This is a genomic window from Sphingomonas sp. FARSPH (assembly GCF_003355005.1).
Taxonomy (GTDB): domain Bacteria; phylum Pseudomonadota; class Alphaproteobacteria; order Sphingomonadales; family Sphingomonadaceae; genus Sphingomonas.
In genome coordinates, this window is record NZ_CP029985.1 from 727,624 (window position 1) to 784,877 (window position 57,254).

Annotated in this window: 50 protein-coding genes and 1 riboswitch (1 of these 51 running past the window's edge); of the genes, 22 read left to right on the plus strand and 28 right to left on the minus strand. The window is 69.8% G+C overall.

Annotated elements, in window-relative coordinates:
* Window positions 1-182 precede the first annotated feature (182 nt).
* From rph to DM480_RS03675, 3 genes are read left to right on the plus strand one after another with little or no spacing between them, the layout of a single operon-like run.
* On the plus strand, window positions 183-899 hold the full coding sequence (gene rph / locus DM480_RS03665) for a ribonuclease PH (protein WP_115377602.1): 717 nt from the start codon (window positions 183-185) through the stop codon (window positions 897-899).
* Window positions 896-1,522, plus strand: a complete 627-nt coding sequence (gene rdgB, locus DM480_RS03670; protein WP_115377603.1) for an RdgB/HAM1 family non-canonical purine NTP pyrophosphatase — start codon at window positions 896-898, stop codon at window positions 1,520-1,522. The genes rph and rdgB overlap by 4 nt, the downstream gene beginning before the upstream one ends.
* Before the next feature lie 5 nt (window positions 1,523-1,527).
* On the plus strand, window positions 1,528-2,172 hold the full coding sequence (locus DM480_RS03675; RefSeq protein ID WP_115377604.1) for a GNAT family N-acetyltransferase: 645 nt from the start codon (window positions 1,528-1,530) through the stop codon (window positions 2,170-2,172).
* Window positions 2,173-2,229: 57 nt separating this feature from the next.
* On the opposite strand, the gene DM480_RS03680 is transcribed toward DM480_RS03675, so the two are convergent.
* Window positions 2,230-2,793 carry a CAP domain-containing protein gene (locus tag DM480_RS03680; RefSeq protein ID WP_310596118.1) on the minus strand — a complete coding sequence of 188 codons (564 nt, stop codon included), beginning with the start codon at window positions 2,791-2,793 and terminating at the stop codon, window positions 2,230-2,232.
* A 21-nt stretch (window positions 2,794-2,814) separates the two neighbouring features.
* On the opposite strand from DM480_RS03680, the gene hemW reads away from it, so the two are divergent.
* The gene (gene hemW, locus DM480_RS03685; RefSeq protein WP_115377606.1) at window positions 2,815-3,972 is read left to right on the plus strand and encodes a radical SAM family heme chaperone HemW; all 1,158 of its coding nucleotides are present in this window, start codon (window positions 2,815-2,817) and stop codon (window positions 3,970-3,972) included.
* 119 nt (window positions 3,973-4,091) lie between these two features.
* Here the strand turns inward: hemW and DM480_RS03690 are convergent, their stop codons facing one another.
* Window positions 4,092-5,294: a penicillin-binding protein activator gene (locus DM480_RS03690; protein WP_115377608.1), complete on the minus strand. Its 1,203-nt coding sequence runs from the start codon at window positions 5,292-5,294 to the stop codon at window positions 4,092-4,094.
* Between the two features lie 11 nt (window positions 5,295-5,305).
* On the opposite strand from DM480_RS03690, the gene rsmI reads away from it, so the two are divergent.
* From rsmI to DM480_RS03710, 4 genes are all read left to right on the plus strand, one after another.
* Window positions 5,306-6,139, plus strand: coding sequence for a 16S rRNA (cytidine(1402)-2'-O)-methyltransferase (gene rsmI / locus DM480_RS03695; RefSeq protein WP_115377609.1), 834 nt, complete (start codon window positions 5,306-5,308; stop codon window positions 6,137-6,139).
* Between the two features lie 4 nt (window positions 6,140-6,143).
* Window positions 6,144-6,518 carry a YraN family protein gene (locus tag DM480_RS03700; protein WP_115377611.1) on the plus strand — a complete coding sequence of 125 codons (375 nt, stop codon included), beginning with the start codon at window positions 6,144-6,146 and terminating at the stop codon, window positions 6,516-6,518.
* Between the two features lie 76 nt (window positions 6,519-6,594).
* On the plus strand, window positions 6,595-7,551 hold the full coding sequence (gshB, locus tag DM480_RS03705) for a glutathione synthase (protein ID WP_115377612.1): 957 nt from the start codon (window positions 6,595-6,597) through the stop codon (window positions 7,549-7,551).
* A 24-nt stretch (window positions 7,552-7,575) separates the two neighbouring features.
* On the plus strand, window positions 7,576-8,181 hold the full coding sequence (locus DM480_RS03710) for a DedA family protein (protein ID WP_115377613.1): 606 nt from the start codon (window positions 7,576-7,578) through the stop codon (window positions 8,179-8,181).
* Between the two features lie 41 nt (window positions 8,182-8,222).
* Here DM480_RS03710 and DM480_RS03715 read toward each other — a convergent pair whose 3' ends face one another.
* The gene (locus tag DM480_RS03715) at window positions 8,223-9,086 is read right to left on the minus strand and encodes a tyrosine recombinase XerC (protein ID WP_115380753.1); all 864 of its coding nucleotides are present in this window, start codon (window positions 9,084-9,086) and stop codon (window positions 8,223-8,225) included.
* A gap of 104 nt (window positions 9,087-9,190) precedes the next feature.
* Between DM480_RS03715 and DM480_RS03720 the strand changes: the two genes are divergently transcribed.
* From DM480_RS03720 to DM480_RS03730, 3 genes are all read left to right on the plus strand, one after another.
* Complete coding sequence (locus tag DM480_RS03720) at window positions 9,191-10,630, plus strand: diguanylate cyclase domain-containing protein (protein ID WP_115377614.1); 1,440 nt, start codon at window positions 9,191-9,193, stop codon at window positions 10,628-10,630.
* Window positions 10,631-10,671: 41 nt separating this feature from the next.
* A complete protein-coding gene (locus DM480_RS03725; protein WP_115377616.1) occupies window positions 10,672-12,843 on the plus strand; it encodes a primosomal protein N' in 2,172 nt (723 codons plus the stop codon).
* A 118-nt stretch (window positions 12,844-12,961) separates the two neighbouring features.
* Entirely contained in the window at window positions 12,962-13,948 is a 987-nt protein-coding gene (locus DM480_RS03730; RefSeq protein WP_115380755.1) for a N(4)-(beta-N-acetylglucosaminyl)-L-asparaginase, read from the plus strand.
* 119 nt (window positions 13,949-14,067) lie between these two features.
* Here the strand turns inward: DM480_RS03730 and DM480_RS03735 are convergent, their stop codons facing one another.
* The 5 genes from DM480_RS03735 to DM480_RS03755 all read right to left on the minus strand — a co-directional run bounded on the left by DM480_RS03735 (window position 14,068) and on the right by DM480_RS03755 (window position 19,222).
* Entirely contained in the window at window positions 14,068-14,319 is a 252-nt protein-coding gene (locus DM480_RS03735; RefSeq protein WP_115377618.1) for an ATP synthase F1 subunit epsilon, read from the minus strand.
* A 194-nt stretch (window positions 14,320-14,513) separates the two neighbouring features.
* Entirely contained in the window at window positions 14,514-15,995 is a 1,482-nt protein-coding gene (atpD, locus tag DM480_RS03740) for a F0F1 ATP synthase subunit beta (RefSeq protein WP_115380757.1), read from the minus strand.
* Between the two features lie 128 nt (window positions 15,996-16,123).
* Window positions 16,124-17,026 carry a F0F1 ATP synthase subunit gamma gene (locus DM480_RS03745; RefSeq protein WP_115377619.1) on the minus strand — a complete coding sequence of 301 codons (903 nt, stop codon included), beginning with the start codon at window positions 17,024-17,026 and terminating at the stop codon, window positions 16,124-16,126.
* 107 nt (window positions 17,027-17,133) lie between these two features.
* A complete protein-coding gene (atpA, locus tag DM480_RS03750) occupies window positions 17,134-18,663 on the minus strand; it encodes a F0F1 ATP synthase subunit alpha (protein WP_115377621.1) in 1,530 nt (509 codons plus the stop codon).
* A gap of 4 nt (window positions 18,664-18,667) precedes the next feature.
* Window positions 18,668-19,222, minus strand: a complete 555-nt coding sequence (locus DM480_RS03755) for a F0F1 ATP synthase subunit delta (protein ID WP_198665891.1) — start codon at window positions 19,220-19,222, stop codon at window positions 18,668-18,670.
* 229 nt (window positions 19,223-19,451) lie between these two features.
* Here DM480_RS03755 and DM480_RS03760 point away from each other — a divergent pair, with 229 nt between their 5' ends.
* Together DM480_RS03760 and ada are read left to right on the plus strand one after the other, a co-directional pair.
* Window positions 19,452-20,384 carry a hypothetical protein gene (locus tag DM480_RS03760; protein WP_232834106.1) on the plus strand — a complete coding sequence of 311 codons (933 nt, stop codon included), beginning with the start codon at window positions 19,452-19,454 and terminating at the stop codon, window positions 20,382-20,384.
* An 84-nt stretch (window positions 20,385-20,468) separates the two neighbouring features.
* Entirely contained in the window at window positions 20,469-21,500 is a 1,032-nt protein-coding gene (ada, locus tag DM480_RS03765; RefSeq protein WP_115377625.1) for a bifunctional DNA-binding transcriptional regulator/O6-methylguanine-DNA methyltransferase Ada, read from the plus strand.
* A 40-nt stretch (window positions 21,501-21,540) separates the two neighbouring features.
* Here ada and DM480_RS03770 read toward each other — a convergent pair whose 3' ends face one another.
* A complete protein-coding gene (locus DM480_RS03770; protein WP_115377626.1) occupies window positions 21,541-23,046 on the minus strand; it encodes a S1C family serine protease in 1,506 nt (501 codons plus the stop codon).
* 140 nt (window positions 23,047-23,186) lie between these two features.
* On the opposite strand from DM480_RS03770, the gene DM480_RS03775 reads away from it, so the two are divergent.
* The 3 genes from DM480_RS03775 to DM480_RS03785 all read left to right on the plus strand — a co-directional run bounded on the left by DM480_RS03775 (window position 23,187) and on the right by DM480_RS03785 (window position 27,638).
* Window positions 23,187-24,743 (plus strand): CpaF family protein, encoded by a 1,557-nt coding sequence (locus DM480_RS03775; RefSeq protein ID WP_198665892.1) that lies wholly within the window; start codon window positions 23,187-23,189, stop codon window positions 24,741-24,743.
* A gap of 137 nt (window positions 24,744-24,880) precedes the next feature.
* On the plus strand, window positions 24,881-26,425 hold the full coding sequence (locus DM480_RS03780; protein ID WP_115377630.1) for a DUF6311 domain-containing protein: 1,545 nt from the start codon (window positions 24,881-24,883) through the stop codon (window positions 26,423-26,425).
* A 34-nt stretch (window positions 26,426-26,459) separates the two neighbouring features.
* Entirely contained in the window at window positions 26,460-27,638 is a 1,179-nt protein-coding gene (locus DM480_RS03785) for a hypothetical protein (protein ID WP_115377632.1), read from the plus strand.
* Here DM480_RS03785 and DM480_RS03790 read toward each other — a convergent pair.
* From DM480_RS03790 to phaR, 5 genes are all read right to left on the minus strand, one after another.
* A complete protein-coding gene (locus DM480_RS03790) occupies window positions 27,632-28,159 on the minus strand; it encodes a hypothetical protein (RefSeq protein ID WP_125471462.1) in 528 nt (175 codons plus the stop codon). The genes DM480_RS03785 and DM480_RS03790 overlap by 7 nt on opposite strands.
* 47 nt (window positions 28,160-28,206) lie before the next feature.
* Window positions 28,207-28,734: an AAA family ATPase gene (locus DM480_RS03795; protein WP_115377634.1), complete on the minus strand. Its 528-nt coding sequence runs from the start codon at window positions 28,732-28,734 to the stop codon at window positions 28,207-28,209.
* On the minus strand, window positions 28,731-29,159 hold the full coding sequence (locus DM480_RS03800) for a GNAT family N-acetyltransferase (protein WP_157968760.1): 429 nt from the start codon (window positions 29,157-29,159) through the stop codon (window positions 28,731-28,733). Before DM480_RS03800 ends, DM480_RS03795 begins: the two co-directional genes overlap by 4 nt.
* A 111-nt stretch (window positions 29,160-29,270) precedes the next feature.
* Entirely contained in the window at window positions 29,271-29,456 is a 186-nt protein-coding gene (locus DM480_RS03805) for a hypothetical protein (protein WP_115377638.1), read from the minus strand.
* Between the two features lie 18 nt (window positions 29,457-29,474).
* On the minus strand, window positions 29,475-30,041 hold the full coding sequence (phaR, locus tag DM480_RS03810) for a polyhydroxyalkanoate synthesis repressor PhaR (protein WP_115377640.1): 567 nt from the start codon (window positions 30,039-30,041) through the stop codon (window positions 29,475-29,477).
* 72 nt (window positions 30,042-30,113) lie between these two features.
* Here phaR and DM480_RS03815 point away from each other — a divergent pair, with 72 nt between their 5' ends.
* The 3 genes from DM480_RS03815 to DM480_RS18060 all read left to right on the plus strand — a co-directional run bounded on the left by DM480_RS03815 (window position 30,114) and on the right by DM480_RS18060 (window position 35,692).
* Window positions 30,114-31,133, plus strand: coding sequence for an alpha/beta fold hydrolase (locus tag DM480_RS03815; RefSeq protein ID WP_232834107.1), 1,020 nt, complete (start codon window positions 30,114-30,116; stop codon window positions 31,131-31,133).
* 11 nt (window positions 31,134-31,144) lie between these two features.
* Window positions 31,145-32,317, plus strand: a complete 1,173-nt coding sequence (locus tag DM480_RS03820) for an acetyl-CoA C-acetyltransferase (RefSeq protein WP_115377642.1) — start codon at window positions 31,145-31,147, stop codon at window positions 32,315-32,317.
* Between the two features lie 171 nt (window positions 32,318-32,488).
* A complete protein-coding gene (locus tag DM480_RS18060) occupies window positions 32,489-35,692 on the plus strand; it encodes a TonB-dependent receptor domain-containing protein (RefSeq protein ID WP_157968761.1) in 3,204 nt (1,067 codons plus the stop codon).
* A gap of 63 nt (window positions 35,693-35,755) precedes the next feature.
* Here the strand turns inward: DM480_RS18060 and DM480_RS03830 are convergent, their stop codons facing one another.
* The 10 genes from DM480_RS03830 to DM480_RS03875 form a co-directional block, all read right to left on the minus strand.
* Window positions 35,756-36,784: an alanine racemase gene (locus DM480_RS03830; RefSeq protein ID WP_232834108.1), complete on the minus strand. Its 1,029-nt coding sequence runs from the start codon at window positions 36,782-36,784 to the stop codon at window positions 35,756-35,758.
* Window positions 36,785-36,832: 48 nt separating this feature from the next.
* Window positions 36,833-37,621, minus strand: coding sequence for an ABC transporter ATP-binding protein (locus tag DM480_RS03835; protein ID WP_115377644.1), 789 nt, complete (start codon window positions 37,619-37,621; stop codon window positions 36,833-36,835).
* On the minus strand, window positions 37,612-38,568 hold the full coding sequence (locus DM480_RS03840) for a FecCD family ABC transporter permease (RefSeq protein ID WP_115377645.1): 957 nt from the start codon (window positions 38,566-38,568) through the stop codon (window positions 37,612-37,614). The genes DM480_RS03835 and DM480_RS03840 overlap by 10 nt, the downstream gene beginning before the upstream one ends.
* Complete coding sequence (locus DM480_RS03845) at window positions 38,565-39,365, minus strand: ABC transporter substrate-binding protein (RefSeq protein ID WP_232834109.1); 801 nt, start codon at window positions 39,363-39,365, stop codon at window positions 38,565-38,567. The genes DM480_RS03840 and DM480_RS03845 overlap by 4 nt, the downstream gene beginning before the upstream one ends.
* Before the next feature lie 182 nt (window positions 39,366-39,547).
* The gene (locus DM480_RS03850) at window positions 39,548-41,458 is read right to left on the minus strand and encodes a TonB-dependent receptor plug domain-containing protein (RefSeq protein WP_115377647.1); all 1,911 of its coding nucleotides are present in this window, start codon (window positions 41,456-41,458) and stop codon (window positions 39,548-39,550) included.
* 105 nt (window positions 41,459-41,563) lie between these two features.
* Window positions 41,564-41,768: riboswitch (cobalamin riboswitch) on the minus strand.
* A 22-nt stretch (window positions 41,769-41,790) separates the two neighbouring features.
* Window positions 41,791-42,609, minus strand: a complete 819-nt coding sequence (locus tag DM480_RS03855) for a DUF815 domain-containing protein (RefSeq protein ID WP_115380763.1) — start codon at window positions 42,607-42,609, stop codon at window positions 41,791-41,793.
* Between the two features lie 217 nt (window positions 42,610-42,826).
* Window positions 42,827-44,809 (minus strand): tetratricopeptide repeat protein, encoded by a 1,983-nt coding sequence (locus DM480_RS03860; RefSeq protein ID WP_115377648.1) that lies wholly within the window; start codon window positions 44,807-44,809, stop codon window positions 42,827-42,829.
* Window positions 44,802-46,163, minus strand: coding sequence for a PEP-CTERM-box response regulator transcription factor (gene prsR, locus DM480_RS03865; RefSeq protein ID WP_115380765.1), 1,362 nt, complete (start codon window positions 46,161-46,163; stop codon window positions 44,802-44,804). The genes DM480_RS03860 and prsR overlap by 8 nt, the downstream gene beginning before the upstream one ends.
* Window positions 46,164-46,180: 17 nt before the next feature.
* Window positions 46,181-48,205, minus strand: coding sequence for an XrtA/PEP-CTERM system histidine kinase PrsK (gene prsK, locus DM480_RS03870; protein WP_115377649.1), 2,025 nt, complete (start codon window positions 48,203-48,205; stop codon window positions 46,181-46,183).
* A gap of 4 nt (window positions 48,206-48,209) precedes the next feature.
* The gene (locus DM480_RS03875) at window positions 48,210-49,598 is read right to left on the minus strand and encodes a TIGR03013 family XrtA/PEP-CTERM system glycosyltransferase (protein WP_115377650.1); all 1,389 of its coding nucleotides are present in this window, start codon (window positions 49,596-49,598) and stop codon (window positions 48,210-48,212) included.
* A 199-nt stretch (window positions 49,599-49,797) separates the two neighbouring features.
* Between DM480_RS03875 and DM480_RS03880 the strand changes: the two genes are divergently transcribed.
* Window positions 49,798-50,856 (plus strand): mannose-1-phosphate guanylyltransferase/mannose-6-phosphate isomerase, encoded by a 1,059-nt coding sequence (locus DM480_RS03880; protein ID WP_115377651.1) that lies wholly within the window; start codon window positions 49,798-49,800, stop codon window positions 50,854-50,856.
* Here DM480_RS03880 and DM480_RS03885 read toward each other — a convergent pair.
* The 4 genes from DM480_RS03885 to groES form a co-directional block, all read right to left on the minus strand.
* Window positions 50,804-52,423, minus strand: a complete 1,620-nt coding sequence (locus DM480_RS03885; protein ID WP_115377652.1) for a DUF6311 domain-containing protein — start codon at window positions 52,421-52,423, stop codon at window positions 50,804-50,806. The two genes, DM480_RS03880 and DM480_RS03885, sit on opposite strands and share 53 nt — an antisense overlap.
* Window positions 52,424-52,470: 47 nt before the next feature.
* The gene (locus tag DM480_RS03890; protein ID WP_115377653.1) at window positions 52,471-52,932 is read right to left on the minus strand and encodes a DUF3429 domain-containing protein; all 462 of its coding nucleotides are present in this window, start codon (window positions 52,930-52,932) and stop codon (window positions 52,471-52,473) included.
* Window positions 52,933-53,400: 468 nt separating this feature from the next.
* On the minus strand, window positions 53,401-55,038 hold the full coding sequence (gene groL / locus DM480_RS03895) for a chaperonin GroEL (protein WP_115377655.1): 1,638 nt from the start codon (window positions 55,036-55,038) through the stop codon (window positions 53,401-53,403).
* Between the two features lie 82 nt (window positions 55,039-55,120).
* Complete coding sequence (groES, locus tag DM480_RS03900; protein WP_115377657.1) at window positions 55,121-55,408, minus strand: co-chaperone GroES; 288 nt, start codon at window positions 55,406-55,408, stop codon at window positions 55,121-55,123.
* Between the two features lie 209 nt (window positions 55,409-55,617).
* Between groES and DM480_RS03905 the strand changes: the two genes are divergently transcribed.
* Both DM480_RS03905 and sppA read left to right on the plus strand, forming a co-directional pair.
* The gene (locus DM480_RS03905) at window positions 55,618-55,890 is read left to right on the plus strand and encodes a hypothetical protein (RefSeq protein ID WP_115377659.1); all 273 of its coding nucleotides are present in this window, start codon (window positions 55,618-55,620) and stop codon (window positions 55,888-55,890) included.
* A 230-nt stretch (window positions 55,891-56,120) separates the two neighbouring features.
* Window positions 56,121-57,254, plus strand: partial view of a signal peptide peptidase SppA gene (gene sppA / locus DM480_RS03910; RefSeq protein ID WP_115377661.1) — the 5' portion only. Its footprint extends 762 nt past the window's final position; the window shows 1,134 of its 1,896 coding nt (coding positions 1-1,134); it begins with the start codon at window positions 56,121-56,123; the stop codon falls past the right edge of the window.

Sequence of the window (57,254 nt, forward strand, 5' to 3'; positions counted from 1 at the left end):
CCCTCATCGTCATCCCCGCGAAGGCGGGGATCCAGAACCTCCGCGATGTCGACTGCAAACGCGACGGCAGCGCGTCTGGATTCCCGCCTTCGCGGGAATGACGAAGAAGAGCGCGGCAAGCACGGCTGGCGTCGCTTCTCCGTCCGGTCTATCGCCGGGGCCGACCATAGAAGGAGATACGAATGCGCCCCAGCGGCCGCGCGCCCGACCAGATGCGCCCCATCACGATCGAACCGCATTTCACGCGCCACGCGGAGGGATCGGTGCTGATCGGCTTCGGCGACACGCGCGTGCTCGTCACCGCCAGCGTCGAGGAGCGTGTGCCGCCGTTCCTGCGCGGCAAGGGCGAAGGCTGGGTGACCGCGGAATACGGCATGCTGCCGCGCGCGACGCACACCCGCGGCAGCCGCGAGGCCGCGAAGGGCAAGCAGTCGGGCCGCACGCAGGAGATCCAGCGGCTGATCGGCCGCAGCTTGCGTTCGGTAATGGACATGAAGCTGCTCGGCGAGCGGCAGATCACGCTCGACTGCGACGTCATCCAGGCGGACGGCGGCACGCGCACCGCGTCGATCTCCGGCGCTTGGGTGGCGATGCGCATCGCCGTCAACGGCCTGCTCGCCGACGGCAAGCTCGCCGTCGACCCGATCCGGCAGAAGGTCGCCGCGGTCAGCTGCGGCATTCACCAGGGCACGCCGGTGCTCGACCTCGATTATATCGAGGATTCGGCCGCCGACGCCGACGCCAATTTCGTGCTGCTGGAAAACGGCCATATCGCCGAGGCGCAGGCGACCGCCGAACATGCGACCTATGACGAGGAAGCGCTGCTGCGCCTGCTGCGGCTGGCGCGGATCGGCTGCACCGAGATCTTCGCCGCGCAGGACCGGGCGGTGAACCAATGAGCGGAGAAGGACCCGTCCCGCAGGCGATCCGCAAGCTTCAGCCAGGCAAGCTGGTCATCGCCAGCCATAACGAGGGCAAGGTCGCCGAATTCCGCGAATTGCTCGCACCCTATGGCATCGAACTGCTGTCGGCGCGCGAACTCGACCTGCCCGAGCCGGAAGAGACGGGGACGACCTTCGTCGCCAATGCCGAGCTGAAGGCGCTGTCGGCGGCCGACCTGTCGGGCCTGCCCGCGCTGTCCGACGACAGCGGGCTGTGCGTCGCGGCGCTGGGCGGCGATCCCGGCCTGTTCTCCGCGCGCTGGGCGGGGCCGGAGAAGGACTTCGGCATGGCGATGCGGCTGGTGGAGGATCGCCTGTCGGAGGAGCCCGACACGCCGCGCGAGGCGCATTTCATCTGCGCGCTGGCGCTCGCCTGGCCCGACGGGCACGTCGAATGGTTCGAAGGCCGCGTCGACGGGTGCATCGTGTGGCCGCCGCGCGGCGACAAGGGGCATGGTTATGACCCGATCTTCCAGCCGCTGGGGCATGACCAGACGTTCGCGGAGATCGACCCGGCGGTGAAGAACGAGATCAGCCACCGTGCCGACGCGTTCCGCCAGCTGACGAGCGCGGTGTTCTGACGGCGATGCCGGATCCCGATCCGGCGATCGATCCCGCCCTGGTGCGCGGGTGGCTGGCGGCGCGATCGGTGTCGCGCGGGCTGCCCGCGCCGGTCGCGGATCATGGCGGCTGGCGCGTCGATACGGGCGGCGAGGATGAGCATCGGCGCTACGTCTTCGCCGCTGCGGGTGCGGGATTGGTCGATTTGGTCAATGGCATCGACGCGCCGCGCATCTTCGTCAAACTGTGCGCGGATGAGGCGACGTTGCGCGCGCTGGTGCCGCCGCGCTGGTCGGTGCTGCCCGCCAATTGCATGATGGTGCGCGACGGGCCAGCGTCGGCGGCGACCCTGCCCGCCGGCTATCGCATGACGGTCGACACCAACGGCTCGGTGACGCGCGTCGACCTGATCGCGGCGGACGGCAGCCTCGCCGCGCGCGGTTATGCGGCGGAGAGCGATGGCGTCTTCGCCTACGACCGGATCGTCACGGAGGAGGCGCATCGCCGCCGCGGGCTGGGACGTGTGGTGATGGCGACGCTGGCCGCGGCGCGGCGCGATGCGGCATCGCGCGAAGTGCTGACCGCGACGCCGATGGGGCGTGCATTGTACGAGACGATCGGGTGGCAGGTGTATGCGCCTTATACGACGGCGGTGATCCCGGATCGTTGAGCGGCGGCGGAAACCATCGCAGCGCTTCCCCATCGCCGGGAAAGTCGAGAGGGTCGCTCAATAGGCGCGTTCGCCGACCACGTTGCCCGGCGGGCTGTAGCGGCAGACCAGATAATCGTCGCGCGCGTTGCTCGCCATCGCGCAGCCGACTTCGGTCGAGCCGCGCCAGACGATCTGCGTGTAATGGCCGACGTCGCCGAACGTGCCGGTTCGGCTGGCGGCGGGGACGGGCAGGTTGACGAAATCCTTCCGCTCAGCGAGCCAATGGCCCATCATCTCCGGATAGGCGTACGCGTCGCGCGTGCCGGTCCACAGATTCTCGCCCTCGCGGCCCGGCCCCTGCACCTGATGCGCGTGTTCGAAGCGGCGGGTGCGCGCCATCTCGTCGGCATAGGCCTTCGCCGATGCCGCCAGCGCGTCGTTCCACGCGATCGGCGGCACGCCCACCGCGGCGCGCGCGACGTTGTGGCTGTCGATCACCGCGCTGCGCAGCAGCGCCGCGCCGCGCGGGGCGGGCGTTTCGGTGGTGCGGCGCTCGACGACGCGCTCCGGCCCCCCTTGCGCGCAGGCGCTGGCGAGAAACAGCAGGGCGGCGGCGGCAAGCTGGCGTTTGAGCGTCATCGCCGCCATATCGGCGCCACCATGACCCCCGACAAGACGCCGCTCGCGCTCTACGTCCACTGGCCGTTCTGCGTCTCCAAATGCCCCTATTGCGATTTCAACAGCCATGTCCGCGATGGCGTCGACCAGCAGGCGTGGCGCGACGCGCTGCTCGCCGATCTGGCGCATGAGGCGGCGATGCTGCCCGGCCGGACGCTCGGCTCGGTGTTCTTCGGCGGCGGCACGCCGTCGCTGATGCCGCCCGCGACCGTCGCCGCGATCCTCGACGCGGCGCAGCGCTATTGGACGCCGGAACCCGACATCGAGATCACGCTGGAAGCCAATCCGTCGTCGGTCGAGGCGGCGCGCTTTGCCGATCTGGCGGCGGCGGGGGTCAATCGCGTGTCGCTGGGGCTGCAGGCGCTCGACGATGCGGCGCTGCGTTTCCTCGGTCGCGCGCACGACGTCGCCGAAGGACTGGGCGCGCTCGACGTCGCGCAAGGCGCGTTCGACCGGGTGAGCATCGACCTGATCTGCGCGCGGCCCGACCAGACGCTGCCCGGATGGCAGGCGGAACTGGCCCGCGCGCTGGCGTTCGGGACCGAGCATCTCTCGCTCTACCAGCTGACGATCGAGCCGGGAACGCGCTTCGCGACCGAGGCGGCGAAGGGGCGGTTGACGTTGCCGGAGGGCGACGATGCCGCCGACCTGTTCGAGGCGACGCGTGCGATGACCGCCGCCGCCGGCCTGCCCGCGTACGAGACGTCGAACCATGCGCGGCCGGGCGCGGAGAGCCGCCACAATCTGACGTACTGGCGGTATCGCGATTATGCGGGGATCGGGCCCGGCGCGCACGGGCGGCGCGGCGGTCTGGCGACGCAGCGGCGCAGGAAGCCGGAGAACTGGCTGGCGGCGGTGGATCGCAACCGCCACGGGATCGAGGCGGAAACGCCGCTGACCCCGCACGAGCGCGCGACCGAGGCGCTGGTGATGGGCCTGAGGCTACGCGAGGGCGTCGATCTGGCGCATGTCGCGAGGCTGGCGGGGGACCGCGCGCCGATCGACGATGATGCGGTCGACCGGCTGGTCGCGCAGGGGATGGCGGCGCGCGACGGCGCGCGGTTGCGGATCACCGAGGCGGGGGCGCTGCTGCTCGACGCGATCCTGCCGATGGTGGTGGCGGACGAACCGGTCGCCTGATCAATTTCCCGTGCTCCTGCGCACGCAGGAGCCCAGGGTCGAAAACGATGCCGTGTGTGGCCTTGGGTTCCTGCGTGCGCAGGAACACCGGAGAACAGAAAAGCCCCTCGCCCCTTCTCTTAGCCGCCGAAGCCGGTCGGCGCGGGCGACACCGTCACCGTCGTGCCGTCGCGGATTTCCTGCACCTCCAGCGCGCGTTCGGCGACGCCGTCGCGGCCGAAGCGGAACGCGCCGTCGATGCCGGCAAAGCCATCCGAATCGCGCAGGCGGCTTTCGGGGAAGGCGCGCCCGACCGGCCAGTCGCGCGCGATCCGGACGGTCAGCAGCACCGCGTCATAGCCAAGGCTCGACAGGCGATAGGGCGCGGCGCCGTAGCGGGCGCGGTACTTGGTCGCATATTGGCGGTAGAGCGTGTTGCCGACGCTGGCGAACCACGCGCCCGAGAGCCCCGGCCTGACGGCGATACCGGTTTCGGAGTTCCACAATTCGGTGCCGAGGATGCGCGTGTCCGCCCCCGCGCCGCGCTTGACCAGCGGCGCCGCGATCGCCGCCGTCACGCCCGCGTCGGCGATCAGCACCGCGCCATAGGGCGCCTTTGCCGCCAGTCGCGTCACCGCCGCCTGTACCCCGCCGCTCGTCCGGCTGTACGTCTGGAGCGAGACGACCTGGCCGCCCGCGCCCTCGACGCTGCGCAGGAACGCCGTCGAGGCGCGCTCGCCGTACAGGCCGTTGGGGACGAGGCCGGCGAAATTGGTGACGCCGCGGCTGCGCGCATAGCCGACGACGCGCGCGATCGATTGCGCGGGGATATAGCCCATCAGATAGGTGCCGTTGCCGCCGAGGCTGGCGTCGTTCGAGAAGCTGAGCACCGGCACGCCGGCCGCCTTCGCGATCGGCGCGACCGCCCGCACGTCGTCGGCGAGCAGCGGGCCGAGGATCAGCTGCGCCCCTTCCGCGATCGCACGCTGCGCGGCGGCGGCGGCGCCCGTCGCGGTATCGTAATTGGTGATTCGCACCTTGTCGGTGCCGGTGTCGAGCACCGCGAGCATCGTCGCATTGGCGATCGAGCGGCCGACGCCTGCGTTGCTGCCCGACAGCGGCACGAGCAAAGCGACGCGGTTGCGCTGCGTATCGCGGGGCAGGCCGGGCTCGACCGTGGGTTCGGGACGCGCGGTCTGCGGGCGGGCGGGGCGTTGCTCCGGCGTTTCCACCGGGCCGCGCGGCACCACCGTCGAACAGGCCGCCAGCATCGCCGCGGCGGCAAGCGCCACCCAGCGCCCGAGCGCACCCGCAGGCTGTCCAATCGTTCCCGCCTCTGCCATGACCGCTCCCCGTGAATCCTTTAGAACCAGGCCTGTACATCGTCGCGACACCGATCGGCAATCTTGCTGACCTGTCGCCCCGCGCCGCCGAGATTTTGTCGCGTGCCGACGTCGTCGCGGTGGAGGACAGCCGCGTCACCGCGGGGCTGCTGCGCCACATCGGCGTCAAGCGGCCGATGCTCCCCTATCACGACCACAATGCCGAAGGCGTGCGGCCGGGCCTGATCGCGCGCATGGGGAGCGAGGCGGTGGCGCTCGTCTCCGATGCGGGGACGCCGCTGATCTCCGACCCCGGTTACAAGCTGGTGCGCGACGCGCGCGCGGCGGGGCATGCGGTGGTGACGATCCCCGGGCCGTGCGCCGCAGTCGCCGCGCTGACGCTGGCGGGCCTGCCCACCGACCGGTTCCTGTTCTTGGGGTTCCTGCCATCGAAGGCGAAGGCGCGCGGCGATGCGATCGCGGAGGTCGCGGGCGTGCGCGCGACGCTGGTGCTGTACGAATCGGGGCCGCGGCTGTCCGCGTGCCTCGCGGCGCTGGCCGAGGGGCTTGGCGACCGCGAGGCGGCGGTGACGCGCGAGATCACGAAGAAATTCGAGGAGGCGGTGACGGGCACGCTGTCGACTCTCGCCGCGCGCTATGCCGATGCGCCGCCCAGGGGCGAGATCGTCGTCGTCGTCGCGCCGCCCGGCGAGGCGCCGCCCGCCGCGATCGAGGATGCCGACGCCGCGCTGGCCGAGGCGCTGACCCGCCTGCCCCTCGCCAAGGCGGCGGGCGAGGTGGCGAAACGCTTCGGCCTCGACCGCAAGGCGCTCTACGCGCGCGCGCTGGCGATGAAGGAAGGCTGACCCGATGCCCCGCCGCCCCGCGACGCCCGCACGCCAGGCGGCGGAAGCCGCCGGCCGGCGCGGTGAGCGCCTTGCGGCGTGGTGGCTGCGGCTGAAGGGGTGGCGCATCCTCGACCGGCGCGTGCGCACCGCGGCGGGCGAGGTCGACCTCGTCGCGCGCAAGGGCGATCTGGTCGCGTTCGTCGAGGTGAAGATGCGGAGTCGCGCCGCGGAGCTCGACATGGCGATCGACGAGCGGCGGCTGGCGCGAGTCGCGGCGGCGGCGGAGCTGCTGATGCCGCGTTATGCCGCTGCGGGCGAGGATATCCGCGTCGACGTCATCCTGCTCGCACCCGGCACGCGGCCGCGGCATATCGAGAATGCCTGGATCGGCTACTGACCCGCATCGGCTACTGACAAGGAGCGCGGGCGCGCCTACCTCGGCGGCGTTCCGAACCATCGCGCCTGGAGACCCCATGACCCTGACCGTCGCCGTCCAGATGGACCCGCTCGACAGCATCAACATCGCCGGCGATTCGACCTTTGCGTTGATGCTCGCGGGGCAGGCGCGCGGGCACCGGCTGTTCCATTACACCGCCGACGCGCTCAACTATCGCGACGGGCGGGTGTGGGCGAAAGCGCATCCGGTGACGGTGCAGCGGGTTGCGGGCGACCATTTCCGCTTCGATACCGCGGTGAACCTCGACCTCGGTGAAGAGGCGGACGTCGTGCTGATGCGGCAGGACCCGCCGTTCGACCTTGGCTACATCACCGCGACGCATCTGCTGGAGCGGATCGCGGACCGGACACTGGTGGTCAACGATCCGGCGAACGTGCGCAACGCGCCCGAAAAGGTGTTCGTGCTCGATTACGCGCGCTTCATGCCGCCGACGCTGGTGACGCGCAGCCTGGAGGAAGCGCGCGCCTTTCTGGCGGAGCACGGCGAGATCGTCATCAAGCCGCTGCACGGCAACGGCGGCAAGGCGATCTTCCGCGTCGGGTCGGACGGCGCCAACCTGTCCGCGCTGATCGAGGTGTTCAACCAGACGTGGCGCGAACCGCATATGATCCAGGCCTTCCTGCCCGCGGTGGCGAAGGGCGACAAGCGCATCGTGCTGGTCGACGGCGAGGTCGCGGGCGCGATCAACCGCCTGCCCGGCGAGGGCGAAATCCGCAGCAACCTGGCGGTCGGCGGATCGGCGGAGAAAACCGAACTGACGCCCCGCGAGCGCGAGATCTGCGCCGCGCTGGCGCCCGAACTCAAGCGCCGCGGGCTGCTGTTCGTCGGCATCGACGTGATCGGCGGCGAATGGCTGACCGAGATCAACGTCACCAGCCCGACCGGCATCGTCGCGATCGAGCGGTTCGACGGCACAGACGTCGCCGGTCTGATCTGGGACGCGATCGAGCGCAAGGTGGCGGAACGCGGCTGACGCGGCGGCGGTTGACCGCCCGTCATGACGGACTTCATCCTCGATGCGATCGCGAGAGGCGGCTACATTGGCATCTTCCTGCTGATGGCGCTGGAAAACATCATCCCGCCGATCCCGTCGGAGGTCATCATGGGCCTGGGCGGGATGGCGGTGGCGCGCGGCGACATGGGCGTCGTGCCGCTGGTCCTGTGGGGCACGGCGGGGACGACCGCAGGCAATTATTTCTGGTACGCGATCGGCCGGCGCGTCGGCTACGAGCGATTCCGCCCCCTCGTCGCGCGGCATGGCCGCTGGCTGACGATGGAGTGGCAGGACGTCGAGACGCTGCACCGTTTCTTCGTCAGCCGCGGCGGCTGGGTGGTGTTCGTGTTCCGCTTCATGCCGACGTTCCGCACGATGATCTCACTGCCCGCAGGCATCACACGGATGCCGGGGTGGAAATTCGTCGTGTGGACCTTCGCGGGCAGCGCGATCTGGAACAGCCTGCTGGCGGGCGCGGGCTATTATCTCGGCAGCAATTTCGAGGCGATCGACCGGTATGTCGGGCCGGCGGCGGTGGTGCTGACGGTGGCGATCGTCGGCGCGTATCTGTGGCGCGTCGCGACGTGGAAGCCGCGCGCGGAGCGATAGGGTCGGTCCGCTGACGTGGAGGCGGTGCCGGCCCGCTCCGCTCAGGCGCGCGGGTGTGCGTTGCGATAGACATCGAGCAGGTGCGCGGCATCGACCGCGGTATAGATTTGCGTCGAGCTGAGGCTGGCGTGGCCGAGCAATTCCTGAAGCTGGCGCAGGTCCGCCCCGCGGCCGAGCAGATGTGTCGCGAAACTGTGGCGCAGCGCATGCGGCGTCGCGCGTTCCGACAGGCCGAGCTGCGCGCGCGCGCGCTGCACCGCGCGGCGCACGACGCCGGGGGACAGTGCGCCGCCCTTCGCCCCGCGGAACAGCGGCGCGTCGCGATCGAGCGCATAGGGCACCGATTCGGCATAGGCCTCGATCGCGACGCGGACCTGCGGCAGCAACGGCACGATGCGCGTCTTGGCGCGCTTGCCGGTCACGACCAGCGTCTCGCCGAGCGGCAGCGCGTCGCCGGCGAGGCCCACCGCCTCGCCGATGCGCAGCCCCGCGCCGTATAGGAGCAGCAGCACCGCCCAGTCGCGCCGGCCGATCCATGCCTCCGCCGCCGCGTCGGACACCGCGTCGGCGAGCGCCACCACCTCGTCGGGTGCGACCGGGCGCGGCACGCCCTTGCGCACGCGCGGCCCCTTGAGGCGCGGCGGCTCCGCCCCGAGCCAGGCGAGGAAGCCGCGCACCGCCGACAATTCCCGCGCCGCCGAAGCATTGCCGACGCCCTCGCCCCGGCGATGCGCGAGGAAGGCACGCAATTCGCCCGCATCGACGCGGCGCAGCGCATCCTCATCGACCGGTGCGCCGCGATGCCGCTGCAGGAAGGCGACGAGTCGCTCCGCGGTCCCGCGATAGGCGCGCACGGTATGCGCCGACCGGCGCCGGTCGCGCGCCAGATGCGCGGCCCAGCGCATCGAGGGAGGCATTTCGTCGTTCACACCTGACGGCTGCCGCGTATCGTTATAAAAGCGCAAGGTAATTTTAAGCCGTACCGAGACATGATGCCATCGTGACCGACATGCCGCCACGCCCCGACCCATCCGACGAACAGGCCCGACTCGACGCGCTCTACGCGCTGTCGCTGCTCGACGCGCAACCGCACCGTGAGTTCGACGCGCTGGTCGCGCTCGCCGCCGAGATGCTGGGCTGCCCGACCGCGCTCATCAACCTGGTCGACAGCGACCGCGTGTGGATCAAGGCGAGCACCACCCCCGGCCCGCTTCAGATCGACCGGCATATCGCGATGTGCGACCGCACGATCGCCAGCGACGCGCCGGTGGTGATCGCCGATCTGTCGCGCGATCCCGTCTTTGCCGGCACGCCGCTCGTCGCGGCGGGCAGCATGTTCTACGCGGGTGCGCCGATCCATGCAGTGGACGAGGGCGGCGTCGCGCGCGCGATCGGCACCCTTTGCGTGCTCGACGTGACGCCGCGGTCGCTGAGCGCGGCGGGGCATATGGCGCTGGCACATCTGACGACGCTGGCCGAGGCGCTGATCGCGGCGCGGCGCAGCACGATGGAGGCGGTGCGGATCGCGACGGTCGGCGAGACGCTGCTCGCCGAACTCGCCGCAAAGGATCGCATCTTCCACCAGGCCGAACGGATCGCGGCGATGGGATCGTGGCGGCTGACCGTGCCGGACCAGCAGGTCGAATGGTCCGACAACGTCTTTCGCATCCACGACCTGGCGCCTGGCGAGCGGCCGGACATCGAAACCGCGCTCAATTTCTACCCCGCCGAATCGCGCGCGCTGGTCAGCGAGGCGGTGCGCAGCGCGATCGAGGAGCAGAAGCCCTTCGACTATGAGACCGACTTCGTTACCGCCAAGGGCCGCACGATCCGCGTCCGCGCGATCGGCGAGCCCGAAGTGGCGGACGGCGTCGTCACCGCGATCATCGGCGTGTTCCAGGACGTGACCGACCGGTACCGGCTGGAACAGCAATTGCGTCGTTCGGCCGACACCGACGCGCTGACCGGCATCGCCAACCGCGCGGCGTTCGACCGCGAGCTGGAACGGGCGATGGCGCGCGCGCATCGCGATGGCGCGCCGCTGATGCTCGCGCTGATCGATCTCGACGGGTTCAAGGCGATCAACGACACGCTCGGCCACGATGCGGGCGACGAGGTGCTGCGCCTGACCGGACAGGCGCTGGCGCAGCCGTGGCTGGCGTCGTGCCGCGCCGCGCGGATCGGCGGCGACGAATTCGCGCTGATCGTCGACGACCCCCAGCTGATCGCCGATCCCGACGCGCTGCGCATGCGGATAGAGGCGGCGCTGCGCGTGTCGGTCGAGGCGAAGGGCGTGACGATGACGAGCGCCGGTTCGGTCGGGCTTGCGACCTTCGCACCCGACATGCATTCGTTGCGCGACTTCGCCCGGCAGGCGGATGGCGCATTGTACGCGGCCAAGCGCAACCGCGTCGGCCGCCGCATCCGCCTGGCACGCGACGCCGCATAGGCGGTTTCCTCCGGTCCGCACGCGCCCCATATGGGGCGGGCATGTCGACCCGCGCCCGCGTCCTCGTCCTCAACTCCGCGCTCGGCCCGCTCGACTATCGCGTGCCCGCGGGGATGCATGTCGAGCCGGGATCGATCGTCGTCGCGCCGCTCGGCCCGCGTCAGCTGATCGGCGTCGTGTGGGAGCCGGAGCGGATGCCGTCCGACGCGGAAGTCGGCGACAACCGACTGCGCAACCTGCTCGCGGTCGCCGATGCGCCGCCGCTGGGCGACGCACTGCGGCGCCTGGTCGAGTGGACCGCGGATTATTATCTCGCGCCGCCCGCCGCGGTGGTGCGCATGGCGCTGTCGTCCACCTCTGCGCTGGAGGGCGCGCGCACCGTCACCGAATATCGCGCGACGGGCGAGGTGCCGCCGCGCCTGACGCCGCAGCGCGAACAGGCGCTGGAGCGGATCGGTGACCGACAGGGGCTGATCCGCGAACTGGCGGGGATCGCCGACGTTTCCGACGCGGTGATCCGCGGCCTGGTCAAGGCCGGCGCGCTGCGCGCCGTCGCGGTCGATATCGACACCCCTTTTCCCCGCCCCGACCCCGGTTTCGGCGCGCCGAAGCTGTCGAGCGACCAGCAGGCCGCGGCCGATACGCTCGTTGCCGGCGTCGCGGCGCATGCGTTCCGCCCCGTCCTGCTCGACGGCGTCACCGGATCGGGCAAGACGGAGGTGTATTTCGAGGCGGTGGCGGAGGCGATCCGCCAGGGGCGCCAATGCCTCGTCCTGCTTCCCGAGATCGCGCTGACCGAACCCTTCCTCAAGCGCTTTCACGACCGCTTCGGGTGCGAGCCCGTCGCCTGGCATTCGGGCCTGCGATCGACGCAGCGGCGGCGCGCGTGGCGCGCGATCGCGAGCGGCGAGGCGCTGGTGACGGTGGGTGCTCGATCGGCGCTGTTCCTGCCCTATCGCGACCTCGGCCTGATCGTCGTCGACGAGGCGCACGAGACGAGCTTCAAGCAGGAAGAGGGCGTGCATTACCATGCGCGCGACGTCGCGGTGATGCGCGGCAAGTTCGAACATTGCCCGGTGATCCTCGCCAGCGCGACGCCCGCGATCGAGACGCGCCAGCAGGTGGCACTGGGCCGGTACGAGGAACTGAAGCTGCCCGGTCGCTTCGGCGCGGCGGAGATGCCGACGATCGAGCCGATCGACCTGATCGCCGAACCCCCCGAGCGCGGGCGCTGGCTTGCGCCGAAGCTGGTCAAGGCGCTGGGCGAGACGCTGGCGAAGGGCGAGCAGGCGCTGCTGTTCCTTAACCGGCGCGGCTATGCGCCGCTGACCTTGTGCCGCAATTGCGGGCACCGGTTCCAGTGCCCCAATTGCACCGCTTGGATGGTCGAGCACCGGCTGACCCGCCGGCTCGCCTGCCACCATTGCGGGCACGTGATGCCGACGCCGCGCGCCTGCCCCGAATGCAGCGCGGAGGACAGTTTGGTCGCGTGCGGCCCCGGCGTCGAGCGGATCGCGGACGAGGTGACCGCGCTGTTCCCCGAAGCGAAGGTCGCGGTCGTCACCTCGGACACGATCTGGTCGCCCGCCAAGGCGGCGGAGTTCGTCGGCCGGATGGAGGCGGGCGACATCGACATCGTCGTCGGCACGCAGCTCGTCACCAAGGGCTATCATTTCCCCAATCTGACGCTCGTCGGCGTCGTCGATGCGGACCTGGGGCTGGAGGGCGGCGACCTGCGCGCCGCCGAACGCACGTTCCAGCAGATCCGGCAGGTGTCGGGGCGCGCGGGGCGTGGGGAAAAGCCGGGCCATGTGTTCATCCAGACGCACAGCCCGTCGGCGCAGGTGATGCAGGCGCTGGTGACGGGCGATGCAGACGCCTTTTACGCCGCGGAGACGGAGGCGCGGGCGGACGCGGGCGCGCCGCCCTTCGGCCGCTATGCCGCGATCATCGTCTCTTCGGAGGATCAGGCGGCGGCGCACGACGTCGCGCGCAATGTCGCCGCGGGGGCGCCGCGCGTCGAGGGCATGGCGGTCTATGGCCCTGCCCCCGCCCCGCTCGCGATGCTGCGCGGCCGCCACCGCTATCGGCTGCTCGTCCACGCGCGCCGCGCGCTCGACGTGCAGGATGTGATCCGCGGCTGGCTGGGGGGGCTCGACTGGCCCGCGAAGGTGCGCGTGACGGTCGACGTCGATCCGTACAATTTCCTGTGAGCGGCGGGCCTGAATCGTAATCGTCACCCCGGGCTTGACCCGGGGTCCCGCTTCTCGTCACGGTTCGAACGGAAAGCGGGACCCCGGCGCTGCGGCCGGGGTGACGAAAGGGCAGGACATGACGACACGACGCACGTTCCTCGGCAGCATGGCGGCGACCGGCATTGCGAGCGGCGTTTCCGCCAAGTCTGCCGCGCCCCGTGCGACGATCGTGTCGACCTGGGACTTCGGGGCCGCCGCCAATGCCGCGGGCTTTGCCAGGATGCGCGCGGGCGGATCGCTGCTCGACGTGGTCGAGGCGGCGGCGATGGTGCCGGAGGCGGATCCGGAGAACCATTCGGTCGGCTACGGCGGCTATCCGGACCGCGACGGCCACGTCACGCTCGACGCGGTCATCATGGACGATGCCGGCGGCGTCGGCGCGGTCGCCGCGCTGGAGGATACGGTCCACGCCATTTCGGTCGCGCGGCGCGTGATGGACAAGACACCGCACACCTTCCTTGTCGGCGAGGGCGCGACGCGGTTCGCCCGCGACCAGGGGTTCACGAAAGTCGACCTGCTCACCCCGCCCGCGGAGAAGGCGTGGCGCGACTGGCTGAAGACGTCGCAGTACAAGCCCGAGGCGAACATCGAGAACAGGCGAACCCCGCGCGGCGGCGCGCTGGACCACGATACGATCGGCTTGCTCGCGCGCGACGCGTCGGGGCGGATGGCGGGGGCGTGCACGACGTCGGGCATGGCGTTCAAGATGCGCGGCCGCGTCGGCGATTCGCCGCAGGTCGGCGCAGGCCTCTACGTCGAGCGCGGCGTCGGCGGCGCGACCTCGACCGGGCTCGGCGAGGAGGTGACGCGGGTGTCGGGCAGCGCGCGCGTCGTCGCCTCGATGCGCGGCGGGCTGTCGCCGCAACAGGCGTGCGAGGAAGTGGTGCGCCACATCGCGCGCTTGCGCGGCGACGCGATCAAGGGCGTGCAGGTCGGCTTCCTGGCGCTGTCCCCGCAGGGCGAGGTAGGCGCCTTCTGCCTGTTGCCGGGGTTTACCTATGCGGTGACGGACGCGAGCGGCGCGACCGTGGTGCTGAAGGCGCCGTCGCTGTTCGCGGCCTGAGGAGAGCGATCGCCCCACCCCGTTCGTGCTGAGCCTGTCGAAGCACGGGCCCGGAACGCGCCGCCTGCGGCACGTCCCTCGACAAGCTCAGGACCAACGGCAGGGATTGCGCCTGCGCCTTACCCTGCGTGTTCGGCGAGGACGGTCAGGCCCTTGGCGTTGACCTCGGCGAAGCCGCCCTGGATCGGCACGATCTCGGGCTGCGCGCCCGCGGTGCGGTAGATCGACAGCGCGCCGTCGCGGATCGTCGACATGAAGGGGGCATGGCCCTCCAGCACGCCGAAATCGCCCTCGGTGCCGGGGACGACCACCATGTGGACCTCCTCGGAGCGGACCAGCTTTTCGGGCGTGACGAGTTCGAAGTGGAGCATTGTCTCAGGTCCTGACGCCCCTCTCCCCTTGTGGGAGAGGGAGGGGCCCATCGCGGCAGCGATGGGAGGGTGAGGGGTGCGAGCCCATGGCTCGCGCGTCGCATCGCGCCGCTTCCCCTCATCCAACCTCCACTAGGCAGCATAGCTGCCAAGCTTCGGTATCCTTCTCCCACAAGGGGAGAAGGCAGAAGCGCTTACGCCTCCTTGGCGAGCTTCTCGGCCTTGGCGACGGCTTCGTCGATGCCGCCGACCATGTAGAAGGCGCTTTCCGGCAGATGGTCGTATTCGCCGTCGACCACCGCCTTGAAGCTGCGGATCGTGTCCTCGATCTGCACGAACTTGCCGGGGATGCCGGTGAAGACCTCGGCGACGTGGAACGGCTGCGACAGGAAGCGCTGGATTTTTCGCGCGCGGGTGACGGTTAGCTTATCCTCTTCGGACAGTTCGTCCATGCCCAGGATCGCGATGATGTCCTGCAGGCTCTTGTAGCGCTGGAGCAGCGACTGGACGGCGCGCGCCGTCTCGTAATGCTCCTGGCCGACGATGCGCGGCTCGAGCACGCGGCTGGTCGAATCGAGCGGATCGACCGCCGGATAGATGCCGAGTTCCGAGATCGCGCGGTTGAGCACGGTCGTCGCGTCGAGGTGGGCGAACGAGGTCGCCGGCGCCGGGTCGGTCAGATCGTCCGCGGGGACGTAGACGGCCTGCACCGAGGTGATCGAGCCCTTGTTGGTCGACGTGATGCGCTCCTGGAGGGCGCCCATGTCGGTCGACAGCGTCGGCTGATAGCCCACCGCCGACGGGATGCGGCCGAGCAGCGCCGACACTTCCGCGCCCGCCTGCGTGAAGCGGAAGATGTTGTCGACGAAGAAGAGCACGTCCTGACCTTCCTGATCGCGGAAATATTCCGCGATGGTCAGGCCCGACAGCGCGACGCGGGCGCGGGCGCCCGGCGGCTCGTTCATCTGGCCATAGACCAGGGCGACCTTCGAGCCTTCGCTGATCGCATTGCCGTCGGCGTCCTTGGCGATGACGCCCGCGTCGAGGAATTCGTGGTAGAGGTCGTTGCCCTCGCGGGTGCGCTCGCCGACGCCCGCGAACACCGACGTGCCGCCGTGGCCCTTGGCGATGTTGTTGATCAGTTCCTGGATCAGCACGGTCTTGCCGACGCCGGCGCCGCCGAACAGGCCGATCTTGCCGCCCTTCGCATAAGGCGCGAGCAGGTCGATGACCTTGATGCCGGTGACCAGGATCGCGCTTTCGGTCGACTGGTCGACGAACAGCGGCGCTTCCGCGTGGATCGGCGCGCGCAGGTCGGTGGCGACGGGGCCGCGCTCGTCGATCGGCTCGCCGACGACGTTCATGATGCGGCCGAGCGTCGCGGGGCCGACGGGGACGCTGATCTGCGCGCCGGTGTCGGTCACGGTCTGGCCGCGGGTCAGGCCCTCGGTCGAATCCATCGCGATCGTGCGGACGGTGTTCTCGCCCAGATGCTGCGCGACCTCGAGGACCAGCTTGTTGCCGTTGTTGTCCGTTTCCAGCGCCGAGAGGATCGCGGGCAGCTGGTCGGGGAAGTGCACGTCGACGACCGCGCCGATGACCTGCGAGATCGTGCCGGTGTTGTTGGTGCTGCCCGTATTCTGCGTCGGGCGGATGTCGTCTGCGGCGGTTGCCATCGGATGCTTCCTTGCCTTCATCGTCATTCCCGCGAAGGCGGGAATCCATAAACTCTGCCGTCTCGATCCATAGCACAAGCTGCGCGTCTGGATCCCCGCCTTCGCGCAGGATGACGGTTATGCGAAAACTAGAGCGCCTCCGCGCCCGAGATGATTTCGACCAGTTCCGTCGTGATCGCGGCCTGGCGGGTGCGGTTGTACTGGATCGACAGGCGGTTGATCATGTCGCCGGCGTTGCGCGTAGCATTATCCATCGCGTTCATGCGGCTGCCCTGTTCCGACGCGGCGTTTTCCTGCAGCGCGCGGAAGATCTGCACCGCGATGTTGCGCGGCAGCAGGTCGTCGAGGATCGCCTCTTCGCTCGGCTCGTATTCGACCACCGCACTCGCCGGATTGTTTCCGGAAGTGGACGAAGTGGAAGACACGTCGCGCTTCGACGCGGAGAGCGGCACGGGGATCAACTGGCGCCCGGTCGGCTCCTGCACCAATGCCGACACGAACTTCGAATAGAAGAGGTGCGCGACGTCGAACTCGCCGCGCTTGAAGCGGGCGACGAGGTCGTCGGCGACGACACGCGCATCGTCGAACGACACCGTCTTGACGTGCGCCATGTCATGGTCGGCGGCGATCGCGTCGGCGTAGAAACGCTTGAGCACGCGCCCCTTCTTGCCGACGAGATAGAAGCGCACGGTCTTGCCCTGCGCCGTCAGCTCCTCGGCCTTGCGGCGTGCGGCGCGGACGATGTTGCTGTTGAACGCACCCGCGAGGCCGCGCTCGCTGGTCGCGACGACGAGCAGATGGACCTGGTCCTTGCCCGTGCCCGCGAGCAGCGGCGAGGCGCCGACACCGCCGACGCGGCTCGCGAGGCTCGCCATCACCGCTTCCAGCCGCTCGGCGTAAGGACGGCCGTTCTGCGCCGCATCCTGCGCCCGGCGCAGCTTGGCCGCGGCGACCATCTTCATCGCCTTGGTGATCTTCTGCGTCGACTTCACCGAGCCGATGCGAAGCTTGAGGGCCTTCAAACTTGCCATCTACGGTCCTCTTCCCGTCATGCCGGACTTGATCCGGCATCCCGCTTCTTCTGCGCTGAGCAGGAAGCGGGACCCCGGCGCAAGGCCGGGGTGACGCAGCTGTAATCTTAAGCGAACGTCTTCGCGAACTGGTCGAGCGCGGCCTTCAGGCCCGCCTTCGCCTCGTCGCCCAGATCGCGCGTCTCGCGGATCTTGGTCAGCACGTCCGCGTGGTTGGCGCGCAGATCGGCGAGCATCGCCTGTTCGTAGCGCGTCACGTCGGTCACCGCGACACTGTCGAGATAGCCGTTGGTGCCCGCGAAGATCGACGCGGTCTGCTCCTCGAAGGGCATCGGCGCGAACTGCGCCTGCTTCAGCAGCTCGGTCAGGCGCGCGCCGCGGTTGAGCAGACGCTGCGTCGAGGCATCGAGGTCCGAGCCGAACTGCGCGAACGCCGCCATCTCGCGATACTGGGCAAGCTCGAGCTTGATCGAGCCCGACACCTTCTTCATCGCCTTGGTCTGCGCGGCCGAGCCGACGCGGCTGACCGACAGGCCGACGTTGATCGCGGGGCGGATGCCGGCGAAGAACAGGTCGGTTTCGAGGAAGATCTGGCCGTCGGTGATCGAGATCACGTTGGTCGGGATATAGGCCGACACGTCGCCCGCCTGCGTCTCGATGATCGGCAGCGCGGTCAGCGAGCCGCCGCCGTTCGCGTCCGACATCTTCGCCGCACGCTCGAGCAGGCGGCTGTGCAGGTAGAAGACGTCGCCCGGATAAGCCTCACGGCCCGGCGGACGGCGCAGCAGCAGCGACATCTGGCGATAGGCGACCGCCTGCTTCGACAGGTCGTCGAACACGATCAGCGCGTGCATCGCATTGTCGCGGAAATATTCGCCCATCGCGGTGCCGGTGTAGGGCGCGAGGAACTGCAGCGGCGCCGGGTCCGACGCGGTCGCCGCGACGACGATGGAATATTCCATCGCGCCATTCTCTTCCAGAGTACGCACCAGCTGCGCCACCGTGGAGCGCTTCTGGCCGACCGCGACATAGACGCAGTACAGCTTCTTGGATTCGTCGGAGCCCTGGTTCACCGTCTTCTGGTTGATGAACGTGTCGATCGCGACCGCCGACTTACCGGTTTGGCGGTCGCCGATGATCAGCTCGCGCTGGCCGCGGCCGACCGGGACCAGTGCGTCGATCGCCTTCAGGCCCGACTGCATCGGCTCCGACACCGACTGGCGCGGGATGATGCCCGGTGCCTTGACCTCGACGCGGCTGCGCTGGTCGCTGACGATCGGACCCTTGCCATCGATCGGGTTGCCAAGACCATCGACGACGCGGCCGAGCAGGCCCTTGCCGACGGGCACGTCGACGATCGTGCCGGTGCGCTTGACGATGTCGCCCTCGCGGATCTCGGCGTCCGAACCGAAGATCACGACACCGACGTTGTCGGCTTCGAGGTTGAGCGCCATGCCCTGCACGCCGTTGGCGAATTCGACCATCTCGCCCGCCTGGACGTTGTCGAGGCCATAGATGCGCGCGATGCCGTCACCGACGCTCAGCACCTGGCCGGTCTCGCTGACCTGGGCCTGGTCCCCGAAATTGGCGATCTGGTCCTTGATGACCTTGGAGATTTCTGCGGCGCGAATATCCATCTTCTTAGCCCTTCATCGCGCTGGCGAGCGCATTCAAACGGGTACGGATCGACGAATCGATCATCTGGGAACCGATGCGGACGACGAGCCCGCCGAGCAGCGCGGGATCGACCGACAGGTCGACCGCGACGTCGCGGCCCAGCCGCTGGCGCAGCTGCTGCTTCAGTTCGCCGACCTGATCCTCGGTCAGCGGGTGCGCGCTCGTCACTTCCGCGGTCGCCTCGCCGCGGTGACGCGCGGCAAGCTGGCGAAAGGCACGGATGATCTGCGGCAGCGCGCCCAGACGACGGTTCTCGGCAAGGACGCCGAGGAAATTCTTCGTGGTCGCATCGACGCCCAGTGCGTCGGCGGTGGCCGACACCGCCTTCACCGCCGCGCCGCGCGCGACGAGCGGGCTGGTGGTCAGCGCCTTGAAATCGGCCGACTGGTCGAGCGCGTCGCGCACACGCGCCAGGCTGCCCTCGACGGCATCGATGCTCTTGGAATCACGCGCCAGCTCGAACAGCGCGAGCGCATAGCGTCCGCCTAAGCTTGCTTGAATGCCGCCGGATGTCTCCACGCGATCGAGGCCCCTCGTAACTGGTGGTCGTAACTGCTGTTGGCCCATGGGGAAGAGGGCGCGCAGACGCGCACCTGCAATGGGTTGCGGGCGGCTAGCATGGGGGTCGCGATGATGCAAGCGATGCGCATGCGGCGCCGGCACCACGATGAAATCTGAACGAGGCCGCAACGGCCCGTTCAGGATCGCGGGCGCAAGCGTCGACGACACAGACGGGATGGATGGGGCGATGCGCAGTTCGACGGCCGCATGGATGGTTTCGGCAACGCTGGCGGCGATCTCGCTGGGGGCCCCGCCCGCCTCGGCCGAGGTGCTGCGCGTCGAGGGCATCTTCGCCGCCACCGCGCGCGAGGCGAGCATGCTGCCGACGCTGGGCGTCGGACCGATCGGCGGGCCGCAGGGCGGCGACCTGTCCGATGCGATCGAGCGGCGGCTGGCGACGCTGGGCCGCGACGGCGTGCGCCATGCGCAGATCGTCCCCGCCGGGCTGCGTCCCGACGGCCTGCTGGTCGGCGACGCTGGCGCGACCGTCAGCCGCGACGATTATAGCGAGACGCGCGAACGCTGCACCGAGAAGAAGGACGACAAGTGCATCAAGCGCGTCCGTTACGGCGTCGCCTGCACGCGGCGGACGATCGCGGTGCGCGCGGACCTGCGCATCGTCCGCTACAAGGACGAGCGCGTGCTGTTCGCCGCGCCCAAGACGCGCGACGACACGAGCAGCTGGTGCGAGGATTCGGGCGTCGAGACGAGCGCGAGCGGCCAGATCGATTCGATGATCGAGTCGATCGCGCAGGAGGTGCGCTTCGACCTCGCGCCGCATCGCGAAAGCTACAAGATCCGCGTCAATGAAAGCCGCGATGGCCTGACGCCGCAAGCCGCGGCGCTGTTCAAACAGGCGGTGCGCCTGACCAAGCACGATCCGCAAGAAGCATGCCGCACCTTCGCCGCGGTCGACGCGATGGCGCCCGATCACGGACCGACGATGTTCAACCTGGCGCTCTGCGCGGAATCGGCGGGCCTCTACGCCGAGGCATCGGACCGCTACACGCGCGCGCGGCTGTTCGCGCCCAAGGCAGGCGGCGACGTGACGCGCGGCCTGGCGCGCGTCGGCGCGCTCGCGGCGGGGGCGGAGGACGTGCGCCATATGGCGGCGCTTTAGGGGCGGCATTGCAGGGCGGGCGCGTTCGACTTCGAGCGCAAGCGGCGGGACGCACGGTGTCCGCATGCGCGCTATAAGAGCGTCATGACCGATGCGATCGATACCGACGCCGCCTGGGCGGCCTTTCAGACGCGAGACCGCCGCGCCGACGGCGCCTTCGTCGTCGCCGTGCGCACGACGGGCATCTATTGCCGGCCGAGCTGCCCGGCGCGGCGGCCCGCGCGCGACAACGTCGCTTTCTTTGCGGACGGCGCGGCCGCGGGCGCGGCGGGCTTCCGCCCCTGCCGCCGCTGCACGCCCGATACGAAAGCGCGCGACGATGCCGCGGTGGCGAAGGCGGCGGCGCTGATCGCGGCGCAGGAGGAGGCGATCCCGCTCGCGACGCTCGCCGCCGCGGTCGGCTATGCCCCGCATCATTTCCAGCGAGTGTTCACCCGCGCGACGGGCATGAGCCCCGCCGCCTACGCCCGCGCCCGACGCGCCGCGCGCGCCGCCGACACGCTACACGCCAGCGCGCGCGTCACGGACGCGCTCTACGCCGCAGGCTATGGCGCGCCCAGCCGCTTCTATGCCGAAGCGGGCGCGCGTCTCGGCATGACGCCGTCTGCCTGGGCACGGGGCGGCGCGGGCGTGACGATCCGCTGGACGCGCGTCGACACCAGCCTCGGCCCGCTGCTGATCGCGGCGACAGAGGTCGGGCTATGCCGTATCGCGTTCGACGAGGACGAGGCCACGCTCGCGGCGCGTTTCCCGCACGCGACGATCGCGCCCGCCGATGCGCGGCTCGCCGATCTCGCCGCCGCGGTCGTCGCCGAGGTGGAGGGCACGCGCCCGGCCGGCGACCTGCCGCTCGACGTGCGCGGCACGGCGTTTCAGGAAGCGGTGTGGCAGGCGCTGCGCCGCATCCCGGCGGGCGAGACGCTGAGCTATGCCGCGCTCGCCGTCGCCGCCGGCCACCCCGGCGCGACGCGCGCGGCGGGCAGCGCGTGCGGCGCCAATCCGCTCGCGGTCATCGTCCCCTGTCACCGCGTCACGCGCGGCGACGGCGCGCCGGGCGGCTATGCCTGGGGCGCGGACCGCAAGCGTGCGCTGCTGGCGCGGGAGCGCGCCGACTGAACATACGTCGAGACGCATGTTGCGGTGCCGGCCCGTTCCCCTACCCCCCCTTGCGGCAGGTGTAGACGAGCTTCTCGTTGGGCAGCGGTGGCAAGGTCGCGCGGATCGCGGCCTCCGCCTGCGCGAGCCGGTCGATCGCGCCGGGGGCGATCGTGCACGCCTTGGGCGCAGTGTCGCCGCGCAGCTTGCGCACCATCTCCATCGCGCCTGCGCCGAGCAGATAGCGCGTGTTGGTATAGGTCCGGGTCGCAGGATCGAAGCCGAGCACCGACACCGTCTGTTCGCCGTCGGGCACCAGCACGCGCTGCCAGCGGTCGCCGTCGGGCAGATATTGCGTGCGCCCGTTGACGCAGCCGCTGCGCCCCCAGTCGAGCGGGACGTCGGCGGTCGACGATACGGTGACGCGGCTGCGTTCGGGGACGAGGCTGCACGTCAGCTTGCCGAGCGGGGCGTTCGCAGTGGATGCCGGGCGCGCGGCCGCGGCCACGGCGGGCAGGCTGACCTCCGCCGAGGGACGCAGCAGGTAGACGACGACCGCCGCCGCCATCAGCGCCGCGCCGCCGCCCAGCGCCCAGCGCGCGCGTCGCCGGTCGCCCTGCAGCACGAGGAAGCCCGCCGCCCCGATCCCCATAGCGCCCAGCACCAGCATCAGCCCGGCGAGCGCCATCCGATCCTCGCGCCGGGTCAGCGCGGCGGTACGCGCCGCCGCCAGCGTCTCTTCCCGGGCGAGCGCGTCGCGCGCCATCGTCTCGCGCGCATTGGTCGCCGCGTCGCTGCGCGCGCGGGCATCCGCCTCGCTGTCGTCGCGCATCCGCTCCTCGATCGAGGTGCACGGCGTGCCGACCTGCTGGAACGGCTGTTTCGCCTTGCGCAGGAAGGCGGCGAGCTCGGTATCCGCGATCGCGAAGCCGAACGAGCTGTCGCCCTCCTCGCCGCGGGTGATCGCCGAATTGATGCCGATGACGCGGCCGCAGCGGTCGAGCAGCGGGCCGCCCGAATTGCCGCGCGCGATGCTGGCGGTGTGGAGCAGCACCTCGACCCCGGTCAGGCTGCGCCGCCCCGAGAACACGCCCTCGGACCGGACGGGCGAGGTCGGGCGGATATAGTCGGCCGCCGATCGCGCGGTGGCGAGGTCGACGTTGCCCGGATAGCCGAGTGCGACGACCGGATCGCCCTCGTTCACCGGCCCGGTATAGAGCGTCGCGGGCGGCAGGCGCGCGCCCGAAAATTCGATCATCGCGAGATCGGCCTTCGCGTCATAGGCGACGACATGGCCCTGGAAGCTCTTGTCGCCCTCGCTCGGCACGACGCCGACGACGACATTGTCGGGATAGCGCTGGGCGAGTTCGGTGACGTGCGCGTTGGTGACCACGCGGTTCGGCGCGATCGCGACGCCGCTGCCGTGACCGAAGCCGACGACCTGGCCGTCGACCACCGCGATCGTCACGATCCGGACGACGCCGCGCGCGGTCGCGCCGATATCGTCCGCCGCCGCGGGCGTCGCCGCGGCGAGAAGGGCGAGCAGGAGGAGCAGCCGGCGTATCATCACGGCGGCATCCCGAACGGGACGCGCGCGCCGCTGTCAAGCATGTCCGTTTCCGACCGCGCCGGTTCGCCGGCGGTTTGGTTAGGAAAATGTCAAACCTTGGCCCCTACCCCTCTGCCCTCGAATATGAGGATCGTGGGATGAGCGCGTTCGGCCGTCGCAATGGAATGGGAAGCGGGCAGCCCGTGCGCCCGGCGTTCGGCGTCGCCAAGCCGATGCAGGGCGGCGGCTTCGCCCGCAGCGAACCGGAACCGCTGGCCGGCGGCGGCCAGTTTCCGCCGATCGACGGGATCGCGGCGCTGGGCGGCGCCGACGCGCTGACGCCCGACGGCTTCGGCCCCGGCACGATGCCCGGCGCGGCGATGGACGCGATGGCCCGCCTCGCCGAGCGGCAGAACGCCAGCGGCGATGCCGGCAACAGCCGCGCCGAAGGCTTCGAGGCGTCCGTCCACAAGATCAAGGAACAGGTCCTCCCCCGCCTGCTCGAACGCGTCGACCCGGAAGCGGCGGCGACGCTGGGCAAGGACGAGCTGGCCGAGGAATTCCGCCCGATCATCGGCGAGGTGCTCGCCGAACTGAAGCTGACGCTCAACCGGCGCGAGCAATTCGCGCTGGAAAAGGTGCTGGTCGACGAACTGCTCGGGCTCGGGCCGCTCGAGGAACTGCTCGCCGATCCGGCGGTCAGCGACATCATGGTCAACGGCCCCGACCAGACCTACGTCGAGCGAAAGGGCAAGCTGGAGCTGGCGCAGATCCAGTTCCGCGACGAGGAGCATCTGTTCCAGATCGCGCAGCGCATCTGCAACTCGGTCGGCCGCCGCGTCGACCAGACGACCCCGCTCGCCGACGCGCGCCTGAAGGACGGCAGCCGCGTCAACGTCATCGTGCCGCCGCTCTCCTTGCGCGGCACCGCCATCTCGATCCGCAAATTCTCCGCGAAACCGATCACGCTCGACATGATGGCCGCGGGCGGATCGATGTCGACCAAGATGGCGACCGCGCTGAAGATCGCGGGCGCGAGCCGGTTCAACGTCGTCATCAGCGGCGGCACCGGTTCGGGCAAGACGACGATGCTCAACGCTTTGTCGAAGATGATCGACCCGGGCGAGCGCGTGCTGACGATCGAGGACGCGGCCGAACTCCGCCTGCAGCAGCCGCACTGGCTGCCGCTGGAAACGCGACCCGCCAACCTGGAGGGGCAAGGCGAGATCAGCATCCGCGACCTCGTCAAGAACGCGCTGCGCATGCGCCCGGATCGCATCATCCTGGGCGAAATCCGCGGCGCGGAATGTTTCGACATGCTCGCCGCGATGAACACCGGCCACGACGGATCGATGTGTACGCTGCACGCCAATTCCCCGCGCGAGGCGCTCGCCCGCATGGAGAATATGGTGATGATGTCCGACATCAAGGTGCCCAAGGAGGCGATCAGCCGCCAGATCGCCGATTCGGTGGAGCTCATCATCCAGGTGAAGCGGCTACGCGACGGCAGCCGCCGCGTCACCAACGTCACCGAGGTGATCGGCATGGAAGGCCCGGTGATCGTCACGCAGGAACTGTTCAAGTTCGAGTATCTGGACGAGAGCGCCGACGGCAAGATCATCGGCGAATATCGCTCGATGGGCCTTCGCCCCTACACGCTCGACAAGGCGAAGCAGTTCGGCTTCGACAGCGCCTTCCTCGAAGCGTGCCTGTAAGCCGACCCGCCTATTTTCCTCCCGCTCCGGCGGCAGCCGGGGGGGAAAGCCGGACGTGGGCCGCGCCTGGACGGGAAAGGGGGCAGCACGCGCGCGAGCGGCTCACCGCGGCAGCCCTTCTCACCCCCCTGCTGCTCGTGCTGCTGCCACTCGCCTTCTACCTTGCGCTGTTCCATCCCGCGACGCTCGACATCGGCAATGCCGGCTGGCTGATCCGCGGCACCGACAATGGCGAGAATGCGCTGGGGGCGCATGCCTATTGGCACGATGCGCGCGCGGGCGCGTCGCTATGGACCGGCTTGCTCAATGCGCCCGACGGCGTGCCGCTGCTGTTCACCGACAGCAATCCGCTCGCGACGCTTGTCGCCAAGCCGTTCGCCGCGTGGCTGCCCGCCGATGCGCAGCTGGTCGGACCGATCCTGCTCGCCAATCTGATCCTGCAGGCGCTGTTCGCCTGGCTGCTGCTGCGCCGCCACGCGCCGGGGGCCATCGCGCTGTGGGCGGGCGTGGTGCTGCTCGCCTTCCCGCCGACGCTCGCCAACCGGTTCATCCACGTCAACCTGATGGCGCACTGGACGATCCTCGCCGCGCTGTGGCTGGCGCTCGATCCCGGCCGCGCCGCGCGCTGGCGATGGTGGGCGGCGCTGATCGTCGTCACCGCGCTGATCCACAACTACCTGCTCGCGATGGTCGGCATCCTGTGGGGGGCGGTATTGCTCGACCGGTTCGTGCAAGGGTCGTGGCGCGCGCGCGCCGGAATCGTCGCGCAGGGCGCCGCGATGCTCGCGATCGTCGCGGTGGTGGCGCACTGGCTGGGCGTCGGCGACCAGATGCCGACCGAATTCTACGGCGCGTTCGCGGTGCCCGTCGACGGCCTGTGGCACCCGCATGCCAATGGCGTGTCGCGGCTGTTCGATACGCTCACCGGCCCCGCCCCCTACGATCCGGCGCAATGGTATGAGGGGTTCCAGTATCTGGGCGCGGGCGGGCTCTTGCTGGTCGGCGCGGCCTGGCTGATCGCGCGGCGTCGGCCCGCGAGCGACGCGGCGCAGCGGACGACCCGGCGGCTGCGCCTGCTCGTCCCCGCGCTCGGCCTGCTCGCCATCCTGTCGGTATGGAGCGCGCCCTTGCCGACCGCCCTGCTCCACGCGCTCGACCCGGTGCGCGCGTCGGGGCGATTGTTCTGGCCGGTCGGCTATGCGCTGATCCTGCTCGCACTGCTCGCGGTCTATCGCCTGCCCGCGCGCGCCGCCGGCGCCTTACTGGCGGGGCTCGTCGCGGTGCAGGCGATCGACCTGGCGCCTATGGCGCGCGGCATCCGCACCGCCAGCGCCGATGCGGCGACGCACCGCCTGTATGTCCGCACGACCGATCCGCGCTGGGACGCGCTGGTGCGCGCCGCGACCTCCGTCGCGTTCATGCCCGGCCAGCCGCCGCGCGACCTGTCGCTATATCAGGAAGTGGCGTGGCGCGCGGTCGACGCCGGTCGTCCCGTCACCAGCGTCTATGCCGCGCGCACCGGCCGCCGCACCGCCGAACGCCTGGCGCGCGAGCGGCGCGCGTTCGACCACGGCGCGCTCGTCCCCGGCCGCCTCTACGTCCTGCTGAGGACGGCATCGCCGCCCGCGGGCGTCACGCCGCTGATCCTCGACGGCGTGCCCGTCATCGCGCCCCGGCCGTAGCGCCGGTGGCAAACGCGCGGTAGCAGGGGGGCAGATGATCCCGATCGCCCTGCTCCTCGCCGCCGCCGCCCCGCCTCCCGGCCTCGCCATGCCGCAGGGCGACGGGGTCGCGACGCTCAGCCCCGGCAGCGCGGACATGTGGGTGCCGTTCGACCTGACGCCGGGCAACCAGATCCGCTTCACGCTGACGCTCGATGCGCGGCCCGTCACCGCGATCCTCGACACCGGGGTCAGCCATTCGGTGCTCGCGCGCAAATCCGCCGCCGCCGACCCCGCACGCATCACCGACGGCGGCAAGGCGACGGCGATCGGCGGCGCGGTGACGATCGGCTGGCTGCCGACCGCGCGGCTGTCGCTCGGCGGACTGACTCGCACCGGCGGCGGCGTCACCGTCGCGGAGCTGCCCGCGCTCGCCACCGGCAGCGCCAAGCCGGTCGACATGCTGGTCGGGCGTGACATCGTCGCAGGGCAAGCGCTCGACATCGATTTCGCCAACCACCGCTTTCGCCTGCTGCCGTCGGGGCAATTGCCGTTCACCGGCGCGCTCGCCCCGCTCGCCATCTCGCCCGCGCGCCGCGTCTACGAAAGCAGCGCGACGATCGCCGGCCGCCGTGTCGCGCCGCTTGTCGTCGACACCGGCGACGGCGCGGCGCTGACGCTGTCGGACGCGACGTGGCGCACCGTCCGCCCGCGCGACGTCGCGACCACCACCACCATCTCGTTCGGACTCGCCGGCGCGGTGACGAGCACGCTCGCGATCCTGCCCGCGGTGACGATCGGCGAGCGCGTCGCGCGCGACGTCGAGGTGCGCGTCGAGCCGGCGGGCGGCTTTTCCGAACAGATCGGCGTCGCCGGCCGGATCGGCTCGGGCCTGCTCCAGCAGTATCGCGTGCTGCTCGATCCGTCGGCGGGCCGCATGGTATTGAAACCCGGTCCCGGCGCGGACGTGCCGCCGCTCCGCTCGACCAGCGGGCTGCTCGTCGGGATGGAGCCGGGCAAGCTCAAGGTGCTGCACGTCATGCGCGCCAGCCCCGCCGCCGCGACCGGCTGGCGCGCGGGCGACATGATCTGCACGATCGACGGCGCGGCGATCCCGGGCGACTATGCGACGAGCGCGCTTGCCGACTGGTCGATCGCGCCGCCGGGGACACAGGTGCGCCTGGGCCTGTGCGGCGGCCCGATCCGCACGCTGACCACGCGCGCCTTCTACTGAGCGGGCGCCGTCGTCGCCGCCTGACCCGGCGCGGCGAGCAGGGTTTCGATCCGCCCCAAGGTGCGCCCCCAGCTGCCGACGCGCGCATAGTCATGCCGGAACCCGCGGTCGTCGATCGCGACGTGCAACCAGCCGCCGATGACGCCCGCGCGCGGCGGCGTACCGTCGGGCTCGCCGTCCTTGCGCAGCCGGTCGAGCAGGCCGTCCAGCTCCGTCGCTGCCGCCACCGGCAGCGCATAGTCCACCGCCGCATGATCCGACCCGGGCCGACAGGCGAGCGATCCTGCGCAGGCATAGGAAACGCGCCAGCCGTCCGCCGTCCGCCGCCCGACGATGCTGAGCATCGTCGACATCGGATCGTGCCCGACGTCGAGTATCTCCACCTGCCCGCGCGCGCTGTCCGCCGGCAACCCCGCGAGCCGGCGGATATGGACGTCCGTCGGCTCGCGCGGCGCGTCCGCCGCAATCCCTGCCTGCGCGATCATCGCCGCCGCCGCGACCACCAGCATCCTCGCCCGCATCCACCGAACTCCTGCCCGCACGCGATCGGCCCCGATCGCGCGCGCGGTCAGCGTATCAGCCCTTCGCTGCGATAGAAATCCGCCAGCGCGGCGGGCGTCGGCAGGTACAGGTGCGGCACCGCCAGGCCGGCAAGCATCGCGGCATAGCGCCGCCGGTTGGCGCGCGTCGCGACCGCGATATGGCGCAGCATGTCCCATTTGACGCTGTCCCGGCCGCCCTCCAGCGCGCCGACGCGCTCCGGCTCGAACCAGCAACGCCGGACGTAGCGCCACAGGCTGACGGCGGTCGGCAGGTCGAGCAGGATCAGGCCCGTCGCGCGCGCCAGCCGTTGCGGCAGCAGGCGCGTGTAATTGCCCTCCATCACCCAGCGCTCGCCGAGAGTCGCGGCATCGTGCAGCGCGGCGAAATCGGCGGGCGGGCGCGGCACCCAGTCGGTGCCGGGCAGGTGATGGAGCAGGTCGAGGTGGACGATCGGCATGTCGCGCGCCCGGCCGATCGCCTGCGCCAGCGTCGACTTGCCCGCGTTGGACGGCCCCATCACGATCAGCCGCGTGCCGAGATCGTCGAGCATCATCCGCCTGTCCCGACGTCGATGCGGAAGCGCAGTTTCTCCCGCTCGCCGCGGGCGTACATGTCGCTGTCCGGCGGCAGCGCGACGCGCTCCACCAGCGCCGCACCCGCCCGTTCCAGCGTGCGGCGGGAGGCATGATTGTCGGGCGCGCAGGTGATCCACAGCTCAGCGAACCCCGCGGCACGCGCGATCGGCACCAGCGCACGCAATGCGGCGCACGCATGGCCGTAGCCGCGATGCGCCGCCGCGACCGTATAGCCCACCTGTCCCGCATAGCGGACCAGCGTCGCGTCGCGGCCGTGGCGCAGCGTGATCGATCCGACCGCGACGCCCCGGACGATGATCGCATAATGCGATGCGGCCACCCATCCGCGTGCAGGATCGGCAGCTCGCGCCTCCGTCAGTCGCAGCGAAACGGGCACCGTCATGGCCGGGCCCTTACCGCAGCCGCCGCGCCGCATAAACCCGCCCATGCCGGCGTCGTCGATGCTGATAGGGCGGTGGGGACCGGATCGGGACCGGCCAGACGCCGCACCGGATCAGCGCGCGTTGAGGCCGATGCTCGCGAGAATCATCGCCGCGACCAGCGCGCCCAGTTGCAGCGCGCGCCAGTCGACCCAGCCGATCCGGTCCAAATCCGCGCGCCGCCGCCGTCCGCGCTCGGCAAAGGCGGCGGCGACCGCGACGATCAGGCTGGCGCCCGCGCCCCAGAATGCCGCCGGCATCGCGCTGCGCGCCGATCGTCAGCCGAGCTTCTCGACCTTGTCCTTCAGCCGCGACAATTCGGCGCGCAGCGCGGCGATCTCGTCGTCCTTGGCGCCGCCGGCCGCGGGGGCCGGGCTTGGCGTCGGGGTCGCGGCCGGCGTCGCAGGCTTGAACGCGGCGGCCGCTGCCTCGAACATCGCCAGGTTGCGCTTGGCGATCTCGGCGAAGGGCGATCCCGCGAACGCGCCCTCGACCGCGGACTTGAACTGTTCCTGGTTGCGGCGGAAACTGTCCATCGACGCTTCCAGATAACCCGGCACCATCGCCTGCATCGAATCGCCGTACATCGCGATCAGTTGGCGCAGGAAGCTGACCGGCAGCATCGTCTGCCCCCGGCTTTCCTCTTCCATGATGATCTGGGTCAGGACATTGTGCGTGATGTCCTCGTCCGTCTTGGCGTCGACGACCTTGAAGTCGCGGCCCTCGCGCGTCATCGTCGCCAGATGGTCGAGCGTGATGTAGGATGACGTCTCGGTATTGTAGAGGCGCCGGTTGGCGTATTTCTTGATGATGACCGTGCCGTCGGCCCTGTTCTGTTTCTTCATACGGCTCCCCTGTCCGTGAGTTGGGGCGATGATAGACCTGTGTTTTCTGCGCCGCAACACGGACCGCGCCCGTTGCCGCTGTTCCTGGCGATGGTGGAGGCGGAGACCCGGGGCGATCCCGATCGCCGCAGCGCAGCGCTCGCGGGGCTCGCCGCCTATCAGGCCGCGCCCCGCGCCGCGCCGCCGCCGCCCCGCCCCGCGGTCGCGCACATCGGCCGCACGGCCTTGCGCGATCACGGCGGGTCGGGGCGGCCGGTCGTCCTCGTCCCCTCGCTGATCAACCCGCCCGACATCCTCGACCTCGGCGACGCCTCGCTCGCCGCGTTCCTGGTCGCGCAGGGGCATCGCGTGCTGTCGGTCGACTGGGGGACACCCGGCGCCGCAGACCGCGAAGCCGGGCTTGCCGCGCATGTCGAGCGGCTGCTCGTGCCGCTGCTCGCGACGCTGGACGCGCCGCCGGTGCTGGTCGGCTATTGCCTCGGCGGGACGCTCGCGCTCGCCGCCGCTTGCGCCTGCCCCGTCGCCGGCCTCGCGACGATCGCCGCGCCGTGGCACCATCGCGGCTATGGCGAGGAGGCGCGCGGCGCGATGCTCGACCTGTGGGAGACCGCGCGGCCGACCGCGGCGGCGCTCGGCATGCTGCCGATGGAGGCGTTGCAGAGCGGTTTCTGGCGGCTGGACCCAGCGCGCACCGTCGACAAATATGTGCGCTTCGGCCGGCTCGCCCCGGACAGCGCCGCGACGCGCGCGTTTGTCCGGCTGGAGGATTGGGCCAATGCGGGGGCGCCGTTGCCCTTTGCCTTCGCCGCCGGGCTGTTCGAGGATTTCGTCGCGCAGGATACGCCGGGGCGCGGCCTGTGGCAGGTCGCCGGTGCGCCCGCGACGCCCGACCGGCTGCGCTGCCCCGCGGTCGAGTTCGTCTCCACCACCGACCGCATCGTGCCCGCCGCGACCGCCGCCCGCCTTGCCGACCGGCGCGAGCTGGCGCTCGGCCATGTCGGGATGATCGTCGGCGGCCGCGCGCGCACCGCCTTGTGGCAGCCACTCGCGGACTGGATCGCCACCCTGCCACCCGCTAAGGCGCGCGCGTAAAGGAGATCGCCATGACCGAGATCGTCATCACCGCCGCCAAGCGTACCCCCGTCGGCAGCTTCCTGGGCGCGTTCGCCGCCACCCCCGCGCACGAACTGGGCCGCATCGCGATCGAGGCCGCGCTCGATCAGGCCGGCATAAAGGGCGAGGACGTGTCGGAAGTGATCCTCGGCCAGGTACTGACCGCCGCGCAGGGGCAGAACCCGGCGCGCCAGGCGGCGATGGCCGCCGGCATCCCCAAGGAAGTGCCCGCCTGGGGCGTCAACCAGGTGTGCGGATCGGGTCTGCGCGCGGTCGCGCTCGCATGCCAGGCGATCCAGACCGGCGATGCGACGATCGTCGTCGCCGGCGGGCAGGAGAGCATGTCGCTGAGCCCGCACGCGCAGACGATGCGCGGCGGCACCAAGATGGGCAACGTCAGCCTCGTCGACACGATGGTCAACGACGGCCTGACCGACGTCTTCAACGGCTATCACATGGGCATCACCGCCGAGAATCTGGCGGAACAATATCAGGTGACGCGCGGGCAGCAGGACGCCTTCGCGGTCGCCAGCCAGAACAAGGCCGAGGCGGCGCGCGACAACGGCCGGTTCAAGGACGAGATCGCGCCCGTCACGATCAAGGGCCGCAAGGGCGACACGATCGTCGAGCATGACGAATATATCCGCGCGGGTGCGACGATCGACAGCGTCGGCGGCGTGCGCCCTGCGTTCAAGAAGGACGGCACCGTCACCGCGGCGAACGCCAGCGGCCTCAACGACGGCGCCGCCGCGCTGGTGCTGATGAGCCGCGAGGAAGCCGACCGGCGCGGCGTCCCCGTGCTGGCGACGATCAGGAGCTGGGCGAGCGCGGGTGTCGACCCGTCGGTGATGGGCATCGGCCCCGTGCCCGCGTCGAAGAAGGCGCTGGAAAAGGCGGGCTGGACCGTCGACGACCTCGACCTGATCGAGGCGAACGAAGCTTTCGCCGCGCAGGCGCTGTCGGTGTGCAAGGAACTCGGCCTCGACCCCGACAAGACCAACGTCAACGGCGGTGCGATCGCCATCGGCCACCCGATCGGCGCCAGCGGTGCACGCGTGCTGACCACACTCGTCTACGAGATGCAGAAGCGCGACGCGAAGAAGGGCCTGGCGACGCTGTGCATCGGCGGCGGCATGGGGATTGCGATGTGCGTGGAGCGGTAGGCTTCGTTTCACAAGGAAACATGTACGTAACATGACTGTTACCTGAACATCACACATGACGGGAAAATGACATCATACTGCGATCGGGAAGCGTTGCTGCCTTGAGTCCAGCGATGGTTACCGACAGCATGACCCCTGTTAGACAAAAATGTCGTTTACAGGGGTATTTTGATGACGAGGATTTCCCGCCTTGCGGGCGCTACCGCGCTCGCGACGATGGCGTTGGTTGCGGTGCCGGCTCTCGCGCAGACTTCGCAGAGCAACCAGACGACGCCGACGACGCCTGCCACTGATCAATCGCAAACCACGGCAGAGCCGGCGGCGAATCCGACCGGCACTGTGGATCAGGTTCAGTCGTCGGAGGAAATCGTCGTCACCGGTTCGCGCATCGCGCGTCCGACGCTCGAATCACCCGTCCCGGTGACGACGATCACCGCGCAGGACCTGTTGGCGACCGGCACACTCAACATCGGCGACGCTTTGAACAGCCTACCCGCCTTGCGGTCGACCTATAGCCAGGCAAACTCCACCCGATTCATCGGGACCACGGGTCTCAACCTGCTCGACCTTCGGGGCCTCGGCGTGTCTCGTACCCTCGTCCTCGTCAACGGTCGCCGCCACGTGAGTTCGTCGCCGGGCGACTATCTTGTCGACACGAACACAATCCCCGACGACCTGCTCGAGCGCGTCGACATCGTGACGGGCGGCAGCTCGGCGATCTACGGCTCGGACGCTGTCGCAGGTGTCGTAAACTTCGTGCTCAAGCGAAATTTTGAGGGCCTTAAGTTCTCGGGTCAGGGCAGCATCACCTCGCGGGGCGATCGTGGCTCGTATTTCGGTAGCTTGACCGCCGGCAAGAATTTTGCGGACGGCCGCGGCAATATCGCCGTTGCCGTCGAATATTCGCGCGCTAATGCTCTATATTACGTAGACCGTAACGATCAAACTGGGGCATTCAGCGGCCGTAATCAGTGGAACCTGTCGGAATCGACCGTCGGTGAACCGGCGGCGGGCAACGGCGTGCCCGACAATCAGTTCTATCGTGGCGTGCGCAACGGCAATATCGCCGATGGCGGCCTCGTCACCGCGGTCTGCAACGTGACCGTCGCCACCCAGTTGACGAATCTCAATCGTTGCCGGGCTTCATCGACGAGCACGTTCGGCATTCCGCAGCGGTACGTATTCGATCGCAACGGTAACCTGACGCTGAGCAACCCATCGCTCGACTTCCGCGACATCACCACCAACTTTGGATCGGCAACGCCTAGCAGTGGCAGCAGCAACACTATTGGTGGGCTGGGCTCGACGCTGACGAACACGGGCCAGCTCGCCCCCCAGTTGGAGCGCTATTCCGCCAACCTCCTTGCGCATTTCGACGTGTCGAACGCCTTCCGTCCGTTCGTCGAGGCGAAGTACGTGCGAATCTACGCGAACCAGGAGGGTCAGCCGAGCTTCTGGTCGCCGATCGCCGGCACCCTTGGCTTGCCGGAACTGCGCTGCAGCAACGCGTTTCTGACCGCCCAGTCATTGGCGACGCTCCAGTCGATCGGTCGATGCGTCAATCCTGCGACCGATCGATTCGCAACGGCGCGCTTCAACGTGGACTTCGGCGGACGCGCCGAATTGCAGAAGCGCGAAACGTACCGGATCGTGGGCGGCATCGATGGCACGTTCAACGATGACTGGAAATATGAGGTCGCCGTCAACTATGGCCGCTACGATAGCCATGGCAAGTCCTTCAACAACTTGGTCTTGGCGGATATCAACGGTAACCTCGACGGCTTCTCGCTGGCGTACGACGCCGTCAATGCACCGGCGAATTTCACTGGCAGCAACTATGTACTCGGGCCGACCGGCAACAAAGTTATCTGCGCCGTCAATGCCACATCCAACGCGCGTCCCGACTGCGTGCCGATCAACACGTTCGGCTACGGCGCTCCCTCGGCGGCCGCGCTTGCCTTCGTCAACACGACGTCGACCCGCGTCGAGCAGGCTCAAGAGTTCGACATCACGGCCAATGTCTCCGGCGACCTGTCGCAGCTGTTCTCGCTTCCGGGCGGCCCGGTGCGCTTCGCGCTCGGCGGTGAATACCGGTCCGAGTCTGCAAGGTCGTCTTGGGACGCACTTACTGCATCGGGCGGCACGTTCCTGAACGCTATCCAACCGTTCCGCCCCCCGGTTCTCCGAGTCAAAGAAGCGTTCGGCGAAATCGAAATCCCGCTACTGAAGGATATTCCTTTCGTTCAGGAACTGACGCTTTCTGGTGCCGGCCGTATCTCCGACTATAATACGTCGGCGGGCACGATCTACACCTACAGCGGCGCTGTCTATTATGCCCCGATCCGCGACATACGCTTCCGCGCGAGCTATGCGCGCTCGGTCCGTGCCCCGACGCAAAGCGATTTGTACTCCACGCTTTCGCAGAACTTCGCGTCGATCGCGGATCCGTGCGACAGCCAGAATATTAACAACGGTACGAACGGCGGTGCCAACCGGATCGCGAATTGCCGCGCCGCAGGCATTCCCGTCGGTTTTACCAACGACCCGGCGCGGACCCAGACGTTGAGCTATCTGAGCGGCGGCAACAGCCTGCTGAAGCCGGAGACATCGGACAGTTACACCGTCGGCGCGATTTTCGAACCGCATCAGGTACCAGGCCTGTCCTTCACGGTCGATTATTATGATATCAAGGTCCGTAATCTGATCGCCGGCGTTTCGATCCAGACGATCGTCAACCAGTGCTACGACTCGCCGACGTTGAACAATTCCTATTGCGCGCTTCTCAATCCGCGCCAGGCAAACGGCCTGTTTGCGACACCGTACGTCGGTGTCGCCAGCACCGTCAACTTCGCCAAGCAGAACACCTCGGGCGTGGACTTCGACCTCGCTTATAACCGGACGCTCGGCAACGGCGATCGCGTCTCGCTTCGCGGCATCTTCAGCTACGTGGCCGATCGCACGAACTTCCTCGATCCGGTCAACCCGACCATCCCGTCGCGCCAGTTGAGCAACCTGGGCGACCCCCAGTACGAGGGACAGTTCAGCGCTACCTACGAGAGCCACACCGGCTTCTCCCTTCGCTACCAGTTGCAATATATCGGCCGGATGACGATTGGCGATTACGCGGCACAGAATCCATATAATGGAAATCCGCCGTACAACGCCGACCAGTATCCCGTTATCTGGTATCCGACGGTTACCTATTCGAACCTGCGCGCTGGCTTCCTGGTCAACAAGAAGTTCGAATACTATATGGGTGTCGACAACCTGTTCGATCGCCTGCCGCCCTACAGCCTGCTTGGCAATGGCGGCGGTAGCGCCGTGTACAGTGCCATCGGACGACAGTTTTACGCGGGCTTCAAGGCAAACTTCTAAGGCAAGTCTCGAGCATCGGGGTCGCATCTATTGCGGCCCCGTTTTTTTTGTCATTCTCGAATTTCAGGCGTCTTGCGGTTTGACGAACCGCCGCCCCAACCCCGTCAGCAGCTCATATTGCGACACCCCGCTCCGCGCCGCCGCCTCGGGCAGCGCATAGTCGAGCGTTACCCAGTCGCCCTCCACCAGCGCCGGGTCCGCGGTGACGTCGAGCGCGACGAGGTCCATCGAGACGCGGCCGATCACGGGAAGCGTCCCGCCGCCTGCGCTGCCGCGATCGGAGAAGGCGCGGCGGTAGCCGTCGGCATAGCCGAGGTTGAGGATCGCGACCTCGGTGTCGCGCGCCGCGGTCCAGGTCGCGTTATAGCCGACCGTCTCGCCGGCGGGCACGGTGCGGCGCTGGAGGATCTGCGCTTCGGGATAGGCGACCTGGCGGATGACGCCGGCGAATTCGGCGCGCGGGATGCCGCCGTAGAGCGCGACGCCCGGGCGGGTCAGGTCGAAATGATAGCCGCTGCCCAGCGCGATGCCCGCCGAATTGGCGAGCGCCATCCGCCGCGCCGTGGTCGCACCGCGCAAGGCGGCGAAGGCGTCGCGCTGCGCCGCGTTCATCGCATGATCCTCGTCCGCGCAGGCGAGGTGGCTGTGCAGCGTGTCGATCGCAAGGCCGTCGAGCAGCCCGGCCCGGACCGCGTCCGGCGACACGCCGAGCCGGTTCATGCCGGTATCGACCATCACATCACACGCCCCCCCGCCCGCGGCGCGCCAGCGTGCGACCTGTTGCGGGGTGCCGAGCACGGGCCGCGCGATGCCGCTCGCCGCCAGCGCCATGTCCTCGTCGCGCACGCCGTGCAGCACCGCCAGCGCGGGCAGGCGCAGCGGCGCGAGGCGCTCCGCCTCCGCCCAGGTGGCGACGAAGAAGTCGCGGCAGCCGGCTTCCGCCAGCCGGGTCGCGACCGTCGTCGCGCCGAGGCCATAGCCGTTCGCCTTGACCGCCGCGCCGCAGGCCGCGCCGCCGCTCATCCGCGCGAGGGCGCGCCAATTGTCGGTGAGGGCGGCGGTGTCGAGGCGAAGGCGAAGCGGAGCGGTCACGCCCCCGCGCATAGGCCGCGGCGACGTCCGCGTCGATGCCGCAGCGCGTCAGACGGTGGGCGGCACCGGGGACGGGATGCGGCCGATGGGCACCATGATGCACGCACCGGGCAAGCAGGCGACGGTGACATCGAAGACCGCGGCGATCGTATCGGGCGTGAGCACCGCCGCCGCCTGCCCGGCCGCGACAAGGCGGCCGTCGCGCAGCAGCAACACGTCGTCCGCCACGCGCGCCGCTTGCGCGATGTCGTGCAGCACGACCGCGACGCCCCTGCCCTCCACCGCCATGCCGCGCAGCCGCTCGAGCAGGTCGATCTGGTGCGCGGGGTCCAGGCTGGCGAGCGGTTCGTCGGCGAGCAGCCAACGCGGGTCCCCCGCCAGCACGCGCGCGAGCAGAACCCGCGCGCGCTCCCCGCCGGAAAGGTCGCCGACGCGCCGATCGGCGAGCACCAGCGTCTCGGTCGCGGCGAGTGCCGCCGTGATCGCCGCCTCGTCGGCCGGCGAGGGGCCGGCAAAGCGCCGCCGGTACGGCAGGCGTCCTAGCGCGACGAGATCGCGCGCGCGCAGGTTCCAGTGCACGGCGCCCGATTGCGGCAGATAGCCGATCGCCCGCGCGCGCGCCTGCGCCGGCCAGTCCGCCAGCGGACGGTCGCCGAGCGTGATCGTCCCCGCATCCGGCGGCACCAGACCGGCGAGCGTCTTCAAAAGGCTGCTTTTGCCCGCGCCATTAGGGCCCAGGATCGCGGTGACGCGGCCGGGGCGGAACGCCGTGTCGATCTCGGACAATACCGTTAACCCGCCAAGGCGCAGCGTCAGGTTGCGGACGATCATATCCATGCCTGCCCCCGGCGACGCAACAACAGGGTGAGGAAAAAGGGCGCGCCGATCAGCGCCATCGCCACGCCCAGCCGCACCTCCGCGGCGCCGGGGGCGAGGCGGCACAGGCTGTCGGCGACGAGCACCAGCGCCGCGCCGCCGAGCGCGCTGGGCAGCAGCAGGTCGGACGGGCGATGGCCGAACAGCGGGCGCAGCAGGTGCGGCACGACGAGGCCGACGAAGCCGACGACACCGGTCGCCGCGACGCCCGCGCCGACACCGATGCCCGTGCCGAGCATCACCAGCAGCTGCAACCGGCCGAGATGAATGCCGAGCGATCGGGCCGCCCCCTCCCCAAGCGCGAGCGCGTCGAGCGCGCGGCCGGTGCAGGCGAGCATCGCCATCGATACGCACAGCAACGGTGCAGCGCGCGCGACGTCGACGAGGCCGCGATCGGTGAGCGCGCCCATCAGCCAGTCGAGCACGCCGGCGACCGCATAGGGATTGGGCGCGATCGCGATCAGGAAGGCGGTGAGCGCCGCGGTGAGGCTGGCGAGCACGGTGCCGGCGAGGACGAAGGCGACCGCATCCGCGCCGCGCCAGGTGAGCAGGACGAGCAGCAGCAACGCCGCCATCGCGCCCGCCAACGCGCCCGCGAACAGCAGGATGCCGCTCGCGCCGACGTAGAGGATGACGAACACCGCGCCGAGCGCACCGCTGGACGACACGCCGAGCACGCCGGGATCGGCGAGCGGGTTGCGCAAAAACCCCTGCAGCACCGCCCCCGACAGGCCGAGCGTCGCGCCGAGCAGCAGGCCGAGGATCGCGCGCGGCAGGCGCAATTCGATGAAGATCGCAGCCCCCGTTGTCGTCGTGGGCGACAGCCACTGCTTGCCCGCCGCGAGCGACAGCGCGAACGCCGCGACGACGAGCAGCGCGAGCGCGCCGAGCCGCAGGCCCCGGCTCACGACGCCACCGCTGCCCGGATCGCGGCGAGCCGGTGCAGCGCGGGGATCAGGGCCGAGCCGCCGCAGTTCATCAGGCGGCGGGGAAAATGCGCCTCGACCGTCGATGCGCTGACGCGCGCGAGAACACGGCGGCGCAGGGCGGCGGAGCGACCGTCGTCGTCACTGAGGATGACGCGCGGCGGATGCGCGGCGATCGTCTCGATCGGCAAGGTGCCGGTGAAGGCAAGGCCGTAATCGGCGGCGGCGTTGCGCAGCCCTGCACGCTGCATCAGCGCATCGAGCAAGGTGCCGCCGCCATTGGCGAGATCGCCGGCGATATAGAGCAAGGCCGCGGGGCGCGGGCCGGTGGCGGGCGGGATCGCGCGCTCGATCGCGCGGACGAGCGCCCTGCCCCGCGCCGGATGGCCGGCGGCGGTGGCGAGCGCCATCACCTGCGCCTCGCTGGCGGGGATGGTCGATGCGATGTCGAGCGTCAGGACCTTCAGCCCGGCGCGCGCATAGGCCTCGCGGCTGGCGGCGGGGGCGAAACTGTCGGTGACGACGAGGTCGGGGCGACGCGCGATCACTTCCTCCGCCGTGCCCGACGTCGCGGGCCAGCGGCGCGCGAGAGCGAGCGGCATCGAGGTCGCGGCGGGATCGTGCGAATAATGGCTGACCGCGGCGAGTCGGTCGGGCGCGACGACCGCAAGGATCGCATCGGCACATGGATTGGTGGAGACGATGCCGCCGGTGCGCTGCGGCACGGGCGCGCAGGCGGCGAGCAGGAGCGTCGCGCCGAGCCACACACCCGCCGTCACCCCGGACTTGGTCCGCGGTCCCCTCTGCGGCGAGCGGCAACGCGCGAGCCTCTTCCCCTGCGTTTGCGGCTTGGTGGACCCCGGACCAAGTCCGGGGTGACGAAGCATGTTGGGCAAGCAGCTGCCCGGCCAACGAAGCAACCCCCGGCACCGCGGGGGCGATGACGGGGATGCCTGCGTCGTCACAGCTTCACGCGCACCCCGCCATAGGCCGCGCGGCCGTAGGTGCCGTATTCGGCGACCGCCTGATACCGTTCGTCGGTGACGTTATCGATGCGGCCATAGATAGAGAAGCGATCCCCCAGCGGCAATTCGGCGCGGACCGAGGCGAGCGCGTAGCCGTCGAGCGCCACGCGGTCGCCGTAGCTGTCGACGTCGACGCTGTCACCGACGATCTGCACCGTGCCGCCGATGCCAAGGCCGAAGGGCAGGCGATAATCGATGACGAACGCTGCCGTCTGCTTGGGCCGGCGCAGCAGGTCGGTGCGGAAGGCGGCGCCCGGCGTGCGGTTCTCGCTGTCGATATACGATACGTTCGCCGACACGGTCAGCGCATCGACGGGCCTGAGGCCGATCGCGAACTCGACCCCTTGCGCGCGGGTGCGCTGGATGTTGTCGTAGACGCCGAACGGCCGGTTGACGCAGATCGAGCCGGCATTCGCCTGTTCGGCGCGCGAACAGCCGCGGAAGTTGATCTGATTGCGCGTGTCGCGGTGGAAATACGTCGCGCCCAACGTCGCGCGCCCGGCGAGCAGGGTCTGCTGGATACCGAGATCGTAGTTGGTCGCGGTTTCGGGGTCGAGGCGCGTATTCCCGTACGGGCTGTACAATTGATACAGGGTCGGCGCCTTGAACCCTTCGCCATAGCTGGCGCGCAGCACGGTGCCCGTCGCCAGCGCCAGCGCGGCGTCCGCACCGAACGTGGTGTGGTTGCCGAACGTGTCGTGGTCGTCGTTGCGCACGCCGCCGGTGATCGTCAGCACCTGCACCGGCTTTACGATCAGTTCGCCATAGACGGACGTGATGCCGACCGAGCGGCGAAGGCTGGCGTCGCGGTAGCGGCTGGTTTCATGCTCGACGCCGCCGACGACGCGGACCTGGTCGATCGGCTGATAATCGCCCTGATATTCGTAGCGTTCCGACCGGCCGCGGAAGGGCGAGGGCGTCGCGCCGGGCCGCGCATAGGTGTCGCGGTTGATGTCGGCGATCGTGAAGCCGATGCGGTTGCGGAACGTGCCGAAATTGGCGTGGACGCCGGCATAGCCGTACAGCTCGTTCGCGGTCGAATAGCTGGGATCGTCGGCGAAGATGTAGAGCGGCGCGGGATAGCCGTCGGTCTCGGTCCTGCTGTTCGCCCAATAGCCGCGCAGGTCGATGCCGACGCCGTCGGTGAGGGCGACGCCGACGCGGCCCGTCGCGCCATATTGGCGATAGCCGTCGCGCTCCGTGCCGATCGCCGCCGACGAGATGCCGTCGCTGCGCAGATAGCCGCCGGTCAGCGCGGCGGACACCGCGCCGCTGCGACCCGACAGGCCGCCCTGCGCATAGAGCGTGTCGGCATAGCCGTATTCGACGCTGCCGCGCGCCGCGAGGCGATCGGTCGGCTCTTCGGTGATGACGTTGACGACGCCGCCGATCGCCTGGCTGCCCCAGGGGACGGAATTGGGGCCGCGCAACACCTCGATCCGCGCGACGCTGGCGGACAGCAGGTTCGCAAAGTCGAAGCCGCCGCCGGGCGAGGACGGATCGTTGACGCGCACGCCGTCGATCACGACCAGGGTCTGTTCCGCCTCCGCGCCGCGCAGCCGCACGCCGGTGAAGCCGCCGAGGCTGCCGTTGCGCGTTACGGTGACGCCGGGGGTGGTCGAAAGCAGGTCGGCGACCGAGACGGTCTGGCGGCGGTCGATCTCGTCGCGGGTGACGACGGTCACCGCCTGGCCGACCTCGGTGGCGGGCTGCGCGACGCGCGCGGCGGTGACGATGACGTCGTCGCTCTTGTCGGCGGCGGGCGCCACCTGCGCCGTCGTAGGCGCGGCAAAGGCCACGGCGAGCGCGCACGCGCCGGCGGCGGTCAGAAAACGGGCAGCAGTCATTCCATCCACATCCTTCGTGTCCCGCGCGCGACCATTCGCACGCGGCGGATGTCGTTCGCTCACGAAGGTCCCCCCTTCGGCTGTCCGGCACACCCCGTCCGCACAGTGGATCGACGGTGAAGGGCAGGTCTCCTGGCTCCCGGGTCGTCGCATGTCCCTCCGCCTTCCCGGGCTTTACGCCCAGTGGCATCGTGGAGGGACCGCTATCCGGTCACAGTTGCGGGGGCAGCGCCGGGCTTGCGTTCGCACGAACGCGCACCGGACTTCCCTTTTCACCCCGTCTCCGGGGACCATTCACGGTTTCGGCCTTTACGGGCGCACGGAGCCCCGCGTCAATGCGGCTGCAGTGCCTTGCCCGCGCGCCCGGCGAGTTCGACGACATATTGCCATGCGACGCGCCCCGACCGGCTGCCGCGCCGCGTCGCCCATTGCACCGCGTCCGATGCGTCGAAAGGCAGATCGTACGCATCGGCATAGCCGCGCACGATCGCCAGATAACCGTCCTGGTCGACGACGTGGAAGCCGAGGCTGAGCCCGAAGCGGTCGGCGAGCGCGAGCTGGTCGTCGATACTGTCGCGCGGATTGATCGCGCTCGCCTGTTCGGCGATGTCGCGGACGATCAGGTGGCGGCGGTTGGAGGTGACGATCAGCCGCGTGTTGGCGGGCCGCGCCTCCGCCCCCCCTTCGAGCAGCGAGCGCAGGATGCGCGCGTCCGCCGCCACGTCGAAGCCGATGTCGTCGAGGAAGACGGCGAAGGCGCGCGGCTGGGCCGCGAGCGCGGCGAACAGCGCGGGCAGGTCGGCGAGGCGATCGGCGGCGACCTCGACCAGCGCGATGGCCGCGGACGCGGCCTGCAGATCGCCGACCGCGGCCTTGACCAACGCCGACTTGCCCGTGCCGCGCGCGCCCCAGAGCAACACGTCCTGCGCGGCATGCCCGCCGGCGAGGCGGGTCAGGTTGGCGACCAGCGCGGCCTTCTGCGCATCGACGCCATGCAGCATCGCGAGCGGCAGCGGCGCAAAGGCGCGCGCCGCCGCGAGCGCGCCGTCGCGCCAGACATAGGCGGGATGCGCTAGCGGGTCCGCCGCGGGCGCGGGCGGCGGGGACAGCCGCTCGAGCGCGGCAGCGATGCGGTCGAGGGGATCGGCCATGGCAGGGCGATAGAGCAAGTCGCCGGGAATCTGAACCGGGCGAAGGCCCTTTTCGACCAAGGGTGTTCCTGCGAACGCAGGAACCCAGAGCCCCATAGGCTATCGCGTTCGGCCCTGGGCTCCTGCGTTCGCAGGAGCACGGACGTTCCCCGTTGGTGCCGGGCCATGGCGAAGCGCCGTTCTTCTGAACGACGCGAAATGGCGACGGGCCGGCCGCTTAGCCCAGAATGCGGCGGGCGTGGTCCGCGATCACCGGGTCGGTGGGGGCGAGCGACCGGGCCTTGACCGCAAGCTGGCGCGCGCCATCGGCATCCCCCGCCGCAGCGAGCGCGTGCGCATAGGCGTCGCACACGCCCGCGTTCATCGGCGCGAGGCGATAGGCGGCGCGGGCATAAAGCCGCGCGACGTCGCCATCGCCGGACGCCGCATAGGCGGCGGCGAGGTCGGCGAGCAGTCCTGCGTCACGGTTGCCGGCGAGGCGGCGCACCGCCTCCAGCGTCTCGATCGCGGCATCGGCGTCGCCGCTCGCCACCTGCCAATGGCCGAGCAGGCGCAGGCCGACGAGGCTCTGCGGATTCTGCTGGAGATACAGCGACAGCGCCGCCGCCGCGGCGCGAGGGTTCCCGGCGCGGCCCCAGGCATCGACGACGCGCAGCATCGTCGGCTCGTCGAAGGCAAGGTCGGCGGCACGCGCATAGACGGGCGCGGCTTCCGCATAGCGGCCGCCGATCGCCAGCGCGTCGCCGAGCGCGAGCAGCGGTGCGGGCGCGCCCGGCGCCTGCGCGACGAGGGCGCGGGCGCGCGCGACCGCGCCGGCAACATCGCCCGCGGTCAGCTGCGCGCGGAGGACGCCGAGCACGTAATTGGGATCGTCGGGCGCGGCGGCGGCATCGGCGACGCGCGCGGCGACGCCCTGATCGCTGGCGAAGACCCCGGACGCGCCGCGCGGGCCGTTCGCCGCGCGATCGAGCAACATCGCCGCGCTCGCGCGGTCGCCGGTCCGCTCGTGCGCGCGCGCGGCGATGGTCAACGAATAGGTGTCGGCGTCCGCCCGCGCGACGACGGGCGCCAGCATCGCGATCGCGCCGGGCGCATCGCCCGACCGGAGCAACGCAGCGGCGAGCAGGCGACGCATCGCGACGTTGAGCGGCTGGCCGGTGGCGACCTGCCGCCACGCGTCGATCGCGCGTTCGTAGCGACCGCCGCTGTAATCGAGCGCGCCCGCGACGAGCGCCGCACCGGACAGGCCCGATTGCGCCCCGCCCGCCTTCTGCAACAGGTCGCGGGCAAGCTCGCCGCGCCCGGCGCGGGTCGCCAGCACCGCCTGCAGGTAGAGCGGCGGCGCGCTGCCCGGCCGCGCGGCGAGCGCGCGGCGGCTCGCCGCCAGCATGTCGCGATAACGACCGGCATCGCCCAGCGCCGCGGCATAATCGACCAGCGCGGGGTAAAAATAGGCGTCGCGCTTCAGCGCCGCCTCGAACCAGGGCAACGCCGCGACGAGGCCGTAGCGCGTCCGCGTCAGCTGCGCGACGAGCGTCAGCGCCACGGGATCGCCGGGACGCAGACGCAGTGCGCGCGCGCTCGCCGCCGTGGCGGCGGCGATCTCGCCCGCGCCGAGGCGGATCTGGCCGAGGTCGGCCCACGCTTCGCCATCGTCGGGATGCGTCGCCAGCCAGCCATCGAGCAGCGCGACGCCCTCGCCCGGATCGCCCTGTAACGCCAGCGCACGGGCGCGGGCGCGCACCGAAAGGGCGTCGCCGGGCACCGCAGGCGCAGCGGCGACATTGGTGTAATCGCCCTGAAGCAGCCGCGCCGCGGCGAGATGCCCGGCAAGGCCCGGCGCGCCGGCGGCGCGCGCACGGCTGAGCGCACCCTCCGCCGCGCGCCCGTCGTCGAGACGCAGATAGGCGTCCGCGAGCAGCAGTTGCGCCGGCACCGATTGCGGCGTCGCGCGCAATACGGTGATCGCATGGTTGCGCGCGGCACTGTAATTGCCCAGCGCATAGGCGGCGCGCGCATCCGCCATCGATCGCGCCGGGTCGATCCGCGCCGGCTGGCGCAGCAGCAACAGCGCGACACCCGCCAGGATCGCGACGAGCAGCGCGAGCGCGATCAGTCGCCGCGCCCGCGGGCCGATCCGCGGGCCATGGCCGCGCTTGCGCCGGCGCGGTCGCATCATCGGATAGACGGCCTCAGCCATTCAGGTCGTAGCTCTTGAGCAGGTCGTACAACGTCGGGCGGCTGACCCCGAGCAGGCGCGAGGCGCCCGAAATGTTGCCCTCCGCCTGCGCAAGCGCGAGGCGGATGGCGCGGCGGTCCGCCGCCTCGCGCACCGAGCGCAAGTTGAGCGGCAGCGGTTCGTCGGCGGGCGCGGCGAGATCGAGGTCGGCGGCAGTCACCTGCTTGCCATCGGCCATGATGACCGCGCGCTTCACCCGGTTTTCCAGCTCGCGGACGTTGCCGGGCCATGGCCAGGCGGCGATCGCCGCGACCGCATCGGGGGCGAGCCCGGTGACGGCGAGCTTCATCGCCGCGGCATGGCGCCGGACGAACTGGCGCGCGAGCAGCAACGCATCGCCCGGCCGCTCCGCCAGCGTCGGAATACGCACGACGATCTCGGCGAGCCTGTAATACAGGTCGTCGCGGAACGTCGCCGCCGCGATCATCGCATCGAGATCGCGGTGCGTCGCGCAGACGACGCGCGTGTCGACGGGGATCGGCTTGCGCCCGCCGATCCGCTCGATCGTCCGCTCCTGCAGAAAACGCAGCAGCTTGACCTGCAGCGGCAGCGGCACGTCGCCGATCTCGTCGAGGAACAATGTGCCCCCCGCCGCCATCTCGATCTTGCCGATCGTCGTCTTCACCGCCCCCGTGAACGCGCCCTTTTCGTGGCCGAACAGCTCGCTTTCCAGCAACGTCTCGGGGATGGCGGCGCAATTGATCGCGACGAACGCGCCCCCGGCGCGCGGCGAGGCATCGTGCAGCCCGCGCGCGAGCAATTCCTTGCCCGTGCCGCTCGCGCCGAGCAGCAGGACGGAGACGTCGGCGGGTGCGACGCGTTCGACGGTGCGCACGACGCGCGCCATTTCGTCGGAGGCGTAGAGCAGGCCGCCGAAGTTGCCGGCGCCGCCTTCCGCACGCCGTGCGAGCCGGCGGTTCTCCGCCTCCAGCGCCTGGACGTGGAACGCGCGCGCGACGATCAGGCCGAGCGCGTCGATATCGATCGGCTTGGCGTAGAAATCCCAGGCGCCGCGATCGATCGCCGCCAGTGCGCTGTCGCGCGCGCCATGGCCCGACGCGACGATGACCTTGGTATCGGGCTTGGCGGCAAGGATGTCGGCGAGCAGCGCGAACCCCTCGCTCGTCCCGTCGGGATCGGGCGGCAGGCCGAGGTCCAGCGTCACGACCGCCGGCGCATGGCTGCGCAGCGCCTCCATCGCCTCGCTCCGCGTCGCCGCGGTGACGACCGTATAGCCGTCATAAGCCCAGCGCAGCTGGCGCTGGAGCGCGAGGTCGTCCTCGACGACCAACAGCACGGGGAGCGGCGCGGTCATCATGTCGTCGCCCGCGCTCATGCCGCCGCCTCCCATGCGCCCGCCGCGGGCAAGGTGACGGTGAAACAACTGCCCTCGCCCTCGCGGCTGGTGACCGCGATCGTGCCGTCCATCGCCGCGGCGAGCTGGCGCGCCTCATACGCGCCGATGCCGAACCCACCCGGCTTGGACGAGGCGAAGGGGCGGAACAGGCCGTCGCGCACGAAGGCAGGGCTCATCCCGCATCCCCGGTCGGCGACGGCGATCGTCACGCGGCCCTGGTCTTCGGCGACCGTGATCGTCACGGGCGCGTCCGCGGCGCTCGCCTCGACCGCATTTTGGACGAGATGGTCGAGCAGTTGCTCGAGCCGGGCCGGATGCGCGCGCGCGACGCCGCGCCCGCGCGCCTCGACCGGATGCTGCGCGCGGCGGCGCTGGACGATGCGCGCCGCCAGCGCGCCGGCATCGACCGGCTGGGCGGGTTCGGGCGGCGTCAGGTGATGCTGCGACAGGCGGGACAGAAGCGCGTTCATGCGGGCGGCAGAATCCTGAAGCGTCGCGATCATGTCGGCGCGGAAGGCGGGATTGTCGGCATGCCGTTCGGCGTTGCGCGCGACCAGACTGACGCCGCTGACCAGATTTTTGATGTCATGCAGGATGAACGCGAAGCGCCGATTGAACTCGTCGAACCGTGCCGCCTCGGCCAGCGCAGCGTGCGCGCGTTCTTCCGCCAGATAGCCGGCCGCCTGCCGTCCGGCGATGCGCAACAGGTCGAGATCCTCCCAGTCTAGCGCTCGGTCGACGGGCGGGCGGGCGAGCAGGACCGCACCGACCAGTTCGCGCCCGTGGAGCAGCGGCACGAGCGCCCAGGCGTCGGCGCAGGCCCGCATCCAGTCGGGAACGACGCCGCGTTCCTCGGCGGGCGCATCGCCGCTGCGAATCTGATCGAGCGCGACGATGCGTTCACTCGCGCACAGATAGTCCGCAAGCGCAGCGTCTGCGTCGCCCGCGACGGTCCAGTTCCACGCCATCTCCTGCGCCAGCGCTTCTCCCGTCACGACGAGCAGCAGGCCGCCGGGCGAATCGGTGAGATCGGCGAGCGCGCGCACCACGCGCCGGCCGAGCGGCTCGCCGCCCGGATCGCCGAGCCGCGCGGCGAAGCGCTGCCACGCGACGCGATAATCGTAACGGTGGCGGAAAAAGTGCTTGGCGAGCTTCACCTTCGCCCAGCCGCGCAGCCAGGGCGCCGACAGGATCGTACCGAGCGCGGCGGTGGCGCCGCAGATGATCGCGGTTTCCACGATCCGGGCGTGTCGCCCCGCAAAGCCATCCGCGACGTGGATGAGCGCTGCGGTGAGAGCGACGTAGAGAACGACCGCGAAACCCGACAACAGCCGCAGCGCGCCGCCGTGCGACACCGCCAGCGTCCGTTCGCTGGCGAGCGCGACGGGCAGCATCAGCGCCGCCACCGCGACCATCGCGAAACCGCGAAGCGCGACCATGCCGTCCAGCCAGCTTTCCGCGCCGGTGGCAACGACGCCGAGCGACAGGTCCAACGTCCACATGCCCACGAGCCCGACGACGAGCAGCATCGGCGTCGCGCGCGTCCGCGCCGCGACCTTCGTCGCATATTGGTGGACGAGCATCAGGCCGAGCAGGGCACCCAGCGTGCGCGCGGCGAGCCACACGCCCTGCACCGCCGCCGCGACATCGGCATCGAGCGGCAAGGTGGTGAGCAGGGCGAGGACGACGACGCCGACATTGACTCCGGCCGCAACCAGGTAGAGCGCGGTGAGCGCGACGTTGCCGGCGCGCGCGCGGCGCACCAATTGCCACAGCAGAGCGAGCCAGGCGACATTGCGCAGGCTTTCGGCGAGTGTCGTCACTGGCGCGTGCGCCGCGATCCCCGCGACCGCGAGCGCCCAGCAGGCGGTCAGGCCGAGCGCGACGGCGAGCCCGATCCGCACGGCGAGCGCGGCCGGCCCACGCGCCACCGCCACCGCGAGCAGCCCGAAGGCGAGCGCCGCGATCGCATGGCCCCACAGGATCAGCGCGAACGTCATCGCCTCAGCGCGCGCCCGTCGGCCACAACACGACGCGCAACGTCTGGAGCAGGATCAGCAGGTCGAGGAAGGGCGAGTAGTTCTTGGCATAATACAGGTCGTATTCGAGCTTGTGCCGCGCATCCTCGATCGACGCGCCATAGGGGTAATTGATCTGCGCCCAGCCGGTGATCCCCGGTTTCACCATATGCCGTTCGGCATAAAAGGGCAGCTGTTCCTCGAGCTGCGCGACGAACTGCGGGCGTTCGGGACGCGGGCCGACGAAGCTCATCTCGCCTTTCAGCACCGTCCAGGTCTGCGGCAATTCGTCGATGCGCACCTTGCGGATGAAGCGGCCGATGCGCGTGATGCGCGGATCGTCCTTTTCCGCCCATACCGCTTGGCCGGCGACTTCGGCATCCTGGCGCATCGAGCGCAACTTCAGGATCTCGAACGGCTGGTTGTACAGCCCGACGCGCCGCTGGCGGTAAAAGGCGGGGCCGCGCGATTCGAGCTTGATCGCGACCGCGGCGGCGACGATCACCGGCAGTGTCAGCACGAGCAGCAACAGGCTGGCGGCGACGTCGAACGCGCGCTTGACGACGCCCGACACCATCCGTCCCGACGAGAAGCCGTCGGAAAAGATCAGCCACGATGGATTGACCGAATTGAGATCGATGCGCCCCGTCTCGCGCTCGAGGAAGGTCGAAATCTCGCTGACCGCGACGCCCGTGGTGCGCACGCGCAGCAGATCCTTGAGCGGGAGCGCGTTGCGCCGTTCCTCGAGCGCCAGCACGACCTCGGTCGCATTGCGGTCGATGACGTGCGCGGCAAGGTTGGGGATGTCGCCGCGCGGGATCGCATCGTCGACCGCCACGCCCGGCTCGCCCATCGCGACATAGCCCGCGACGACGACATTGGAGCCGGGGCGCGCGGCGAGCGCGCCGATCCGCGCCGCACGCTGGCCCGCCCCAAGGACGATGATCCGCCGCTTGAACGTGTCGCTGCCCAGTGTCCGCCCGAGCAGGGCGCGAACCGCGAGCAGCAGGACGATCGCGATGATCATCGCGTAGAACAGGTTCGACCGCCACAAGGTGAGCGCGGGGACGAGGAAGAAGATCAGCGACAGGAACAGCACGCCGAGCGCGATCGCCACCGCCAGCCGCGCCGCGGCGAAGCGCAGCGACAGGAAGGAGGCGACGCCATAGGCGCCGACCGAGACGAGCGCGATCTGCAGCGCCGCGACGAAGCTGAGCAATTGTGGAATGCGCGTCGCGATCGATCCGGGCGCCATCGCGATCTGGTGCGCGCGGATGACCCACCCCGCCTCCGCCGCGACGAACAGCAGCACCGCGTCGACCAAGCCGAGCAGCAGCACGGCTTGGGGAATATAATGTTTGAACAGTCGGATCATCGACCGATCCCCTTCATCGGCAGCCCCGCGGGCCTTGATGTAAGATTTTCCGACACGCAACCCGATTGACAGCGAAAGACAAAGATTTGCTGAACATCGCGCCGCGGCACCGGTGCCGGGAACAGGATCGCATCGATGGTTGTTTCGGTTTCGCATCTGTTTCGCTAGAGATGCGCCTCCCAGGGAGACCATAACCTTTATGACTATCGTACCCGTGATCCTCTCCGGAGGATCGGGCACTCGCCTGTGGCCGATGTCGCGCCCGGAAATGCCCAAGCAGCTGCTCGCCCTGACGGCGGAAGAGACGATGCTGCAGCTGACCGCGAAACGGGCGCATGGCGAGGGATTCGCCGCGCCGATCGTCGTCGCCAATGCCGCGCACGCCCGCGACATCGAAGCGCAGCTCGAAGCCGCCGGCGTCAAGCCGCAGGCGGTGATCCTGGAGCCCGCCGCGCGCAACACCGCGCCCGCCATTGCGCTCGGTGCGCTGGCGGCTGAGGGCGAGGATGCGCTGCTGGTGATGCCGTCAGACCATGTCATTCACGACGTCGCCGCCTTTCACGCCGCGATCGAGGCGGCGATGCCGCTGGTCGCGGAAGGGTGGCTGGTGACGTTCGGCATCACGCCCGATGCGCCCGAGACGGGCTATGGCTGGATCCAGGTCGGCGACGAGGTCGGCCACGGCGTGCACCGCGTCGCGCGCTTCGTCGAGAAGCCGCCGCGCGACCGTGCCGAGGCGATGCTGGCGAGCGGCGACCATGCGTGGAACGGCGGCATCTTCCTGTTCCGCGCCGACATCTTCCTGGGCGAACTCAGCCAGCATGCTCCCGCGATGCTCGACGCCGCCAGGGATGCGATGGACAAAGCGAAGCGCGAGCGGATGTGCGTGTGGCCCGATGCGGACGCCTTCGCCGCCTCGCCGTCCGATTCGATCGACTATGCGGTGATGGAAAAGGCGAAGCGCGTCGCGGTCGTCCCCGTCGCGATGGGGTGGAGCGATGTCGGCAGCTGGGACGCGCTGCACGCGATCAGCGAGGCGGACGCGAACGGCAACGTCCATCGCGGCGAGGTGCTGGCGATCGACACGAAGAACTGCCTGCTGCGCTCCGACGGCCTGCGCATCGCGGCAGTCGGCGTCGAGGATTTGATCGTCGTCGCGAGCGGCAACGACGTCCTCGTCCTGCCGCGCGGCCGCAGCCAGGAGGTCAAGAAGTTGATCGAGGCGATGAAGCAGCGGGACACGCCCGCGGCAGGATGACCCGCACGCCGTCGAGCGTCGTCACCCCGACGCCCGGCGGCGCAGACTCCGCGGCGAGCAGGACGTAGAACCGGCCACACGGCAGACGTCCGGCGCGGAACGCGGCCAGATCGCGCGCCGCGCGCACCTGCGTCGCGATCGAGGTACGGGCCGCATAGACGGCACGCACCGGCTTGCCCGCGGAGACTGCGCGCCAGGCGACCTCCTGGAACAGCTGAAGGTCGCGCGTCGGGTCGGCGGGCAGCACCGCGATGTCGCGCGCGCCGTCGATTGCCACCCCCCATCGCGGGTCGCGGGTGCGGATGAAGCTTTCGGTCCCGCCGTCGCTCAGCGTTCGCAGCGCGGTGACCATGCCCGACAAGTCCGCGAGCTGGAGCACAAGCGAGGCGACGAGCACCGGCCCGGCGCGTCGCCCCAACCGGCAGGTCGCAATGATGCCGGCCAGCACCAGCGCATAGGCGACGGGCCAGAACAGCCGCCCGGACGCCCGGACCATGTCGAGCAACGGCGCGACGATCGGCGGCAGCGCGAACCGCGGCAGGCGGTGACCGGCAACATCGGGATAATTGCTGATCGCGAGCAGGGTCAGCGCGGCGAAGGCCGGCGCGAGCCGTAGCAGCCGCCGGTGCAGATCGCGCTCGGCCGCGCCACGCGGGTCCCGGACAGCGACCACCACGGCGACGGCGAGCATCGCGAGCAGCCCGGCGCCGAGATACTGGAACCCCTCGAACCCACGCCCCTCGCGCTGGGCGACGGCGGGGAGCAGCATCGAGAAGGACGCGTTGCCGGGATTGACCAATGCATCCAGCGGCATCGCGAAGGCACCGTAATTGCCCGCCAGCGCGTAATGCCCACCCGCACCCATCCACCAGGCGAGCCCCGCGACCATCGCCAGTGCGGCGACGACGCCCGCCGCGATCCGCCCCCGTGCCCTGCCTTGCGCCGCAACACCGCGCGCCAGCGTCGCACATGCCCACAACGCGCCGACCATGACGAGCAGATAGCTGTGCACCAGCGCGGTCACCGCCAGCAGCGGCAGCCACCAGCGCGCGTGCCCGCGCCGCGGTTCGAGATGCAGCCACAGCGCCGCCAGGATCAGCCAGTGCGCGAACAGATTGGCGTGGACGATCCGGTTGAACAAAGTCGGCAGCAGGCAGAGCAGCGCCGTCCCCGCCCATAACGCCAGCCCGCCCGGCGCATGGCGGCGCAACAGCGCGTGCGCGAACCAGGCCTGCAGCGCGAGGCAGAGCAGGAACCACCATCCGACGAACTGCGCATCCGCGGGCAGCAGCCTCGCAAGCGGATGCGTCAGCAGGCCGATCAGCGGGTTGCTGTCGGTGAACAGCAGCGGCACGCCCTCCGGCGCGTTGAGCAATGTCGTGCGCAGGCTCCATCCCGCCGCGGCATCGTGCAGATAGGCGTGCAGGCCGAGCGCATTCTCGCCATTGTCGCTGCCGCGGATCAGCCAGCCGATGTGCCGCGGATCAAGGATCGCGAGATGGAAGAACAGCGTGAACAGCGCCGCCGGGATCAGCGCGAACGGCAGGATGGCAAGGGCACGGCGCACGCCCAGGACGCTAGCCGCCTTCCGCTTCCGGAATGGTTAACGCCTGATCAGCGCGTCAGTACCCACGTCCAGAGCCCGGCAAGGCCGAGCAACGCGATCAGCATCTGGCGCGGGCGCAGCGCCGCGAAATAGGCGGGCGCATCGCCATGCAGCGCCGCCCGCCGGTCGAGCAGCGCGACGAGCGCATAGCCCACCAGCAGCGGGATCAGCGCGAGCACCGGCGGCGCGATGACGAGCGACAGGCCGGCGAGGACGAAATAGCCCAGGCTGCTGGCGATCGATGCCGCCTTCGATGCCGCGGGAAAGCCGAAACCGAACCCCCGCCGCACCCCGGCGATGAAGATCAGGATCATCGCCGCCCACAATATCCCCAGCTGTAGCGACCAGAGCGGCCATGGCGGCGGCAGCACCCACACGCCGATCGCGGCGGCAAGCGTCGGCAGCATTGGTCCATAGCCGAGCACGAGGCTGTCGGCGGGTGGAGCTTGGCGGGTGGCGTCGTGGCTCATCGCGTGCGGTAACGTCGGGGATGAGGAGCGGGTTGCCGCTGCCCTTCGCGGCAAAACGGGGCATGCCGCCCGCCCGGTCGCCACGTCCGCGAAGCTGGAGCAGGATAACGGCGATTCGATTCGTCATTGCGAGCACAGCGAAGCATTCCAGAGCCGGACCAGGACGCCCTGGAATGCTTCGCTGCGCGCGCAATGACGCGCTTGGTCGGATTTGCGGTCATCCCGTTTCGGGCGATGATCGAACCTACGCCGCGACATCATGGCCGGATCACGCGCCCGGGCTCAGATCACGAAAAAGGGATTACGAAAAAAGGGCCGGCGGATCGCTCCGTCGGCCCCTTTTCTCTGGCTCGGCGGGCAGTGGCAAAGCCACTGCCTGGACGTCGGACGTGTCTGGCGGCGTCGCCGCCAGCACGCCGGCCGATCTGATTTCGTGTCCGGGGCAGCTCTCGCTGCCCCGGTCCGAAATCAGAAGTCCATGCCGCCCATGCCGCCGCCGGGCATCGCCGGCATCGCGGGCTTGTCGTCCGGCAGCTCGGCCACGGTGGCTTCCGTGGTGATGAGCAGGCCGGCGACCGACGCCGCATTCTGCAGCGCGGTGCGCACGACCTTGGTCGGGTCGATCACGCCGGCCGAAACCAGATTCTCATACTGGTCGGTCGCCGCGTTGAAGCCGAACGACGTGTCCGACTGGTCGAGCAGCTTACCCGACACGACGGCGCCATCGTGGCCGGCATTCTGCGCGATCTGGCGGACGAGCGAGGTCAGCGACTTGCGGACGATATCGACGCCGCGGGTTTGGTCGTCGTTCTCGCCCTTCAGGCCGTCGAGCGCCTTCGTGCCGTACAGCAGCGCGGTGCCACCGCCCGGAACAATGCCTTCCTCGACCGCAGCGCGGGTCGCATGCAGCGCGTCGTCGACGCGGTCCTTGCGCTCCTTCACCTCGACCTCGGTCGCACCACCGACCTTGATGACCGCAACGCCGCCGGCGAGCTTGGCGAGACGCTCCTGCAGCTTCTCGCGGTCGTAGTCGCTGGTGGTGTTCTCGATCTGCGCACGGATCGCCTCGGTACGGCCCTTGATCGCGTCGGCGTTGCCGGCGCCATCGACGATGGTCGTGTTGTCCTTGTCGATCGTGACGCGCTTGGCGGTGCCGAGCATGCCGACGGTGACGTTTTCGAGCTTGATGCCGAGGTCTTCGCTGATCAGCTCACCGGCGGTGAGGATCGCGATGTCTTCCAGCATCGCCTTGCGGCGGTCGCCGAAGCCAGGCGCCTTGACCGCTGCGACCTTCAGGCCGCCGCGCAGCTTGTTGACCACGAGCGTGGCGAGCGCCTCGCCCTCGATGTCCTCGGCGATGATGAGCAGCGGGCGACCCGACTGGACGACGGCTTCCAGGATCGGGAGCATCGCCTGCAGGTTCGACAGCTTCTTCTCGTGGATCAGGATGTACGGGTCGTTCAGTTCGACCGTCATCTTCTCCGGATTGGTGATGAAGTAGGGCGACAGATAGCCGCGGTCGAACTGCATGCCCTCGACGACGTCGAGCTCGAATTCGAGGCCCTTGGCCTCCTCGACGGTGATGACGCCTTCCTTGCCGACCTTCTCCATCGCTTCCGCGATCTTCTCGCCGACTTCACGGTCACCGTTGGCGGAGATGATGCCGACCTGCGCGACTTCCGACGAACCCGAGACGGGCTTGGAACGCGCCTTGACGTCCTCGACGACCTTGGTGACGGCAAGATCGATGCCGCGCTTCAGGTCCATCGGGTTCATGCCGGCGGCGACCGACTTCATGCCTTCGCGCACGATCGCCTGGGCGAGAACGGTCGCGGTGGTGGTGCCGTCACCGGCGATGTCGTTGGTTTTCGAGGCCACTTCGCGCACCATCTGCGCGCCCATGTTCTCGAACTTGTCCTTCAGCTCGATTTCCTTGGCGACCGACACACCGTCCTTGGTGATGCGGGGCGCGCCGAAGCTCTTGTCGATCACGACGTTGCGGCCCTTCGGCCCCAGCGTGACCTTCACCGCGTCGGCGAGGATGTCGACGCCGCGCAGGATGCGCTCACGGGCGTCGCGCGAAAACTTTACTTCCTTGGCTGCCATGTGACTGCCCTTTCTAGAATGTGGAAAGTCTCAAAAGTCGCACCCTTTGCATGCATGCGCCGGGTGGTTGGCGAAGGCTGGATCAGCCGACGATCCCGAGGATGTCGGATTCCTTCATGATGAGGAGATCCTCACCGTCGACCTTGACCTCGGTGCCCGACCACTTGCCGAACAGGATGCGGTCGCCGGCCTTGACGTCGAGCGGCGACACTTCGCCCTTCTCGTTCTTGGCACCGGCGCCGGCGGCGACCACTTCGCCTTCCTGCGGCTTTTCCTTGGCGGTGTCGGGAATGATGATCCCGCCTGCGGTCTTCTCCTCGGCCTCGACGCGGCGAACGAGGACGCGGTCGTGCAACGGACGGAAGTTCATTGCGGATACCCTCTTTAGGTTGTGTGACACTTTTCTGGCACTCCCATGAGGCGAGTGCCAACGGAGGCGGATATGTGCCCGCCCATGGGAGAGGTCAAGAGAGTCGGCGGCCCAATTTTTCGTCTGCGGGTCGACCCGTCGCAGCGATCGCCTCGGTCCGTCGCACGCCGCAGCGCAGCAAGAAAACGTAACGCCAAAATCATGGAGCGTTGCGACGCTTCGCCTATTTCACCCCCTGCACGATCCGTAACCGCAACGACAAGGGTGAACCGATGAACCGCAACGACAACGAGACGCGCGACCGTCGCAGCACGCCGTCCGATCGCCAGCCCAACTGGACGTCGGCGCTCGTGCTCGCCTTCGGGCTGCTGGCGCTCGCCTTCCTCGTCGCGATCGACCGGCCCGGCTGGTGGCAGATCAAGCCGGCGACGGGCACGGCGGCGGCGATGTCCTATGCCGCGGAGAAGCCGTCGCGCGGGTGACCCTTCAATATCCTCCCCGCCTGCTGAGAGGCGGACCAGCGAAGCTGGTGGAGGGGACCTCCAATAGCGCTGCCTTGTGGGGAGAGCCCCCTCCACCACGCCTTCGGCGCGGTCCCCCTCACTTTGCAAGGGAGGACAGCACGGCTTCTGTATTGTCTCGATAATACGGACGATTGCCTCTTGCGTTGCGCTGCTCTAGCTCTGCGGATCACGAGAGCGAGGAGCATGACGTGAAGCTGGTTCGGGGTGCCTGGAAGCTGCTGGTGGCGATCAAGGACGGGCTCGTCCTCGTCGCGATGCTGCTGTTCTTCGGCCTGTTGTTCGCCGCGCTCAACGCCCGGCCGGGGTCGAAGCCGATCCGCGCGGGCGCCTTGGTGCTCGACCTCGACGGCCCGATCGTCGAGCAACCCGAAACGCCGAGCGCGTTCGCGATGCTGTCGGGCGGCGGGGAGAGCGTGCCGCATCAATATCGCCTGCGCGACGTCGTGCGCAGCATCGATGCCGCGCGCACCGACGACCGCGTCAAGGCGCTGGTGCTCGATCTCGACAAGTTCGGCGGCGGCTATCCCGCGACGCTCAACGAGGTCGCCGACGCGATCCGCCGCTTCCGCGACGGCGGCAAGCCGGTGCTCGCTTATGCGACCGCCTATACCGACGCCGGCTATCGCCTCGCCGCCAACGCCAGCGAGGTGTGGGTCAATCCGCTCGGCGGCACGATCTTCACCGGGCCGGGCGGCAATGCGCTCTATTACAAGGGCTTGATCGACAAGCTGGGCGTCAACGTCCACGTCTATCGCGTCGGCAAGTTCAAGAGCTTCGTCGAACCCTATACCCGCGCCGACCAGAGTCCCGACGCCAAGGCGGCGAGTCAGGCGCTGTACGGCGCCTTGTTCGGCCAGTGGCAGGAGGCGATCGCCAAGGCGCGGCCCAAGGCGAACATCCGCGCCTTCCTGGCGCAGCCCGACCAGCTGATCACCGCGACCGGCGGCGACATCGCGAAGGCGAATCTCGCCGCCGGGATCGTCGACAAGCTGGGCGACCGCGTCGCCTTCGGCCAGCGCGTCGCGCAGATCGCTGGCGTCGACGCCAAGCGGCCGCTGGGCAGCTACACCGCCATCCCCTTCGACAATTGGGTCGATGCGCATCCGCTGCCGCGTACCGGCGATGCGATCGGCATCGTGACGATCGCCGGCGACATCGTCGATGGCGAGGGCGGCCCGGGCAGCGCGCACGGCGACACGATCGCCAAGGCGATCCTGAACGGCCTCGCCAAGAAGGACCTGAAGGCGCTGGTCGTGCGCGTCGATTCGCCCGGCGGATCGGTGCTGGCGTCCGAACGCATCCGCCTCGCCATCCTCGCAGCG

Excerpts from the sequence above, each read along its gene's own strand:
- atpA (WP_115377621.1), bottom strand. The coding sequence starts at position 18,663 with ATGGATATTCGCGCCGCAGAAATCTCCAAGGTCATCAAGGACCAGATC.
- DM480_RS03795 (WP_115377634.1), bottom strand. The coding sequence starts at position 28,734 with ATGATGCTCGACGATCTCGGCACGCGGCTGATCGTGATGGGGCCGTCC.
- DM480_RS03835 (WP_115377644.1), bottom strand. The coding sequence starts at position 37,621 with ATGGATATGATCGTCCGCAACCTGACGCTGCGCCTTGGCGGGTTAACG.
- DM480_RS03860 (WP_115377648.1), bottom strand. The coding sequence starts at position 44,809 with ATGGCTGAGGCCGTCTATCCGATGATGCGACCGCGCCGGCGCAAGCGC.
- hemW (WP_115377606.1), top strand. The coding sequence starts at position 2,815 with ATGACCCCCGACAAGACGCCGCTCGCGCTCTACGTCCACTGGCCGTTC.
- DM480_RS03850 (WP_115377647.1), bottom strand. The coding sequence starts at position 41,458 with ATGACTGCTGCCCGTTTTCTGACCGCCGCCGGCGCGTGCGCGCTCGCC.
- rdgB (WP_115377603.1), top strand. The coding sequence starts at position 896 with ATGAGCGGAGAAGGACCCGTCCCGCAGGCGATCCGCAAGCTTCAGCCA.
- prsK (WP_115377649.1), bottom strand. The coding sequence starts at position 48,205 with ATGACGTTCGCGCTGATCCTGTGGGGCCATGCGATCGCGGCGCTCGCC.
- DM480_RS03675 (WP_115377604.1), top strand. The coding sequence starts at position 1,528 with ATGCCGGATCCCGATCCGGCGATCGATCCCGCCCTGGTGCGCGGGTGG.
- DM480_RS03745 (WP_115377619.1), bottom strand. The coding sequence starts at position 17,026 with ATGGCAAGTTTGAAGGCCCTCAAGCTTCGCATCGGCTCGGTGAAGTCG.
- DM480_RS03875 (WP_115377650.1), bottom strand. The coding sequence starts at position 49,598 with ATGATCCGACTGTTCAAACATTATATTCCCCAAGCCGTGCTGCTGCTC.
- DM480_RS18060 (WP_157968761.1), top strand. The coding sequence starts at position 32,489 with ATGACGAGGATTTCCCGCCTTGCGGGCGCTACCGCGCTCGCGACGATG.
- DM480_RS03890 (WP_115377653.1), bottom strand. The coding sequence starts at position 52,932 with ATGAGCCACGACGCCACCCGCCAAGCTCCACCCGCCGACAGCCTCGTG.
- DM480_RS03790 (WP_125471462.1), bottom strand. The coding sequence starts at position 28,159 with ATGCGGGCGAGGATGCTGGTGGTCGCGGCGGCGGCGATGATCGCGCAG.
- DM480_RS03715 (WP_115380753.1), bottom strand. The coding sequence starts at position 9,086 with ATGCGCTGGGCCGCGCATCTGGCGCGCGACCGGCGCCGGTCGGCGCAT.
- DM480_RS03725 (WP_115377616.1), top strand. The coding sequence starts at position 10,672 with ATGTCGACCCGCGCCCGCGTCCTCGTCCTCAACTCCGCGCTCGGCCCG.
- phaR (WP_115377640.1), bottom strand. The coding sequence starts at position 30,041 with ATGAAGAAACAGAACAGGGCCGACGGCACGGTCATCATCAAGAAATAC.
- DM480_RS03820 (WP_115377642.1), top strand. The coding sequence starts at position 31,145 with ATGACCGAGATCGTCATCACCGCCGCCAAGCGTACCCCCGTCGGCAGC.
- atpD (WP_115380757.1), bottom strand. The coding sequence starts at position 15,995 with ATGGCAACCGCCGCAGACGACATCCGCCCGACGCAGAATACGGGCAGC.
- DM480_RS03700 (WP_115377611.1), top strand. The coding sequence starts at position 6,144 with ATGCCCCGCCGCCCCGCGACGCCCGCACGCCAGGCGGCGGAAGCCGCC.
- DM480_RS03800 (WP_157968760.1), bottom strand. The coding sequence starts at position 29,159 with ATGACGGTGCCCGTTTCGCTGCGACTGACGGAGGCGCGAGCTGCCGAT.
- DM480_RS03785 (WP_115377632.1), top strand. The coding sequence starts at position 26,460 with ATGATCCCGATCGCCCTGCTCCTCGCCGCCGCCGCCCCGCCTCCCGGC.
- DM480_RS03735 (WP_115377618.1), bottom strand. The coding sequence starts at position 14,319 with ATGCTCCACTTCGAACTCGTCACGCCCGAAAAGCTGGTCCGCTCCGAG.
- groL (WP_115377655.1), bottom strand. The coding sequence starts at position 55,038 with ATGGCAGCCAAGGAAGTAAAGTTTTCGCGCGACGCCCGTGAGCGCATC.
- DM480_RS03730 (WP_115380755.1), top strand. The coding sequence starts at position 12,962 with ATGACGACACGACGCACGTTCCTCGGCAGCATGGCGGCGACCGGCATT.
- DM480_RS03760 (WP_232834106.1), top strand. The coding sequence starts at position 19,452 with ATGCGCAGTTCGACGGCCGCATGGATGGTTTCGGCAACGCTGGCGGCG.
- rph (WP_115377602.1), top strand. The coding sequence starts at position 183 with ATGCGCCCCAGCGGCCGCGCGCCCGACCAGATGCGCCCCATCACGATC.
- DM480_RS03720 (WP_115377614.1), top strand. The coding sequence starts at position 9,191 with ATGCCGCCACGCCCCGACCCATCCGACGAACAGGCCCGACTCGACGCG.
- DM480_RS03770 (WP_115377626.1), bottom strand. The coding sequence starts at position 23,046 with ATGATACGCCGGCTGCTCCTCCTGCTCGCCCTTCTCGCCGCGGCGACG.
- DM480_RS03775 (WP_198665892.1), top strand. The coding sequence starts at position 23,187 with ATGAGCGCGTTCGGCCGTCGCAATGGAATGGGAAGCGGGCAGCCCGTG.
- groES (WP_115377657.1), bottom strand. The coding sequence starts at position 55,408 with ATGAACTTCCGTCCGTTGCACGACCGCGTCCTCGTTCGCCGCGTCGAG.
- gshB (WP_115377612.1), top strand. The coding sequence starts at position 6,595 with ATGACCCTGACCGTCGCCGTCCAGATGGACCCGCTCGACAGCATCAAC.
- DM480_RS03680 (WP_310596118.1), bottom strand. The coding sequence starts at position 2,793 with ATGACGCTCAAACGCCAGCTTGCCGCCGCCGCCCTGCTGTTTCTCGCC.
- prsR (WP_115380765.1), bottom strand. The coding sequence starts at position 46,163 with ATGACCGCGCCGCTCCCCGTGCTGTTGGTCGTCGAGGACGACCTCGCG.
- DM480_RS03690 (WP_115377608.1), bottom strand. The coding sequence starts at position 5,294 with ATGGCAGAGGCGGGAACGATTGGACAGCCTGCGGGTGCGCTCGGGCGC.
- DM480_RS03855 (WP_115380763.1), bottom strand. The coding sequence starts at position 42,609 with ATGGCCGATCCCCTCGACCGCATCGCTGCCGCGCTCGAGCGGCTGTCC.
- DM480_RS03805 (WP_115377638.1), bottom strand. The coding sequence starts at position 29,456 with ATGCCGGCGGCATTCTGGGGCGCGGGCGCCAGCCTGATCGTCGCGGTC.
- DM480_RS03880 (WP_115377651.1), top strand. The coding sequence starts at position 49,798 with ATGACTATCGTACCCGTGATCCTCTCCGGAGGATCGGGCACTCGCCTG.
- ada (WP_115377625.1), top strand. The coding sequence starts at position 20,469 with ATGACCGATGCGATCGATACCGACGCCGCCTGGGCGGCCTTTCAGACG.
- DM480_RS03710 (WP_115377613.1), top strand. The coding sequence starts at position 7,576 with ATGACGGACTTCATCCTCGATGCGATCGCGAGAGGCGGCTACATTGGC.